The sequence below is a fragment of the Cellulosimicrobium sp. 4261 genome (genome assembly GCF_040546915.1).
GTDB classification, from domain to species: domain Bacteria; phylum Actinomycetota; class Actinomycetes; order Actinomycetales; family Cellulomonadaceae; genus Cellulosimicrobium; species Cellulosimicrobium cinnabarinum.
Window position 1 is genome coordinate 1 of record NZ_JBEPOQ010000009.1, and the last position, 56,106, is coordinate 56,106.

At 74.9% G+C, this 56,106-nt stretch carries 52 protein-coding genes, 1 tRNA gene and 1 riboswitch; of the genes, 22 read left to right on the top strand and 31 right to left on the bottom strand.

From position 1 onward, the window contains the following. Positions 1–134: 134 nt before the first annotated feature. The 3 genes from ilvA to ABIE39_RS12430 all read right to left on the bottom strand — a co-directional run bounded on the left by ilvA (position 135) and on the right by ABIE39_RS12430 (position 4,028). Entirely contained in the window at positions 135–1,400 is a 1,266-nt protein-coding gene (ilvA, locus tag ABIE39_RS12420; RefSeq protein WP_175009078.1) for a threonine ammonia-lyase, read from the bottom strand. Further along, positions 1,397–2,707 (bottom strand): AI-2E family transporter, encoded by a 1,311-nt coding sequence (locus ABIE39_RS12425; protein WP_175009077.1) that lies wholly within the window; start codon positions 2,705–2,707, stop codon positions 1,397–1,399. The genes ilvA and ABIE39_RS12425 overlap by 4 nt, the downstream gene beginning before the upstream one ends. A gap of 79 nt (positions 2,708–2,786) precedes the next feature. After that, on the bottom strand, positions 2,787–4,028 hold the full coding sequence (locus ABIE39_RS12430) for a cystathionine gamma-synthase (protein ID WP_354051970.1): 1,242 nt from the start codon (positions 4,026–4,028) through the stop codon (positions 2,787–2,789). Positions 4,029–4,368: 340 nt separating this feature from the next. On the opposite strand from ABIE39_RS12430, the gene msrA reads away from it, so the two are divergent. From msrA to ABIE39_RS12445, 3 genes are all read left to right on the top strand, one after another. After that, a complete protein-coding gene (msrA, locus tag ABIE39_RS12435; RefSeq protein WP_021479764.1) occupies positions 4,369–5,043 on the top strand; it encodes a peptide-methionine (S)-S-oxide reductase MsrA in 675 nt (224 codons plus the stop codon). Between the two features lie 136 nt (positions 5,044–5,179). Further along, entirely contained in the window at positions 5,180–6,016 is an 837-nt protein-coding gene (locus ABIE39_RS12440; protein WP_354051972.1) for an aldo/keto reductase, read from the top strand. 93 nt (positions 6,017–6,109) lie between these two features. Next, positions 6,110–6,937 (top strand): CPBP family intramembrane glutamic endopeptidase, encoded by an 828-nt coding sequence (locus ABIE39_RS12445; protein WP_034653394.1) that lies wholly within the window; start codon positions 6,110–6,112, stop codon positions 6,935–6,937. 21 nt (positions 6,938–6,958) lie between these two features. Here ABIE39_RS12445 and ABIE39_RS12450 read toward each other — a convergent pair whose 3' ends face one another. From ABIE39_RS12450 to ABIE39_RS12470, 5 genes are all read right to left on the bottom strand, one after another. Further along, positions 6,959–7,786 carry a phosphatase PAP2 family protein gene (locus ABIE39_RS12450; protein ID WP_354051974.1) on the bottom strand — a complete coding sequence of 276 codons (828 nt, stop codon included), beginning with the start codon at positions 7,784–7,786 and terminating at the stop codon, positions 6,959–6,961. A gap of 147 nt (positions 7,787–7,933) precedes the next feature. Beyond that, a complete protein-coding gene (locus tag ABIE39_RS12455) occupies positions 7,934–8,614 on the bottom strand; it encodes an SRPBCC family protein (protein ID WP_354051976.1) in 681 nt (226 codons plus the stop codon). Beyond that, positions 8,611–9,003 carry an ArsR/SmtB family transcription factor gene (locus tag ABIE39_RS12460; RefSeq protein ID WP_186810444.1) on the bottom strand — a complete coding sequence of 131 codons (393 nt, stop codon included), beginning with the start codon at positions 9,001–9,003 and terminating at the stop codon, positions 8,611–8,613. Before ABIE39_RS12460 ends, ABIE39_RS12455 begins: the two co-directional genes overlap by 4 nt. Before the next feature lie 39 nt (positions 9,004–9,042). Beyond that, positions 9,043–9,627: a hypothetical protein gene (locus ABIE39_RS12465; protein ID WP_354051978.1), complete on the bottom strand. Its 585-nt coding sequence runs from the start codon at positions 9,625–9,627 to the stop codon at positions 9,043–9,045. Beyond that, on the bottom strand, positions 9,624–10,529 hold the full coding sequence (locus ABIE39_RS12470) for a substrate-binding domain-containing protein (RefSeq protein ID WP_354051980.1): 906 nt from the start codon (positions 10,527–10,529) through the stop codon (positions 9,624–9,626). Before ABIE39_RS12470 ends, ABIE39_RS12465 begins: the two co-directional genes overlap by 4 nt. A 131-nt stretch (positions 10,530–10,660) precedes the next feature. Here ABIE39_RS12470 and ABIE39_RS12475 point away from each other — a divergent pair, with 131 nt between their 5' ends. Beyond that, positions 10,661–11,041: a DUF5997 family protein gene (locus ABIE39_RS12475; RefSeq protein ID WP_209829513.1), complete on the top strand. Its 381-nt coding sequence runs from the start codon at positions 10,661–10,663 to the stop codon at positions 11,039–11,041. A 91-nt stretch (positions 11,042–11,132) separates the two neighbouring features. Here ABIE39_RS12475 and ABIE39_RS12480 read toward each other — a convergent pair whose 3' ends face one another. Beyond that, positions 11,133–11,501, bottom strand: a complete 369-nt coding sequence (locus tag ABIE39_RS12480; RefSeq protein ID WP_175009070.1) for a SelT/SelW/SelH family protein — start codon at positions 11,499–11,501, stop codon at positions 11,133–11,135. A gap of 62 nt (positions 11,502–11,563) precedes the next feature. After that, complete coding sequence (locus tag ABIE39_RS12485) at positions 11,564–12,958, bottom strand: DUF2252 domain-containing protein (protein WP_354051982.1); 1,395 nt, start codon at positions 12,956–12,958, stop codon at positions 11,564–11,566. 104 nt (positions 12,959–13,062) lie between these two features. Here ABIE39_RS12485 and ABIE39_RS12490 point away from each other — a divergent pair, with 104 nt between their 5' ends. Further along, positions 13,063–14,244, top strand: coding sequence for a class I SAM-dependent methyltransferase (locus tag ABIE39_RS12490; protein WP_354051984.1), 1,182 nt, complete (start codon positions 13,063–13,065; stop codon positions 14,242–14,244). A gap of 56 nt (positions 14,245–14,300) precedes the next feature. Here ABIE39_RS12490 and ABIE39_RS12495 read toward each other — a convergent pair whose 3' ends face one another. Continuing rightward, complete coding sequence (locus ABIE39_RS12495; protein WP_009864026.1) at positions 14,301–14,711, bottom strand: FKBP-type peptidyl-prolyl cis-trans isomerase; 411 nt, start codon at positions 14,709–14,711, stop codon at positions 14,301–14,303. Positions 14,712–14,848: 137 nt separating this feature from the next. Here ABIE39_RS12495 and ABIE39_RS12500 point away from each other — a divergent pair, with 137 nt between their 5' ends. Both ABIE39_RS12500 and ABIE39_RS12505 read left to right on the top strand, forming a co-directional pair. Beyond that, a complete protein-coding gene (locus ABIE39_RS12500) occupies positions 14,849–15,727 on the top strand; it encodes an alpha/beta fold hydrolase (protein ID WP_175009066.1) in 879 nt (292 codons plus the stop codon). Then, positions 15,720–16,319 carry a TetR/AcrR family transcriptional regulator gene (locus tag ABIE39_RS12505; protein ID WP_209829510.1) on the top strand — a complete coding sequence of 200 codons (600 nt, stop codon included), beginning with the start codon at positions 15,720–15,722 and terminating at the stop codon, positions 16,317–16,319. The genes ABIE39_RS12500 and ABIE39_RS12505 overlap by 8 nt, the downstream gene beginning before the upstream one ends. Positions 16,320–16,342: 23 nt before the next feature. Here ABIE39_RS12505 and ABIE39_RS12510 read toward each other — a convergent pair whose 3' ends face one another. Next, positions 16,343–17,752, bottom strand: a complete 1,410-nt coding sequence (locus tag ABIE39_RS12510) for a cystathionine beta-synthase (protein ID WP_354051987.1) — start codon at positions 17,750–17,752, stop codon at positions 16,343–16,345. A 147-nt stretch (positions 17,753–17,899) separates the two neighbouring features. Here ABIE39_RS12510 and ABIE39_RS12515 point away from each other — a divergent pair, with 147 nt between their 5' ends. Next, a complete protein-coding gene (locus ABIE39_RS12515; RefSeq protein ID WP_209829509.1) occupies positions 17,900–18,616 on the top strand; it encodes a DUF5701 family protein in 717 nt (238 codons plus the stop codon). A 90-nt stretch (positions 18,617–18,706) separates the two neighbouring features. Here the strand turns inward: ABIE39_RS12515 and ABIE39_RS12520 are convergent, their stop codons facing one another. Together ABIE39_RS12520 and ABIE39_RS12525 are read right to left on the bottom strand one after the other, a co-directional pair. Further along, on the bottom strand, positions 18,707–19,225 hold the full coding sequence (locus ABIE39_RS12520) for a hypothetical protein (RefSeq protein ID WP_354051989.1): 519 nt from the start codon (positions 19,223–19,225) through the stop codon (positions 18,707–18,709). Positions 19,226–19,227: 2 nt separating this feature from the next. Further along, positions 19,228–20,142, bottom strand: a complete 915-nt coding sequence (locus ABIE39_RS12525) for a Bax inhibitor-1/YccA family protein (protein WP_108047835.1) — start codon at positions 20,140–20,142, stop codon at positions 19,228–19,230. Between the two features lie 375 nt (positions 20,143–20,517). Between ABIE39_RS12525 and ABIE39_RS12530 the strand changes: the two genes are divergently transcribed. Genes ABIE39_RS12530 through ABIE39_RS12545 form a run of 4 tightly spaced genes read left to right on the top strand, consistent with a single transcriptional unit; the run spans position 20,518 to position 24,564 of the window. After that, on the top strand, positions 20,518–21,495 hold the full coding sequence (locus ABIE39_RS12530; protein ID WP_175009062.1) for an ATP-binding cassette domain-containing protein: 978 nt from the start codon (positions 20,518–20,520) through the stop codon (positions 21,493–21,495). Continuing rightward, entirely contained in the window at positions 21,492–22,361 is an 870-nt protein-coding gene (locus tag ABIE39_RS12535; protein ID WP_354051991.1) for an ABC transporter permease subunit, read from the top strand. Before ABIE39_RS12530 ends, ABIE39_RS12535 begins: the two co-directional genes overlap by 4 nt. After that, positions 22,358–23,866, top strand: coding sequence for a sensor histidine kinase (locus tag ABIE39_RS12540; RefSeq protein ID WP_209829507.1), 1,509 nt, complete (start codon positions 22,358–22,360; stop codon positions 23,864–23,866). The genes ABIE39_RS12535 and ABIE39_RS12540 overlap by 4 nt, the downstream gene beginning before the upstream one ends. Further along, positions 23,863–24,564 (top strand): response regulator, encoded by a 702-nt coding sequence (locus tag ABIE39_RS12545; RefSeq protein ID WP_175009059.1) that lies wholly within the window; start codon positions 23,863–23,865, stop codon positions 24,562–24,564. Before ABIE39_RS12540 ends, ABIE39_RS12545 begins: the two co-directional genes overlap by 4 nt. A gap of 131 nt (positions 24,565–24,695) precedes the next feature. On the opposite strand, the gene ABIE39_RS12550 is transcribed toward ABIE39_RS12545, so the two are convergent. Beyond that, a complete protein-coding gene (locus tag ABIE39_RS12550; RefSeq protein WP_354051993.1) occupies positions 24,696–27,875 on the bottom strand; it encodes an efflux RND transporter permease subunit in 3,180 nt (1,059 codons plus the stop codon). Between the two features lie 113 nt (positions 27,876–27,988). On the opposite strand from ABIE39_RS12550, the gene ABIE39_RS12555 reads away from it, so the two are divergent. After that, on the top strand, positions 27,989–28,459 hold the full coding sequence (locus ABIE39_RS12555; protein WP_186810443.1) for a MarR family transcriptional regulator: 471 nt from the start codon (positions 27,989–27,991) through the stop codon (positions 28,457–28,459). Between the two features lie 53 nt (positions 28,460–28,512). On the opposite strand, the gene ABIE39_RS12560 is transcribed toward ABIE39_RS12555, so the two are convergent. Beyond that, the gene (locus ABIE39_RS12560) at positions 28,513–29,745 is read right to left on the bottom strand and encodes an MFS transporter (protein WP_175009056.1); all 1,233 of its coding nucleotides are present in this window, start codon (positions 29,743–29,745) and stop codon (positions 28,513–28,515) included. 95 nt (positions 29,746–29,840) lie between these two features. On the opposite strand from ABIE39_RS12560, the gene ABIE39_RS12565 reads away from it, so the two are divergent. Further along, positions 29,841–30,362 (top strand): MarR family transcriptional regulator, encoded by a 522-nt coding sequence (locus tag ABIE39_RS12565; protein ID WP_175009055.1) that lies wholly within the window; start codon positions 29,841–29,843, stop codon positions 30,360–30,362. A 55-nt stretch (positions 30,363–30,417) separates the two neighbouring features. Here the strand turns inward: ABIE39_RS12565 and ABIE39_RS12570 are convergent, their stop codons facing one another. Next, positions 30,418–31,263 (bottom strand): oxygenase MpaB family protein, encoded by an 846-nt coding sequence (locus tag ABIE39_RS12570; protein WP_175009193.1) that lies wholly within the window; start codon positions 31,261–31,263, stop codon positions 30,418–30,420. Positions 31,264–31,384: 121 nt separating this feature from the next. On the opposite strand from ABIE39_RS12570, the gene ABIE39_RS12575 reads away from it, so the two are divergent. The 5 genes from ABIE39_RS12575 (at position 31,385) to ABIE39_RS12595 (ending at position 39,851) form a co-directional block, all read left to right on the top strand. After that, a complete protein-coding gene (locus ABIE39_RS12575; protein ID WP_175009054.1) occupies positions 31,385–31,999 on the top strand; it encodes a helix-turn-helix domain-containing protein in 615 nt (204 codons plus the stop codon). After that, positions 31,996–32,238, top strand: coding sequence for a hypothetical protein (locus ABIE39_RS12580; protein WP_175009053.1), 243 nt, complete (start codon positions 31,996–31,998; stop codon positions 32,236–32,238). The genes ABIE39_RS12575 and ABIE39_RS12580 overlap by 4 nt, the downstream gene beginning before the upstream one ends. Before the next feature lie 230 nt (positions 32,239–32,468). Further along, a complete protein-coding gene (locus ABIE39_RS12585; RefSeq protein ID WP_354051997.1) occupies positions 32,469–38,492 on the top strand; it encodes an Ig-like domain-containing protein in 6,024 nt (2,007 codons plus the stop codon). 91 nt (positions 38,493–38,583) lie between these two features. Beyond that, a complete protein-coding gene (locus ABIE39_RS12590; RefSeq protein ID WP_209829502.1) occupies positions 38,584–39,246 on the top strand; it encodes a ClpP family protease in 663 nt (220 codons plus the stop codon). Then, positions 39,246–39,851, top strand: a complete 606-nt coding sequence (locus ABIE39_RS12595) for a ClpP family protease (RefSeq protein ID WP_209829501.1) — start codon at positions 39,246–39,248, stop codon at positions 39,849–39,851. The genes ABIE39_RS12590 and ABIE39_RS12595 overlap by 1 nt, the downstream gene beginning before the upstream one ends. A 31-nt stretch (positions 39,852–39,882) precedes the next feature. Here ABIE39_RS12595 and ABIE39_RS12600 read toward each other — a convergent pair whose 3' ends face one another. The 3 genes from ABIE39_RS12600 to ABIE39_RS12610 all read right to left on the bottom strand — a co-directional run bounded on the left by ABIE39_RS12600 (position 39,883) and on the right by ABIE39_RS12610 (position 42,229). Further along, positions 39,883–40,806 (bottom strand): DUF6882 domain-containing protein, encoded by a 924-nt coding sequence (locus ABIE39_RS12600; protein WP_354052000.1) that lies wholly within the window; start codon positions 40,804–40,806, stop codon positions 39,883–39,885. A gap of 73 nt (positions 40,807–40,879) precedes the next feature. Beyond that, positions 40,880–41,362: a helix-turn-helix domain-containing protein gene (locus tag ABIE39_RS12605; RefSeq protein ID WP_061268675.1), complete on the bottom strand. Its 483-nt coding sequence runs from the start codon at positions 41,360–41,362 to the stop codon at positions 40,880–40,882. Between the two features lie 114 nt (positions 41,363–41,476). Continuing rightward, positions 41,477–42,229, bottom strand: coding sequence for a TenA family protein (locus ABIE39_RS12610; protein WP_209829499.1), 753 nt, complete (start codon positions 42,227–42,229; stop codon positions 41,477–41,479). Beyond that, a riboswitch (TPP riboswitch) is annotated at positions 42,220–42,348 on the bottom strand. It overlaps the preceding gene by 10 nt. Positions 42,349–42,434: 86 nt before the next feature. Between ABIE39_RS12610 and ABIE39_RS12615 the strand changes: the two genes are divergently transcribed. Both ABIE39_RS12615 and ABIE39_RS12620 read left to right on the top strand, forming a co-directional pair. Further along, positions 42,435–43,361, top strand: coding sequence for a VOC family protein (locus ABIE39_RS12615; RefSeq protein ID WP_354052002.1), 927 nt, complete (start codon positions 42,435–42,437; stop codon positions 43,359–43,361). Between the two features lie 148 nt (positions 43,362–43,509). Continuing rightward, positions 43,510–43,635 (top strand): hypothetical protein, encoded by a 126-nt coding sequence (locus ABIE39_RS12620; protein ID WP_354052004.1) that lies wholly within the window; start codon positions 43,510–43,512, stop codon positions 43,633–43,635. A 171-nt stretch (positions 43,636–43,806) separates the two neighbouring features. Here ABIE39_RS12620 and ABIE39_RS12625 read toward each other — a convergent pair. The 10 genes from ABIE39_RS12625 to ABIE39_RS12670 all read right to left on the bottom strand — a co-directional run bounded on the left by ABIE39_RS12625 (position 43,807) and on the right by ABIE39_RS12670 (position 54,950). Further along, positions 43,807–43,880, bottom strand: a tRNA-Leu gene (locus ABIE39_RS12625). Between the two features lie 151 nt (positions 43,881–44,031). Further along, a complete protein-coding gene (locus ABIE39_RS12630; RefSeq protein WP_034651900.1) occupies positions 44,032–45,522 on the bottom strand; it encodes an NAD(P)/FAD-dependent oxidoreductase in 1,491 nt (496 codons plus the stop codon). 191 nt (positions 45,523–45,713) lie between these two features. After that, positions 45,714–47,147 carry a hypothetical protein gene (locus ABIE39_RS12635; protein ID WP_354052005.1) on the bottom strand — a complete coding sequence of 478 codons (1,434 nt, stop codon included), beginning with the start codon at positions 47,145–47,147 and terminating at the stop codon, positions 45,714–45,716. Further along, the gene (locus ABIE39_RS12640) at positions 47,147–47,479 is read right to left on the bottom strand and encodes a PadR family transcriptional regulator (RefSeq protein WP_034651541.1); all 333 of its coding nucleotides are present in this window, start codon (positions 47,477–47,479) and stop codon (positions 47,147–47,149) included. The genes ABIE39_RS12635 and ABIE39_RS12640 overlap by 1 nt, the downstream gene beginning before the upstream one ends. 212 nt (positions 47,480–47,691) lie before the next feature. Further along, positions 47,692–48,726 (bottom strand): Ppx/GppA phosphatase family protein, encoded by a 1,035-nt coding sequence (locus ABIE39_RS12645; protein ID WP_083385165.1) that lies wholly within the window; start codon positions 48,724–48,726, stop codon positions 47,692–47,694. Positions 48,727–48,747: 21 nt separating this feature from the next. Continuing rightward, positions 48,748–49,275, bottom strand: coding sequence for a DUF501 domain-containing protein (locus ABIE39_RS12650; protein ID WP_241769854.1), 528 nt, complete (start codon positions 49,273–49,275; stop codon positions 48,748–48,750). Positions 49,276–49,316: 41 nt separating this feature from the next. Next, entirely contained in the window at positions 49,317–50,138 is an 822-nt protein-coding gene (locus ABIE39_RS12655) for a septum formation initiator family protein (RefSeq protein WP_175008905.1), read from the bottom strand. Between the two features lie 192 nt (positions 50,139–50,330). Beyond that, on the bottom strand, positions 50,331–51,617 hold the full coding sequence (gene eno, locus ABIE39_RS12660) for a phosphopyruvate hydratase (RefSeq protein ID WP_021483383.1): 1,287 nt from the start codon (positions 51,615–51,617) through the stop codon (positions 50,331–50,333). A gap of 207 nt (positions 51,618–51,824) precedes the next feature. Then, positions 51,825–52,628 carry a nucleoside triphosphate pyrophosphohydrolase gene (locus ABIE39_RS12665; protein ID WP_255437193.1) on the bottom strand — a complete coding sequence of 268 codons (804 nt, stop codon included), beginning with the start codon at positions 52,626–52,628 and terminating at the stop codon, positions 51,825–51,827. A gap of 108 nt (positions 52,629–52,736) precedes the next feature. Further along, positions 52,737–54,950 (bottom strand): carbohydrate-binding module family 20 domain-containing protein, encoded by a 2,214-nt coding sequence (locus tag ABIE39_RS12670; protein WP_354052008.1) that lies wholly within the window; start codon positions 54,948–54,950, stop codon positions 52,737–52,739. Positions 54,951–55,195: 245 nt separating this feature from the next. On the opposite strand from ABIE39_RS12670, the gene ABIE39_RS12675 reads away from it, so the two are divergent. Next, positions 55,196–55,414, top strand: coding sequence for a PLD nuclease N-terminal domain-containing protein (locus ABIE39_RS12675; RefSeq protein WP_021483198.1), 219 nt, complete (start codon positions 55,196–55,198; stop codon positions 55,412–55,414). A gap of 12 nt (positions 55,415–55,426) precedes the next feature. On the opposite strand, the gene ABIE39_RS12680 is transcribed toward ABIE39_RS12675, so the two are convergent. After that, on the bottom strand, positions 55,427–55,867 hold the full coding sequence (locus tag ABIE39_RS12680) for an FAD synthase family protein (protein ID WP_043659407.1): 441 nt from the start codon (positions 55,865–55,867) through the stop codon (positions 55,427–55,429). Positions 55,868–56,106: the final 239 nt, after the last annotated feature.

Below are 56,106 nucleotides of genomic sequence, written 5' to 3' on the forward strand. Positions count from 1 at the left end.
CCACCCCAGCCCCACTACCCCCGCCGCCCCCACCGGGGCCCCCCCCCCCCCCCCCCCCCGCCCCGGGGGGGCCCGCCCCCCCCCGCCGCCCCCCCCCCCCCCGGCCCGGGGCCCCCCCCACTTCTCGCTTCTCGTCAGACCCGCGGCGAGCCGCCGTCGCTGCGCTCGACGCGGTAGCCCGCGGAGCGCAGGTGCGCGACGAGCTCGTCGCAGTGCTCGGGTCCCTTGGTCTCGACCTGCATGCGCACCCACGCCTCTCCGATCGCGAGGCCCACGTCCGTGCGGTCGTGGTCGATGTGCATGATGTTGCCGCGCTTCGCCGCGATCGCCTCGAGCATGCGCGCCAGCGCGCCGGGACGGTCGTCGAGCAGCACCTGGAGCTGGATGTACCGGCCGGCGGCGGCGAGGCCGTGCCGCACGACCCGCAGCAGCACGAGCGGGTCGACGTTCCCCCCGGACAGCACGACGACGACCGGCCCCTCGACCGGGTCAGCCGCGCCCGCGTCGACGGCGGCCGTCCCCGACAGCAGGGCCGCGACGCCCGTCGCTGCGGCGGGCTCCACGAGCAGCTTGGCGCGCTCGGCGACCATGAGCAGCGAGCGGGAGATCTCCTCCTCGGTCACCGTCCGCACCTCGACGCCGTGGTGCGCGACGATCCCGAACGGCACCGCTCCCGGGGTCCCGACGGCGATGCCGTCGGCCATCGTCCCGGCGAGCCGGACCGTCGTCGGCGCCCCTGCGGCGAGCGAGCCCGGGTAGGCGGCGGCGCGCTCCGCCTGCACGCCGATGACGCGCACGTGCGGCGCGGCCTGGGCGAACGCCGCGGCGAGCCCGGCGACGAGCCCGCCGCCGCCGAGCGGGGCGACGACGGTCCGGACGTCGGGCACCTGCTCGAGGATCTCGAGCGCGATGGTCGCCTGGCCCGCGACGACGTCGGGGTGGTCGAACGGGTGGATGAACACGGCGCCCGTGCGGTCGGCCTCGGCGCGCGCGGCGGCGAGCGTCTCGTCCACGTCGGCGCCGACGAGCCGGACCTCGGCGCCGTACTGGCGCGTCGCCGCGACCTTGGGGAGCGCGGCGTCGACCGGCATGTACACGACGGCCCGGATGCCGAGCAGTCCCGCGGCGAACGCGACGCCCTGGGCGTGGTTGCCCGCGCTCGCCGCGACGACGCCGCGCGCCTTCTCGTCGGCGCTCAGGCGCGCCATGCGCACGTAGGCGCCGCGGACCTTGAACGACCCCGCGCGCTGGAGGTTCTCGCACTTGAGGAGGACCTGGACGCCCGCCGCCTCGCTGATCGCCCGGGTCGTGTGGACCGGCGTGCGGTACGCGACGCCGTCGAGCAGGCGGGCCGCGTCGCGGACGTCGTCGAGCGGGACGGGCACGGGACCCGAGGTCACCGCGCCTCTCCCGGCGTGCCCTCGCCCGGTGCGTCGGCGACGCCCGCGTCCTGCGTCTCGACGACCGCCGAGCCGCCGGCGTCGTGCGCCCGGCGACCGGGGCGGCGGGCGCTCGTGTCGTCGAGGTCGGACTCGGCGCGCGCGATGACGGGCGGCTGCGGGCTGCCGCGCACGACGACGCGGTCGTCGGTGCCGAGCTCGGGGAACTTGTCGTGGCCGTGCAGGTAGAGCACCACCGTGTTGAGCACCGCGGCGATCGGGACAGCGAACAGCGCGCCGACGATGCCCGCGGCGAAGCTGCCCGCCGCGACGACGAGCAGGACGGCGACGGGGTGCAGCGAGACCGCGTGCCCCATGAGGAAGGGCTGGAGGATGTGGCCCTCGATCTGCTGCACGAGCAGCACGATGCCGAGCATGACGAGCGCCTGCACCCAGCCCTGCGCGACGAGCACGACGAGCACCGCGATGGACCCGGTGACGATGGCACCGACGATCGGGATGAACGACCCGACGAAGACGAGGATGCCGAGCGGCAGCGCGAGCGACGGCACGAAGAACGCGGCGCCGACGCCGATGCCGACCGCGTCGACCGCGGCGACGAGGATCTGGGTGCGCGTGTACGCGGCGAGCGTCACGATGCCGCGACGGCCGGCCTGGTGCACGCGGTCGCGGGCGCGCAGCGGGAGCAGCCCCACGACCCACGACCAGATCGAGCGGCCGTCGAGCAGGAAGAAGAACGTGCAGAACAGGGCGATGAGGGCCCCGGCGAGCACGTGGCCGATGGTCGTCGCCGCGCCCAGCGCGCCCGAGACGATCGAGTCCTGGTTCTCGGACACCGCGGTCCCCGCCTGGTCGAGCCAGTGCGAGAGCGTGGTGGAGTCGAGGCCGAGGGGGCCGTCGGCGAGCCAGTTCGTGAACTGCTCGAAGCCCTCGACGGCCTGGTCGCGCAGGTCCTGGAAGCCGCTGACGATCTGCTGCCCCGCGATGGCGATGAGCCCCGCGACCACGACGATCAGCGCGATGAGCGCGGCGCCCGACGCGAGGCCCCGCGACATCCGCAGGTGCCGCCGGAAGAACCGCTGGACCGGCGTGAGGAGCACGGTGAGCAGCAGCGCCACCGCGATCGGCACGACGATCACCTTGAGCTGCGTCACGACCCACAGCCCGGCCGCGATCGCCGCGCCGATGAGCAGCAGGCGCCACGACCACGCGGCGGCCGAGCGCACGGCGTCGGGCACGGCCGCGGCGCCGGGACGCGCGGGAGGAAGCGGGTCGGGGGTGCTGTGCTGGTCCGTCTGCGCGCTCACAGCGCAACCCTAGGGGAGCGGCACCCGCCGCGCGCCCCTGCGCACGGCGAGCCCGCGCGGTGTGCGCAGGATCTCCTCGTCAGGCGAGGGCCTGCCCGAGGTCGGCGAGGAGGTCCTCGACGTCCTCGATGCCGACGGACAGGCGGACGAGGTCGTCGGGGACCTCGAGCGCCGTGCCCGCGACGGAGCCGTGCGTCATGCGGCCGGGGTGCTCGACGAGCGACTCGACCCCGCCCAGCGACTCCGCGAGCGTGAAGACCCGCGTGCGCGCGCACACGTCGAGCGCCTTCGCCTCGCTGCCCACGCGGAACGAGACCATGCCGCCGAACCCGGACATCTGACGCGCGGCGAGCTCGTGGCCCGGGTGCGACGCGAGGCCCGGGTAGATCACCTCGGTCACGGCGGGGTGCGCGTCGAGGAACTCCGCGACGGCGGCCGCGTTCGTCTGGTGGCGGTCCATGCGCACCGCGAGCGTCTTGAGCCCGCGCAGCGTGAGCCACGCGTCGAACGGCCCGGCGACGGCGCCCGACGCGTTCTGGTGGAAGCCCACCGCCCCCGCGACGTCCGTGCCGCCCGCGGGCGACGCGAGCCCGCCGGGCAGCTGCGCGCCCGTCGCCACGACGAGCGCTCCCCCGACGACGTCGCTGTGCCCCCCGACGTACTTCGTCGTCGAGTGCACGACGACGTCCGCCCCCAGCGCGAGCGGCTGCTGGAGGTAGGGGGTCGCGAACGTGTTGTCGACGACGAGCAGCGCCCCGGCGTCGTGCGCGACGCCCGCGAGCGCCGCGACGTCGCTCACGCCGAGCAGCGGGTTCGTCGGGGTCTCGACCCAGACGACGCGCGTCTCGGGGCGCACGGCCGCGCGCACGGCCTCGACGTCCGTGAGGTCGACGGGCGTGTGCTCGACGCCCCAGGGACCGAACACCCGGGCGATGAGGCGGTAGGTGCCGCCGTACGCGTCGTCGGGCACGATCACGTGGTCCCCGGGGCGCACGACGGCGCGCAGCAGCGTGTCCTCGGCGGCGAGGCCGGACGCGAAGGCGAACCCGCGCGCGGCGGGCGAGCCGTCCGCCGTCGGGCGCAGGCCGCCGGACTCCGCAGCCGCGAGCGCCTCCTCCAGGGCGGTGCGCGTCGGGTTCGCGGAGCGCGAGTACTCGTAGCCGCCGCGCAGCCCGCCGACGCCGTCCTGCTTGTACGTCGAGACCTGGTGGATCGGCGGCACGACGGCGCCGGTCGTCGCGTCCGGGTCCTGGCCCGCGTGGATCGCACGCGTGGAGAAGCCGGTGGTGGTCCAGTCGGGGTGCTCGCTCGGGGTGGTCACCCGACCAGCCTAGGCGCACCCCCTGCGCCGAGCAGGTGGTCCTGGTTCGTCCCGCCCACCGGACGGGCCGGCACCGCCTGCTCGGCGGCGGGCGGCGGGCGGGGGTGGGGCGTTCGCGCGCGAGCTCGTCGGCGACGGCCGGCGCCGCGGTGCGCGTCGACGGCGGGTACGTCGACTCGATCGTCCCGTGAGAGGCTCGTGCCGGACGCGCCCACGGCCAGCCGGGTCGCGGCGGCACGTCCCGCGGAACACCGACCGCCCCCGCCGCGTTCTACCCCGTGCCAGGACGATGCGTCGTGGGCCAGCGCCCCGGTCGTCCGGGCACCTCAGGAGGTAAGCGATGAACTCGATCTTCGACGCGATCTTCGGCTCGTCCGGCAAGACGACGATGATCGCCCCCGAGGACGCGCTGCCCGGGCGCCAGTCGCCCGTGCTGCAGGCGCCGCGTCCCCACACCGTGCTCGGCACCTCGATCACCGGCCCGTGGCCCGAGGGCACGCGCGTGCTCTACCTGGCGATGGGCTGCTTCTGGGGCGCCGAGGAGATCTTCTGGCAGGTCCCCGGGGTGGTGAGCACCGCCGTCGGCTACATGGGCGGCACGACGCCGAACCCCACCTACGAGGAAGCGTGCACCGCGCGCACCGGCCACACCGAGACGGCGCTCGTCGCGTACGACCCGACGAAGGTCTCCGAGGAGGAGCTGCTCAAGATCTTCTGGGAGCGCCACGACCCGACGCAGGGCTACCGCCAGGGCAACGACGTCGGCACCCAGTACCGGTCCGCCGTGTACTGGACGACGCCCGAGCAGGAGCAGGCCGTCCGCGAGACGGCGGCGCGCTACTCCGCGGTGCTCGAGGCCAAGGGCTACGACCCCGTGACGACCGAGATGCGCCCCGCCGCGGAGGCCGGGCCGTTCTACTACGCCGAGGACTACCACCAGCAGTACCTCGACAAGAACCCGAACGGCTACCGCTGCCACGCGACCACGGGAGTCCCGTTCCCGAGCGCCGCGTAGCACCCGCCGAGAGGTGAGAAGTGGCCCCTGGTCCCGACGGATCAGGGGCCGCTTCTCGCGTCTCGCCCGCGCGAGTCGGCCCGCGGGCCCCGTCGCCGAGGTGCGGGTCCGCCGGGGTCGCCCGCACGATGGGCCCATGACGATCCCCACCCTCGCGGCGCAGGACGGCACGACGATCCCCGCGATCGGCTTCGGCACCTACCGGCTCCGCGGCGAGGAGGGCGCGGACACGGTCGCGCGCGCGATCGACGCGGGGTACCGGCTGATCGACTCCGCGTCCAGCTACGAGAACGAGGGCGCCGTGGGCGCGGCGGTGCGCCGCTCGGGCGTCGCGCGCGAGGACCTGCTCGTCACGTCGAAGCTGCCCGGGCGCCACCACGCGCACGACGACGCGGTCCGGACGGTCGAGGAGTCGGTGCTGCGCGCGGGCCTGGACCACCTGGACCTCTACCTCGTGCACTGGCCCAACCCGCGCGTGGGCCGGTTCGTCGAGGCGTACGAGGCGCTCGTGGAGTGCCGCGACCGGGGCCTGGTCCGGCACGTCGGGGTCTCGAACTTCCTGCCGGAGCACCTGGACGCGGTGATCGCGGCGACGGGCGTGACGCCGGTCGTGAACCAGGTCGAGCTGCACCCGTACTTCCCGCAGCCGCTCCAGCGCGCGGCCGACGCGGAGCGCGGCGTCGTCACGGAGGCGTGGAGCCCGATCGGTCGCGCGAACGACCTGCTCCGGGACCCGGTCGTCGCGCACGTCGCGGCCGCGCACGACGTCTCCCCCGTCCAGGCGATCCTGCGCTGGCACGTGCAGCTCGGCGTCGTGCCGCTGCCGAAGGCGTCGTCGCCGGAGCGTCAGCGCGAGAACCTCGACGTCTTCTCGTTCGAGCTGACGACGCACGAGATGAACGCGCTCACGGGGCTCGCCCGGGCGGACGGGCGCACGAACGACCAGGACCCGGCGGTCTACGAGGAGCTGTAGCGCCGTCGCAGCCCCCGTCCCGGCGCGGCGGCGCGCGCCACGACCCGCGGGTCGTGGCACCGTGTGCGCGTGACCTCCGCCGCGCTCAGCCCGCTGCCCGACGCCGCCCGACCGCCCTGGGCGGTCGGCTCGCCCCTGCGGCTGCTCGCCGCCGTGCTCGTGTCCGGCTCCGCGGTGCTGCTCTTCGCGGTCCACGCGCGCCCGCTCGGCTACGTGCCGCTCGTCCTCGGGGTCGCGCTCGGCCTCCTCGTGGACCGTCGCCTGGGTCGCGACCTCGCGCTGGTCGGCGTCGGGATGGGGATCATCTCGACGATCTCGCTGAAGGCCGACCTGTCCGACGCCGGCATGGTGCGCTTCGCCGTCGTGCTCTCCCTCGCGGTGCTCGTGCCGTGGGCGCTCTCGCGCTTCGTCTTCCGCGAGGACGCCGTCACGTTCCCCGTCGCGACGGGGCGCCGCTGGACGCGGGGGCAGGTCGTGTACCTCGTCGTGGTGGTCGTGGCGGGCTACCTCATCCTGCCGTTCTACTTCATCGGGTCGGGCGCGTACCTCAACTGGCCGCCGATCACGGGCGGCGCGGAGATCGCGCGCCTGTTCGTCGGCGTCAACGCGGTGGGCATCTGGGACGAGCTGTTCTTCGTGTGCGTCGTCTTCGCGCTGTACCGCGAGCACTTCGGGGTGTGGACGGCGAACCTGCTCCAGGCGACGGTCTTCGTGTCGTTCCTCTGGGAGCTCGGCTACCGCGAGTGGGGCCCGCTGCTCACCGTGCCGTTCGCGCTCGTCCAGGGCTGGATCTTCTCCTGGAGCAAGTCGCTCACCTACGTGGTGGCCGTCCACCTGCTGTTCGACGTCGTGGTGTTCGCCGTGCTCGTGCACGCGCACCACCCGGAGCTGTTCGACGTCTTCGTCACCGCGCCGCGCTGACGGCGCCGTCCACGGGCGGGGTCAGGACGGGCGGGCGAGCAGCACGCGGCCCACCCCGTCGACGCGGCACGCCGCCGCGACGGCCGTCGTGGCGGGACCCGCGAGCACCGTCACCGCCGCCACGACCACGGCGACGCCCACGGCCGCGCCGGCCACGACGTCGTGCGGGAAGTGCACGCCCTGCGCGACGCGGGCCGCCGCGACCGCCACGGCGAGCAGGGCCGGCACGACGACCCACACCGCGACGTCGCGCGTGCGGGAACGGGTCGCGTGCCGCGCGGGCACGGCCCCGGGGACGCGCACGGCCGGTGCGCCGGCGAGGACGACGGCCGTCGCGAGGGCGAACGCGATCGCGGTGTGGTTGCTCGGGAACGACCAGTCGCCCGCGGCGGGGCAGTGCGCGACCTCGACCAGCTCCCAGCAGCCCCGGGGCTGCCGGACGAGCGACTTCACGGCCTCGCTCGCGGCGTAGGCGGCGACGGCGCCCACGCCGGCGACGAGCGTCGTCGCGACCGCGGGCGGGCCGCCCCGCCGCGAGCGCCAGGCCACGAGCGCGCACCACGCGACGAGCACGAGCACACCGCCCTCGGCGACGAGCTCCGTCCCGGGGAGCTCGGCCGTGCGCGCCGCGACGGCGAGGTAGAGGGACTCGCTCGGGCCGCGCAGCATCCGGGCGACGAGGACGACGAGCGCCGCCCCGACGAGCCACGACACCGCCACGAGCGCCTGCCCCGCGAGCCCGGACGACGGCTCGGGCGCTGCAGGTCGGACGAGCGTGCCCTCGCTCTCGTCACGCGTCGGGCCGGGGTCGGGCAGGGTCGTGGTGCGGGACGAATCGGGCGAAGTCATCGGACGAGGGTATGCCGCGTGAACCGCGGGTGAACATCCGCCCCACGGCGGACGTGCGCCGCGGTGCGTCCACCCGGGGCGGTACCTCGCGGCCCCCCGGGGCGACCGGCGGCGACCGACGGCGACTTTCGGCCGCGGCGGGCGGGCCTACCGGCCGGGACCGTCGGCGGAGCCGTCACCGGCGGGGACGTCGTCCGCGGGGACGTAGAACGCCGTCGTGGCGGCGACGCGGGCGGCGACGTCGTCCGCGTCGAGCCCGTCGGCCGCGGCGAGCGCCGCTCCCCACGCCTCGCTGCTCGCGACGTTGAACGCGCGCAGCTCGGGGCTCGCGAGGACGGCCTCGGGGTCGAGCGTCGCGCCGCCGTCGAGGTGCAGCCCGAGGCCGAGCAGCGCCCCGTCCCACCCGACGCCGACGGCCCCGGGCCCGAACTGGTCCCACATCTGCGGCGGCACGACGGCGGTGTGCTCGAGCGTGAGGGTCGTGCCGCCGCCCGGCGCCGGCGCGAGCCGGACCTCGACGACGGACGAGTCCTCCGGCGTCGGCGGGCCCATGACCCAGGTGAGCCGCAGGAGCCGCGGGGCCTCGCACGCGCGGATCTCGCCGCCCGCGTTGCCCTCGACCTGGTAGGTGCCGCCGACCCGGAGGTCGCCCGTCACGGGCCGGAACCAGCGCGGGATGCGCTCGGGGTCGGTGACCGCGTCCCACACGTCCTCGACGTCGGCCGGGTAGGTGCGCTCGATCGTGACGACCCGGGCCGCACCGGCGGGGAGGTCTGCCGACCCGACGGTGCGCCGCGCGGCCTCGAGCTCGGCGATGAAGTCCTTCATGCTGTCCTCCTGGTGGTGTCGGTGGGGCGCTCGTCGTCCTCGTCGGTGCCGGGTGCCGTCGCCCGACGGCGCTCCCGGGCACCCCGGGCGAGCTCGGTCCCGAGCGCGTCCAGCCGCTGCTCCCAGAACCGGCGCAGGCCCGCGGTCCAGTCCTCGACCTCGTCGAGGGCCGTCGGGTCGAGCGCGTAGAGGCGCCGGGTCCCGTCCGGGCGGACCGACGCGAACCCGCTCGTCCGCAGCACGCGCAGGTGCTGCGACACCGCGGGCTGGCTGATGCCGAACTCCTCCCCCACGCGCGCCGCGATCTCGCCGGCGGGCTGCTCGCCGTGCGCGAGGTGCTCGAGGATCCGGCGACGCACCGGGTCGCCGAGGACGTCGAACGCTTCCATGACCTCCATCTTTCAGACATTGCTTATATAAGTCAATACCTATCTTGCGATCGTCCGCGCCATGACCCGCTGCGGACCGGCGCTCCCCCCGTGGTACGCGCCGCGGTCGTCCAGACCCGCGCGGGCGTACGCGCGCCGCCCCGCCGCGTTGCGGTCGTTGACCGTGAGCACGAGCACCGCGTACGGCGTCGTCCGCCCGCGCAGCGCCGCGAGCGCCGCGACCGCGCCGGGAAGCTCGCGCACGACGCGCGACCCGACGCCGCCGCCCTGCGCCGCGACGTCGACGAGGAAGCCCCGGAACAGCACGACGTCGGCCGGGGCGACGTCGTCGAGCAGCGCCGCCACCTCGGCCGGGGCGCCGCCGGGGTGCAGCACGCCGAGCGCGACGGGGTCGCCGCCGGGCGGCCGGGCGAGCAGCAGGTGCCGGCCCGGGTCGGCGTGGGCCGCGGCGACGACGTCGGCCGCGGGCGGCACGAACTCCTCCTGGCCCGGGCCCAGCCGGAGCCGGAGCGCGCCGGCGAGCAGCCGGCCGCGCTCGTCCGGGGGCACCGCGTCGAGCAGCACGAGCTCGACCAGCTCACCCGAGCCGCCCGAGCCGCCCGAGGCGGAGGGCGGGACCGTCACCGCCGCTTCCCGCCCCGACCGCGAGCGCCCCGGCCCTTCGGCGTGCCGCGGCCCTGCGCGCCGCCGCCCCCGCCGCGCCCGCCGCCCGCGCGACCTGCCCCCGTGGCACCGCGTCCAGCGCCCGCTCCCCCGCGGCCCGCACCACCGCGCGCGTCGCGGTCGCGGCGCTCGCGGGCGGGCGCGGCGTCCTCCGGGGGCGTGGCGGCGCGGCGTCCGCGCGAGCTGTTGGCCGTGCGGCCCCGCACGATCCCGACCATCTCCTCGACGAGGTCGTCGTCACGGTCCGCTACCCACGCGAGCGCGACCGGGGCCGACGGCGCCCCGTCCAGGCGGCGGTAGGTGACGTCCTTGCGGTGGTGCAGGCGCGCGAGCGACTGCGGCACGACCGCCACCCCGACGTTCGCGGCGACCAGCACGACGGCGTCGCCCGTCGTGGCGGGCCGCTCCTCGGCCGGTCGCCCCGGCGGCGGCGGCGCGTCGTCCGCGGCCCCGGCCTCGCCCGCCCACGGCACGACGTCGTCGAGCGGCCGCAGCAGCACGTCGTCGGCGAGGTCGTCGAGCGCGACCGGCTCCTCGGGCTCCAGGGCGGCGAGCAGGTGGTCGCGCGACACGAGCACGACCGGCGCCTCCTCGTAGAGGCGGATCGCGCTCAGCACGTCGCGGTCGACGGGCAGGCGCAGGATCGCGGCGTCCGCCTCGTCGTCGCGCAGCGCCCGCTCCGCGTCGGCGGGCTCGACGGCGACGAGGTCCAGCGGCACGTCGGGGAGCCGCTCGCGCCACGTGCGCACCCACCTGGCCGGGGCCGCGCCGGGGACGTACGCGAGCCGGAACCGGCGGCCGGCACCGTCGCCCCCGCCGCCGTCGGTCGTTGCCTCGGGAGCCGTGCCCGCGTCGTCGTCCACCCGGACAGCCTAGGCGCGCGGCCCCGCGCGCTCCCGCCCGGCCTGCGTCGCGCCCCGGCACCAGGCCCGACGCCCGCCCCGCGCCCCACCGCGGGCCGCCGGTGCCCGACCGGCCGACTACCCTGGAGCCCATGACCCCCAAGCAGTCCGCGCAGACCATGAAGCCCGCCACCGCGGCGAAGAAGCTCGGGGTGTACCTGCCCGCCACGCCGCAGGAGTTCCAGGAGGGCACCATCACCCGGGCGCAGCTCGAGGAGATGGAGAAGAACCCGCCGGAGTGGCTCGCCGAGCTGCGCCGCAACGGCCCCCACCCGCGCCCCGTCGTCGCGGGCCGGCTCGGCGTCTCGATCTCCGGTCTCACGCGCGGCGGCCTCACCGAGCCGCTCACCACCGACGAGATCGACGCGCTGCGCCAGGACCCGCCGGAGTGGCTGACGGCCGAGCGCGAGGTGCAGAAGAAGGTCCGCGCCGAGGAGGAGCGGCTCGCCGCCGCGCGCACCAAGAAGGGCTGAGCCGTCCCCGGCGGGCCGTCTCCGCCGGACGACCTCCCGCCGGACGTCCTCCGGCTGGGCCGCCCCGCGCGGGGCGGCAGCCCGATCTGCCTCAGTCCGTGCGCGGGTCGTCCGTCGCGGCGGCCGCGCGGTCGGTGTGGCCGAGCGACAGGTCCGGCGCGACGGCGTCGCGCACCCGGCGCTTGAGGTCCGGGATCTCGGGGAACCCGCCGTCGACGCGGCGGTCCCACAGCAGCACCGGCCCGTCCCCGGCGTCGAGCGTGACCCGGAAGACGCCGTCCGTGCCGGGCACGAGCGCCACCTCGCCCAGCCGGGTGCGGAACGTCTGGAGGAGCTCCTGCGCGACCCACGCCGCGCGCAGCAGCCAGCGGCACTGCGTGCAGTACTCGACCGCCACGCGCGCGGTCCCGCGCGCCTCCGTGGTCGCGTGGGTGCCGGGCTGACCGGCGTCGTCCGTCATGGCGCCCAGCGTACGGGCGGCGGCCCGGCGCGCGGGTGGCCGTCCACCGCCGTCGGGCCGGCTCAGACGCCCCGCTCGGCCGGGAGGCGGCCGCTCGTCACGGCGGCCTCGAGCGCGGCGTGGTCGCCCTCGACGACGTCCGCGTAAGCGCGCGACCACCGCGCGAGGGAATCGTCGAACGCGTCGGAGCGGCCGAGGTAGCCGTGCGCCACGCGCGCGCCCGGGGACTGGCTGTGCGCGCGGGCGAGCACGCGCCCGCACAGCTCCCCGTACCGGACGAACTGCGAGGCCGCGAGCCGGTCCAGCTCGACCGACCCCTTCATGTCGCGGAACTGGCGCCAGTAGAAGTCGACGCGCGGGCGGCCCGTGCGCTCGGGCGCCTCGACGGTCGTCCACCCCAGGAACGGGTCCGACTGCGCCTGGAGGATGCGCTGGGCGGCGACGACCCGGCGGCCCTGCGCGGGCAGGGCCCCGGCGGGCACGAGCCCGGACGGCAGCGCGTCGACCATCCCGCCGTACGTCGCGAGGACCGACGACGTCGCCTCCTTCACCTGCAGCACGAGCGGCTCCCCCGCGGGCCCCTCGAGGAGCACGATGTAGCAGCGCGTCCCGACGCTCCCGACGCCCACGACGCGCAGCACGAAGTCCACGACCGTGAACTGGCTCAGCAGGAGCCGGGCGTCGGCGCGCAGCGGCTCGCGGTACGCCTCGAACAGCGTCGTGAGCTCGTCGACGCTCGCCGTGTCCACGTGCTGGGTGACCGGCGGCTGGTCGACGATCCGCGTGCGGCCGTCGGCGGTCCGGCTCGTGATCTTCCGCACCACCTGCTCCGACGTGCGCCGCCGCGCCTTGCGCACGGTCCGCTCGAGCTCCTCGCGCCCGCCGTCGAGCAGCAGGGGCTCGATGACCGCGGTGTCGACGAGGAACGCGTAGCGCTCCAGGGCGTCGCGCGCGAACGCCTCGGCGAGCGTCTCGCGGTACCCGCGCACCGCGCCGCGCGCGGCGTCCGCGCAGTCGTGCTCGGCCAGGCCCTTGTCCCGCCCGCCCACGTACATGCTCGCCGCGAGGCGCTTGACGTCCCACTCCCACGGGGCGTCCGACGCCTCGTCGAAGTCGTTGAGGTCGAACAGGACCCGCCGCTCGGGCGACGCGAACAGCCCGAAGTTGGAGACGTGCGCGTCCCCGCACGCGACGACGTGGACACCGGTCCGCGGACCGTCGCGCAGGTCGTGGGCCATCACCGCAGCGGTGCCGCGGTAGAAGGCGAAGGGCGACTCGAGCATCCGGCCGATGCGCAGCGGGACGAGGTCCTGCAGCCGGTCGCGGTTCTGCTCCTCGACGATCGCGACCGGGTCGCGCTCCGGCAGCAGCAGGGCGCCCTGCGTGCGGCGCGGCACCCGGTCGCGCAGCGCGCGCCCGACGGCACGGGACTCGGTCAGGGTTCGCGGGACGTCCACGGGTGCCTCCTCGCTCTCCGCAGTCGCACAGTAGCGCTCGCCAGGACGCGCGGCGCGGCGGTCGACGCGGCCCGGGGCGCTCCGGCGTCGGGGAGACTGGGGCGGTGACGACCCTCCCCGACCTCGACGCCCTCCTGGGGCGCCTGCGCACCGACGACGCCGGCCCGGCCCGGGAGGACGCACCGGTCGCCGTCGACCCGGCCGACCGCCTGCTGCTCGACGAGGCGGCGACCCTGCTCGCCGGCGTCGCGCCGGGGGCCGTGGCCGTCGTCGACGACCGGTACGGCGCCCTCACCCTGGGTGCGGCGCTGCTCACCGGGGCAGGACCTGCCGGGGGGCGCGTGCGCGTCCACCAGGACACGTGCACCGCGGAGGCGGCGCTCGACGCGAACGCGCGCGCGGTGGGGATGGGGGCGACGTACGACCGCCAGGGTCTGGGCCCTGGGCTGCTGGCCGGGGCACGGGTCGTGCTGCTGCGGCTCCCCCGCGGCCTCGCGGCGCTGCGCGACGTCGCGGAGCACGTCGCGCGGGAGGCCGGGCCGGACGTCGTGCTCCTCGGGACCGCGCGGGTCAAGCACATGACGCGCGCGATGAACGACGTCCTCGCCGAGTCGTTCGGCGAGGTACGCGCGAGCCTTGCCCGGGGCAAGTCCCGCGTGCTCGTCGCGTCGGCACCCCGGCCGGGGCGCCCGCCGACCTACCCGGTCGTCACCGACCTGGCCGACGTCGGCCTGCGGGTCGCGGCGTTCGGCGCCGCCTTCGCGGGCGCGGGCCTGGACCTCGGCACGCGGTTCCTGCTGGACCGGCTCGGCGCCGACGACGGACCGACCCCCGTCGCGCAGGGCGCGCCGCCGCGCGACGTCGTCGACCTCGGGTGCGGGACGGGCCTGCTCGCCGCGTGGGCGGCCCGGCGCTGGCCCGAGGCGCGCGTGGTGGCCGCGGACCGCTCGGACGCCGCCGTCCGCTCGACGGCGCTCACCGCGCGCGAGAACGGCGTCGCCGACCGGGTGCGCACGGTGCGCGACGACGCAGGCGCGACCCTCGCGGACGCGAGCGCCGACGTCGCGCTGCTCAACCCGCCGTTCCACGACGGCGCCGCCGTGCGCACCGACGCGGCGCACCGCATGTTCGTGACCGCGGGGCGGGTGCTGCGACCGGGCGGGGAGCTGTGGTGCGTGTGGAACTCGCACCTGCGGTACCGCCGGGCGCTCGAGCGCGCGGTCGGCCCGACGGCGCAGGTCGCGCGCGACCCGCGCTTCACCGTGACGCGGTCCGTGCGGCGCTGAACGTCGGGTGCCCGTCGTCGGCGAACGCCGACGACGGGCACCCGGCGCTCACGACGTCACTGGACGTCGACGACGTCGACCACGAAGACGAGCGTGTCCGTGCCGCCGATGCCGGCCTGCGGCACGCCGCGCTGGCCGTAGCCGTGCTCCGGCGGGATCGAGAGCAGCACGCGGGACCCGACGTTCTGGCCCACGAGGCCCTTGTCCCAGCCGCCGATGACGGCGCCGACGCCGATGGGGAAGGCGATCGTGTCGCCGCGGTCGTAGGAGTTGTCGAAGACGTGCCCGCCCCAGGTCTGGCCGAGGTAGTGCACGACGATGTTGCGCCCCGACGTGACGGCCGGGCCGTCGCCCTCGGTGAGCACGACCACCTGCAGACCGCTGGGCGCGTCCGTCTCGGGGAAGGTGAGCGTCGGCTTCTCGCCGAAGGATCCCGAGGCGGTGGGGAGGGTGGGCTGGTCGGTCACGAGGGTGCCTCTCGTCGGGTGCAGGGAGACCCGCGCGGGCGCGGGTCTCCTTACCCTACGCGGCGCGCGCCGACCGGGCCGGGCGCACCGACCCGGGACTCTTGCCACGGTTGGCTAATGCCATTAGCCTTGGGGCTATGAACACGAGCCAGCACCCGACCGTGCGCCACCTCGCCCGCGCCGAGGGGCGCCTCGCCTACACCGACCAGGGCTCCGGCCCGCTCGTCGTCGCCGCGCCCGGCATGGGCGACCTGCGCGCCACCTATAACGACGTCGTCCCCCACCTCCTCGCCGCGGGCCACCGCGTGGTCGTCATGGACCTGCGCGGCCACGGCGACAGCGACACCACCTTCGCGACGCACGGCGACGAGGCGACCGCGTCCGACTACGTCGCGCTCGTCGAGCACCTCGCCGCCGGCCCGGCCGTCCTGCTGGGCAGCTCCATGGCGGCGTCGGCCGCCGTGGTCGCCGCGGCCCGGCGCCCCGACCTCGTGCGCGGCCTCGTCCTCCTCGACGGGTTCCTGCGCGAGCCGTCGTCGCCCGCGAGGCTCCGGGCGATGCGCGTGCTCTACCGTGTCGCGCTCGCACGACCGTGGGGTGCGGCCTTCTGGGCCTCGTTCTACGGCTCGCTGAACAAGGGCCGCACCCCCGCGCGCCTCGCCGCGCACCAGGCCGCGATCCGCGCCAACCTCTCCGAGCCGGGGCGCCTGCGCTCGTTCCGGGACCTCACCCTCCAGCTCGACCACCGCGTCGTCGAGCCGCGCGTCGCCCAGGTCGAGGCGCCCGTGCTCGCGGTCTACGGCGCGCTCGACCCCGACTACGCCGACCCGGCCGCCGAGGCAGCCTGGGCCGCGCAGTCGCTCGGCGCGACCACGCTCCTGCTGCCCGACGTCGGCCACTACCCCCAGCTCCAGGCGCCCGAGGAGGTCGTGGCCGCGACCCTCGACTTCCTCTCCGGGCTGCCCGACGGCGAGGCGCGCCCGGGCGCCGAGCGGTCGGAGGACGCTCGTGGCTAGGGCCGGGCTGTCCCACGACGCCGTCGTCGGCATCGCGCTCGACCTCGTCGACGCCGGCGGCCCGACGGGCTTCGCCGACCTCACGCTCGCGAAGGTCGCCGCGCAGGCGGGCGTCGCCACGCCGAGCCTCTACAAGCACGTCGGCTCGCTCGCGGCGCTGCGCCGCGAGGTCGCCGTCCTCTCCGTCGAGGACTACACGCGCGCCCTCACGGACGCGACGGTCGGCCTCGCCGGGCCCGACGCCGTCGCCGCCCTCGCGCACGCGACCCGGCAGTACGCCCGGGCGCACCCCGGCCGGTACGCGGCCGTGCAGGTCGCCCCCGACCCGGACGACCCCGCGGACGCCGCGCTGTCGGCGGCCGCGGGGCGCAGCGTCCAGGTCGTCGCCGCGGTGCTGCGCGGGTTCGACCTCCCCGAGGACCGCACGGTGGACGCCGTCCGGTCCGTGCGCGCGAGCCTGCACGGCTTCGTCGCGCTCGAGCTCGGCGGCGGCTACCGCCTGCCCGACGACCTCGACCGCAGCTTCGACCTGCACGTCGGCGCGCTCCTCGCCGGGCTGGCGTCGCTCGCCCGTCCGCCCGCCGGAACCTGAGACGAGCGCCGGCCCGCCGGGGATCAGCGCGCGGCGACGAACCCCAGGAGGTCGTGCCGCGTGAGGACGCCGACCGGGTCGCCGTCCTCGACGACGAGCAGCGCGTCGGCGTCGTGCAGCGCGGCGCGCACCGCCTCGACACCCTCGCCCGCGCCGATGAGCGGGAAGCGGGGCTCCATGTGCTGGTCCACGCGGTCGGCGAGGGACGCGCGGCCGGAGAAGACGGCGTCGAGCAGCGCACGCTCGCTCACCGACCCGGCCACCTCACCGCTCTTCACGGGCGGCTCGGCGCCGACGACGGGCATCTGCGACACCCCGTACTCGCGCAGGATCTCGATCGCGTCGCGGACCGTCTCGCTGGGGTGCGTGTGCACGAGGTCGGGCAGGCGGCCGTCCTTCGCGCGCAGCACGTCGCCCGCGGTCACGCCCTCCTCGTCGGGCAAGAACCCGTAGGACCGCATCCACGCGTCGTTGAAGATCTTCGACAGGTAGCCGCGGCCGCTGTCCGGCAGCAGGACCACGATCACGGCCTTCGCTGCGGCGACCGGGTCCTCCTCCTCGAGCCGGCGCGCGAGGCGCAGCGTCGCCTCGACCGCCATGCCGCACGACCCGCCGACGAGCAGCCCCTCCTCGCGCGCGAGGCGGCGCGTCATCGCGAACGAGTCCGCGTCGGTGACCGGGATGACCTCGTCCGGGACGGCCGGGTCGTACGCGGCGGGCCAGAAGTCCTCGCCCACGCCCTCGACGAGGTAGGGGCGCCCGTCGCCGCCCGAGTAGACGGAGCCCGCCGGGTCGGCTCCGACGACGCGCACGCGCCCGCCGTCGGACTCCGCGCGGTCCGCCGAGACCTCCTTGAGGTACCGGCCAGTGCCCGTGATCGTGCCGCCGGTGCCGACCCCGGCGACGAAGTGCGTCACGCGGCCGTCGGTGTCGGCCCAGACCTCGGGGCCCGTGGACTCGTAGTGCGACGCCGGGCCGTTCGGGTTCGCGTACTGGTTCGGCTTCCACGCGCCCGGGATCTCGCGGACCAGCCGGTCGGAGACCGAGTAGTAGGAGTCCGGGTGGTCGGGGGCCACAGCGGTCGGCGTCACGACGACGCGCGCGCCGTACGCGCGCAGCACGTCGCGCTTGTCCTGGCTCACCTTGTCGGGGCAGACGAAGACGCAGTCGTACCCCTTGCGCTGCGCGACGAGCGCGAGGCCGACGCCCGTGTTGCCCGACGTGGGCTCCACGATCGTGCCGCCCGGCCGGAGCTCGCCCGACACCTCCGCGGCCTCGACCATCTTCAGCGCGATGCGGTCCTTGACGGAGCCGCCGGGGTTCACGTACTCGACCTTGGCGAGGATCGTCGCGCTGAGGCCTTCGGTGACACGGGACAGCCGGACGAGCGGGGTACCGCCGACGAGCTCGGACACGTGCTCTGCGTATCTCATGCCCCGATCATCCCCGATCCGGGGCTGCGCGCGTGCCCGTCCGAGCTCGGCCCGCACGGGCGCCGGGAACGCCGATGGCTCGCGGCGGGAATTCCCGTACGGTGTAGAACGTTGAGGACCCCGACATCCCCGACCGAGAGGTGACCCGTGCCCGAGCCCACGACCGCCGCCACCCGCCCCGCGTCCACCGCGGCGGACACCGCGCCGCCCGCGCTCCCCCCGCTGCCCGACGTCGCCGCCCAGGCCGAGCGCCTCGTCGCGCTCGGCGCCCACGACGTCGCGGGTCTCCCGGAGGACGCGTTCCGCGCCGCGGCGGCCGACCTCGCGGCGACCGCGCCCGCGGGCGCGCTGCTCGTCGTCGACCCGGCGCTCGCGCCGCCGTCGGCCCTCGCTCCCCTGCTGCGGCTCCCGACGAAGGACGGCGAGAAGGAGGGGTTCGTGGTCGTCGACATGACGGACGTCGACCGCTTCGCGCCGATCGAGGGGATCGTCGTGCCGCCCGGGCCGCTCTCGCTCGTGACGGGCGTCGACCGCGGCGACGACCTGGCGAGCTGGTCCCCGGACGAGGCGCTGCCGGAGCTCACCGCCCGCGGCCGGACGCCGCTCCTGCTGCACGAGGGCATCCACTGGGCGCTCCAGGCCCCGGACGTCCTCGCGCGCAACCACTGCTACATGACGGTCGGCTCGCGCCTGCGCAAGCCCGACGGCCGCCTCGACACCCGCACCCCCGCGCTCTGGATCTCGAACGGCACGGGACGCGACGGGCGGGAGCGCCGCGGCGCCCCGAAGGTCGGCTGGTGCTGGGCGGGCAACCGCCACACGTGGCTCGGCTTCGCCTCGGCCACGGGCCGCCTCCCCGCCTGACCCCCTACCCGCTGAGTGCGGGAGAGAGTCGCGGCACAGACGTCCGGCCGCGACTGTCTCCCGCACTCACGGGGTGGGGTGGGTGGCCCGTCAGCCGACGAGGCCCAGGATCGCGACGAGCACCACGACGACGCCGAGCACGACGACGAGCAGCGGGCGGTCCGAGGCCTCGGTCGCCACGAGGCGGCCGAGACCCGCGCCGACCGCGGCCGTGACCCCGACGACGGCGGCCGCGCCCGCGACGAGCGCGCCCCCGCCGCCTGCGCCGGCGTCGGCGAGCTGCCGGGCGATCCCGCCCGCGAGCAACGACCCCCAGAGCGCGCCCGCGACGAGCCCCAGCCCGGCGAACACGAGTACGGCCCGGCGCTCCGTGGCGTCGCGCGTGATCCGGGTGCCGAGCCACGCGACGGCGGCACCCGCCGTCGGGACGCTGAGCAGGATGAGGAGCGCCGCGAACGAGAGCCACGCGGGCGGCGCGCCCGAGACGACCATGTAGAGGACCTGGACGCCGAGCATCGCCGCTGCCGCGACGACGAGCCCGGCCAGAAACACCGGCACCCGCGGCGGGAGGTCCGCCGCGGGTGCCGGTTCACGGGTGCTGCGCGCCACCGTCAGTCGCTGCTCTGCAGGATCGCGAAGAGGCGCAGGAACTCGAGGTAGAGCCAGATCAGCGTGACCATGAGGCCGAACGCGGCCGACCACGCGAACTTGGCGGGGACGCCGGCCTCGACGCCACGCTTGATCGAGTCGAAGTCGACGATGAGCGACGCGGCGGCCAGGCCGACCGCGATGAGCCCGACGACGATGCCGATCGTGCCGCCGCGCATGCCCCAGCCGTCGAGGACGCCGAAGAGCACTAGGACGACGTTGACGAGCGAGAACGCGAGGTACCCGACCATCGCGATGAGCAGCCAGCGCGTGAACTTCGGGGTGACGCGCACCTTGCCGGAGCGGAACAGGAACAGCGCGGCCGCGAAGGTCGCGACCGTCGCGAGGACCGCCTGGAAGACGATGTCCGTGAGGTTCCCGCCGTTGCCGACGGTCATGGTGCCGAACGCGAGGCTGATGCCACCGAGGAACAGGCCCTGGGCCACGGTGTAGGCGATGATCAGGGCCGGGCTGGGGTTGCGCTTGAACGCGTTGACCAGGCCGAGCACCAGACCGGCGACGGCGCCCAGCAGGTAGAGGAACGGCATCTGCGGCGTGAGGTACCACGACGCCGCCCCGACGACGACGAGCAGCGCGAGCAGGCCGCCCGTCTTCATGATCACGTCGTCGTACGTGAGGCGCTTGGTGTCCGCCGTGGTCGCCGACGGTGCGCTGTACATCGCGTCGAGCTGCGCCGCGTCCGCGGTCTGGGCGCCGTAGGCACCCCACTGCGCGCCCTGCTGGGGCGTGCCGTACGCGGGGCCCTGGCCCTGCGCGGGCGGGCTCCCGTAGGCGGGTGCGGCCTGCGTGGCCGCCCCACCGCGCCGGTTCTTCGGCTCGCCGAAGACCGCGCTGTTGTTGAAGACGGGGTTGCTCATGAGCTCCTCCTGGTCGCGGCGTCCACTACCTCTCAGCGGGCCTCGTCATCGGCGTCTCGCCTCGAGTCGGGTGTCGCTGGCCTGTGTTCATCCTAGGGAACGTGCGAGCCCTGGCCACTGTTCCCGCGGGTTTTCTGCGCCTCGCGGGCGAAGTCCCGACCAGCGGACCACGTGCCCCGGCGCCACGTACGCCGCACGGCGTACACGTCCTGGCTCACGACGGCGGCAAGATACGTCGCAAGGTGGCTGCCCGACGCCGGGCCCGTCCGTAGGCTCGAGACGTACCTCGCGGTGAGGGGCCCGGTCGGACCGGAGCGACCTTCCCGCGGTGCACCAGGACCATCCCGGACGAACGACCCTCGGAGGGGCGAAGTCATGATCGAAGCACGCGGCCTGACCAAGAGGTACGGGCCCAAGACCGCGGTGGACGGCATCTCGTTCACCGTGCGTCCCGGGACCGTCACCGGCTTCCTGGGCCCCAACGGCGCGGGCAAGTCCACGACCATGCGCATGATCATGGGCCTGGACCGCCCCACCGCCGGGACCGTCACCGTCAACGGACGCCCCTACGCCCAGCACCGCTCGCCGCTGACCGAGGTCGGCGCGCTGCTGGACGCCAAGGCCGTCCACACCGGCCGCTCGGCCTACAACCACCTGCGCGCGATGGCCGCCACCCACGCCATCCCGACGAAGCGCGTGGACGAGGTCATCGAGATGACCGGCCTGCAGCCGGTCGCGAAGAAGCGCGTGGGCGGCTTCTCGCTCGGCATGGGCCAGCGCCTGGGCATCGCGTCCGCGCTGCTCGGCGACCCCAAGACCCTCATCCTGGACGAGCCCGTCAACGGCCTGGACCCCGAGGGCGTGCTGTGGGTGCGCAACCTCGCGCGCTACCTCGCTTCCGAGGGCCGCACCGTGTTCCTGTCGAGCCACCTCATGAGCGAGGTCGCCCTCACCGCCGACCACATCATCGTGATCGGCAAGGGCCGCATCATCGCGGACGCCCCGGTGAGCGACATCGTCAACGGCTCGCAGCAGCGCACGGTGCGCGTGCGCACCCCGCACGCGACGCAGCTCGCCGAGCTCCTCACGAGCGACGGCGCGACCGTCACGAGCGACGAGCCGAGCCTGCTCGTCGTCACGGGCGCGGACGCCCCCGGGATCGGCGAGCTCGCCGCGGCCAAGGGGTTCGTGCTGCACGAGCTCACGCCCGTCACGTCCACCCTCGAGGACGCCTACATGGCCCTCACCGCCGACTCGGTCGAGTACCAGACCGAGTCCGCGCAGCACCACATCGGGCACGGCGCCGCGGGCGCACCGGCCCCCACCGACTCCCTCGAAGGAGCGCAGCGATGAGCGCCACGACCCTCGCCACCGGCGCCGGCCCGACGGCGTCCCGCACCTCCCCCTACCGCCTCTCGTTCGGCCACGTGCTGCGCTCGGAGTGGATCAAGTTCCGCACCTTGCGCTCCACCTGGTGGACGCTCGGCATCACCGTCGTCGTCATGGTGGGCTTCTCGCTCATGTTCGCGGCCGTCATGTCCTCCATGGACTCCGCGGGCGTCTCGGCCGAGGAGGCCGGGATGGGCTCGACCGCCGGGATCGGTGTCACCGTGATCACGGTCGGCTACACGTTCGCGCAGCTGGCCGTGGCCGTGCTCGGGGCGCTCACCGTGACGGGCGAGTACTCGACCGGCATGATCCGCTCCACGCTCTCCGCCGTGCCCAGCCGTCTCCCCGCGCTCGCGGCGAAGATGATCGTCGTCGGCGTGGTGACCGCGGTGACGACCGTCGTGGCCGTCGGGCTGTCCTGGCTCGTGACGTACCCGATCCTGTCCGGCAAGGACATGACGGTGGACTTCTCGTCCGCGGACGACCAGCGGGCGCTGATCGGCGTGGTGCTGTACCTCACGACCGTCGCGCTCTTCTCCGTCGCGGTCGGCGTGCTGCTCCGGAGCTCCGCGGGGGCGATCTTCACGCTCGTCGCGGTGTTCTTCGTCCTCTCGATGGTCCTCGGGATCGTCATGGGCGTGACCGGTGCCGACTGGGTCCAGACGGTCTACAACTCCCTGCCCGCGTCCGCGGGTGAGCAGATCGTGCTCGGCGGCAACATGTCGGGCAGCGACACGATCGCGCCGTGGCCCGGCTACTTCGTCCTCGTCGGCTGGACCGTCGCGCTCGTCGCCGCGGCCGCCGTCGTGCTCAAGCGCCGGGACGCGTGACCACCCGGCCCACCACCCCGCCGACGCCGGACGAGCAGACCGCTCGTCCGGCGTCGGCCGTGGCGCGCCCGGAGCAGGCGGGTCCTGCTGCCCCGGCGAGCCCGGGCGCGTCGTCCCACCCCCTGCGCCCCGCGCCCGCTCCCTTCACCGAGCTCGACGCCCGTCGGCTCGGCCCCGTCCGGCGGTACTTCGCGCGGCACCCGGTCGTCATGGACTGGGTCGTCGTGGCGGTCTTCGTCGTGCCCGGCGTGCTGTACGCGCTCGCGGCGCCGCAGCCCCGGGGGGCGACGGCGCTGTCGCTCGTGTTCTTCCTCGTCGGCGGCGCGCTCCTGTACTGGCGCCGCCGTCGTCCGGTCACGGTCGCGCTCGCGCTCACCGTGCTCGGCGTCGTGGCGATCGCCGTCACCGGCGACACGGCCGGGTTCGAGGTCGCGGCGATGTTCGCCGTCTACGCCGTCGCGGCGTCGCGCCCCTCGCGCATCGCGTGGCCCGTGCTCGCGATCGCCGTCCTCGCGCTCTCCGGCGCGACCTTGCTCTGGTACGACGTCGTCACCACCCCGGAGGGGGAGGTCCTGCGCCAGAGCGTCGAGCCGGGCCGCGCGACGGTCGACCGCATCGTCGGCATCCTCGTGACCACCATCCTCTGCCTCGTCGCGCTCGCGATCGGCACCAACGTGCGCGCCCGTCGCCAGCACGTGTCCGACCTCGTCGAGCGCGCCAACTCCATCGCGCGCGACCGCGACCAGCAGGCGCAGCTCGCCGCCGCCGCCGAGCGCACGCGCATCGCGCGCGAGATGCACGACGTCGTCGCGCACTCCCTCACCGTCATGGTCGCCCTCGCGGACGGTGCCAAGGCGTCGGGCGCGAAGAACCCCGAGCTCGCAGGCCACGCGCTCGACGAGCTCACCGCGACCGGCCGCGCCGCGCTCGCCGACATGCGGCGCGTGCTCGGCGTCCTGCGCGAGCCGGGCGGGGAGCAGACCGTGCCCCTCGCGCCCGCGCACGAGACGCCCGAGCTCGAGGAGATCGTCGAGCGGTTCCGCACCGCCGGGCTGCCCGTCCGGCTCGTGCGCTCCGGCCCGCAGCCGACGCCCGGCCCCGCCCTGCGCCAGACCGCGCACCGCATCGTCCAGGAGTCCCTGACGAACGTGCTGCGCTACGCACCCCTGTCCCCCATGGTCCTCGTCGAGGTGTCGCGCCGCGCCGAGCCGGGCGCCGACTGGCTCGAGCTGCGCGTCGTCAACCAGGCGGGCCGCCGCCCCGGGGAGGGCGCGAGCGCCGACGAGCGCGGGCTCCCGCCGGCCGTCGCGGAGCAGCACCCGCCCGGCGTCCCCGTCGGCACCGGCCGCGGGATCATCGGGATGCGCGAGAGGGCCGCGGTCTACGGCGGTACCGTGTCCGCGGGGCCGAGCGGGACCGGCTGGGAGGTGCGGGCGAGCCTGCGCCTCGACCTCGACCCCGGCCGCGAGGCCGGCGCACGCGACGACGGACGGGAACGCACATGACGGGAACGGGGGCACCGGTCCGGGTGCTGCTCGTCGACGACCAGGCCCTGCTGCGCATGGGCTTCCGCATGATCCTCGCCGCCGAGGACGACATCGAGGTCGTCGGCGAGGCCGGCGACGGCGAGACGGGCGTCGCGCAGGCGTCCGCGCTCGCGCCGGACGTCGTGCTCATGGACGTGCGCATGCCCGGCACGAACGGCATCGAGGCGACCGAGCGGATCGTCGCCGCCCAGCCCGGGTCGCGCGTCATCATCCTCACGACGTTCGACCTCGACGAGTACGCGTTCGCCGCGCTGCGCGCCGGAGCGAGCGGCTTCCTGCTCAAGGACGCCAAGCCCGGCGAGCTCGTCGGGGCGATCCGCGCCGTCGCGAGCGGCGACGCCGCCGTCTCCCCGCGCATCACGCGCCGCATGCTCGAGATGTTCTCCGGCCAGCTCCCGCAGGACGGCGCCGCCGGCCCCGCCCAGGCGCCGACCGGCCGGGACGACCCGCGTCTCGCCGAGCTCACCGCGCGCGAGCTCGAGGTCTTCGAGGCGCTCGGCGAGGGGCTGACGAACGCCGAGATCGCCGAACGCTTCGTGCTCTCGGAGGCGACGGTCAAGACCCACGTCGGCCGCGTCCTCGGCAAGCTCGGCCTGCGCGACCGCGTCCAGGCCGTCGTGCTCGCCTACGAGACGGGCGTCGCCCGCCCTTCCTGACTGTCCCGACCCCGTGCCGAGCAGGTGGTTCTGGCGCGTCCAGGACATCTGACGCGCCAGAACCACCTGCTCGGCCCGCCGGGATCGCCTGGTCGGCGGGGGCCCGGCGGGTCCGGGGATGGTCGGGCGGTTCAGGCGTTCGCCGTCGTCTCCGCGGCGGCCGCCTTGTCGGCCTCGGCCTGGGCCGCAGCCTCCTCCTTGGCCGTCTTCTTCGCCGCGCGCTTCTCGCCGCGGCGCTCGGCGAGCGTGTAGAGCACCGGGACGACGACGAGCGTGAGCAGCGTCGAGCTCAGCAGGCCGCCGATGACGACGAGCGCGAGCGGCTGGGAGATGAACGCGCCGCCGCCCGTGATCCCGATGGCCATGGGCGTGAGCGCGAAGATCGTCGCGGCGGCGGTCATGACGATAGGGCGCAGGCGCTTGCGCGACCCCTCCATGACGGCGTCGTCGAGCGCACGTCCGCGCTCGCGGTACTGGTTGATGAGGTCGATGAGCACGATCGCGTTCGAGACCACGATGCCGACGAGCATGAGCAGGCCGATCAGGGCCGGCACGCCCAGCGGGGTCCCCGTGGCGAGCAGCAGGAGGAGCGCGCCCGTCGCGGCGAACGGGATCGACACGAGCAGGATGAACGGCTGCAGGAGGCTGCGGAACGTCGCGACCATGACGAGGTAGACGATGAGGATCGCGACCAGCAGCGCGAGGCCCAGGTCCGCGAAGGCGTCGGCCTGGTCGGCGGCGACGCCCCCGACCTCGACGGTCGCGCCGCCCTCGAGCTCGAGCCCGTCGATCGCGGTCGTGAGCTCGGTGGTCAGCGCACCGAGGTCCTGTCCCGCGGGCGTGACGGCGATCGTGGCGCTGCGCTCGCCGTCGACGCGCGTGATCGAGGTGGGGACCTCGACCTCCGCGACCTCGGCGACCTGCGTGAGCGGCACGGGCCCTGCGGCGGTGGGCAGCACGACCTGCTCGAGCTCCGCGACGGTCGCCGGGGCCTCGCCCGCGACCACGCGCACCTGGACCGGGCCGTCTCCGAGGTTCACCGTGCCGACCGGGGCCGGGGACATGGCCCCGGCGACCGTGCCGGCCACCTGCGTCTCCGTGAGCCCGACGGCGGCCGCGGCCTCGCGGTCGACGGTCACCTGGACGGTGGCCTGCGCGGCGGCGAGGTTGTTCGTGACCTGCGCGGCGCCGTCGGTCCCCTCCGCGAGCTCCTGCACCTCGGCGGCCGCCGCGGCGAGGGTGTCGGTGTCGGGGGCGCGGACCACGAGGTCGACCGTGGAGCTGCCGAACGCGGCGTCGGCGCCCGCGACCTCGATGCCCTCGCTCGCGTCGCCGCCCAGGCCGGAGACGGCGTCGCGCACGTCCTCCTGGGCGGCCACGGCGTCGGCGTCCGCGTCGAGCGTGACGGCGAACGTCGCCGTCGGGGACCCGCCGCCGCCGAAGAACGCGGCCTCCGGACCGCCCGCGGTGCCGACGGTCGTCTGGACCGTGGCGACGCCGTCGACGTCGAGGAGAGCCTCCTCGACGTCGCGCGCGGCGGCGTCCTGCGCGTCGAGCGACGTGCCCGGCGCGAACGACTCGGTGACGGTGAGCGTGTCCTGGCCGGTGTCGCCGAGGAAGTTCGTCTCGAGCCGCGGCACGAGCGCGAGCGTCCCGGCGAGGATCGCGACCGACACGCCGAGCGTGATCGCGGGGTGGCGCAGTGCGGCGCGCAGCGTCGGGAGGTACGCGCGCTGCCACAGCCCGCGACGCTCCTTGGCCTCCGCGGCGGCGCGGGCGCGCTCGCCCGCGAGGCGCGCGGCCTCCGGGTCGGCCGGGACGGGCGGGGACGTGATGAACCAGTACGCGAGGACCGGGACGATCGTCAGCGCGACGAAGAGCGAGGCGAGCATCGCGATGGCGACGGTGAGCGCGAACGGCCGGAAGAGCTCGCCGACCATGCCGCCCACGAGGGCGATGGGGAGGAACACGGCGACGGTCGCCACGGTCGAGGCGGTGATCGCGCCCGCGACCTCCTTGACCGCGCCGATGATGGCGCCGACCTTCTCCTCGCCGTAGGACAGGTGCCGCTTGATGTTCTCGATGACGACGATCGAGTCGTCGACCACGCGGCCGATCGCGACCGTCATCGCGCCGAGCGTGAGGATGTTGAGCGTGTAGCCCGTCGCGTTCATGACGATGAAGGTCACGAGCAGCGACAGCGGGATCGACACGGCGGAGACGAGCGTCGAGCGCAACGACGCGAGGAACAGCAGGATCACGACGACCGCGAAGAGGAGCCCGAGCAGGCCTTCCGTGGCGAGGCCCTCGATGGACTCCTCGATGAACGGGGCCTGGTCGAACACGACCTCGACGCGCACGTCCTGGGCGTCGAGCACGCCGGACAGGTCGTCGACCGCGTCCTGGACCGCGTGCGAGACCTCGACCGTGTTGCCGGCGGGCGTCTTGGTGATGGCGACGGCGAGCGCGGGCTCGCCGTCGAGGCGGGAGAACGACGTCGCGGGCTCGGGGCCCGCGGTGACGGTCGCGACGTCGCCGAGCGCGACGGGCGGGGTACCGGGCGCCGCGGTCGGGGGTACGAGGGGAAGCGCGGCGAGCTCGTCGACGGTCGTGACCGCGGTGCCGACCTGCACGCTGAGGGTGCGGTCGCCCTCCGCGACGGTGCCCGCGGGCACGACGACGCCGTTGTCCTGGAGGATCGTGGAGACCTGCTGCGGGCTGAGCCCGGCGGCGGCGAGCGCGGCCGGGTCGAGGGCGACCGTCACCTGCTGGTCGGCGACGCCGCTCACGGCGACGCTGCGGACCCCCTCGACGTCCTCGAGCGCGGGGACGAGGCTCGACGTCACGGTGTCCGCGAGCGCGGCCTCGTCCGCGCCGCCCGACACGGCGAGCTGGATGACCGGGAGGTCGTCCACGGAGCCCGTCACGACCTGCGGCTCGACGTCCTCGGGGAGCTGGGACTGCAGCCGGGTGACGGCCGTCTGGAGCTGCGAGGACGCGGCGTCCATGTCCGTGCCGTACGCGAACTGGACGGTGGTCACGGAGAGCCCGGTCGACGACGTCGACGTGACGTCCTCGACCCCCTTGACCCCGCGCGCGGCGGTCTCGACGGGGACGGTGACCTGCTGCTCGACGATCGCCGGGGCCGAGCCCGGGTACGCGCCGACGACGGCGGCCGTCGGGATCTGGAGGCTCGGGATGAGCTCCTGCTTGAGCGATCCCATGCTGATGACGCCGAAGATCGCGATCGCGACGGTGGCGAGCGCGACGAGCGCACGGTTGGCCAGCGACAGCCGGGCGAGACGGGACACGGAGCCTCCAGGGGTTCCAGGTCGGGTGGGAGACGACGTCGGCGTCGCGATTTCGTGAGCGTAACGCGAAGCATCTCGGGATGGTTCCCGTGCCCACCGATAGAGTCGGCGCCGTGACCCACCCCGCCGACGACGAGCGCGCGGCGCTCGCCCGGCGCCTCGAGGACGCACAGCGCCGGCTCGCCGATGCGCTGCTCGCGCAGCGCCTCGAGCCGCTGCTCCGCACGACGCTGACCGTTCCCCAGCTCCGCGCGCTCGCCGTGCTGCAGCTCGACGGCGAGACGAGCTCGCACCGGCTCGCGGACGTGCTCGGCATCTCCCCCGCGACTCTCTCGGGGATCGTGGACCGGCTCGAGGCGGCAGGGATGGCGTCGCGCCGCCCCGACCCGCGGGACGGTCGCGTGCGCCTCGTCGCCGCGACCCCGGGCGGTGCCGCGGCGGTGCGTCGGCTCGTCGCGCAGGAGGACGAGCCCCTCACGGACCTCCTCGACCGGCTCGACGTCGCGGACCTGCGCGCCCTCGCCGTCGGGATCGAGGCCCTCGCCCGGGTCGCGGAGGCGACCCGGACGACCTCGCAGGACTGAGGGTCCCGGGCCGCGCGGCCCGGGATCCTCCCGGCGTGGACGACGTCGGCGGCTCAGACCTCGCCGAGCGCCTCCTCGGGCGTCCCCTCGACGGTCCGGGCCCGGCGGTCCCACCGGGACCACAGGACGCGCTCGCCGAGCTCGCCCGCCATGCGGTGCCCGAACGCCACGAACACGACGACGCCGAGCACGAGGACCCCCGCCCCGAGCCAGAAGGGGGCCGTCGCGGAGACCGGGTGCAGCAGGCCCGCGATCACCGGCGCGGGGGCGGCGAAGCCCCAGCGCACGAGGTTGAACGCGCCGGTCGTCACGCGGCGGTCGGGGTCGCCGAGCGCGAGCGAGAGGTCCGTGAGGTTGGCGTTCGCGATACCCATGAACACGCCGGCCCCGACGAGCACGACGACGGACCAGGCGGTCCCGAGGTCCAGCGCGAGGAGCACGAGCGCGACGAGGACGCCCACGACGGCCACCCCCAGCGTCTGGACGGCGCCGACACGGTGCGCGAGCCGGTGCCCGACGACGAGGATCCCGACCGCGAGCCCCACGCCCCACGCGGTGAAGACGAGCCCGAGCGGCACGACGCCGAGACCGAGGAACACCGGGGTGTACCCGAGCACGACGAAGAAGCAGAAGTTGTACGCGGCGGTGACCGCGGCGAGCGCGAGGAAGCCGGGCTTGCGGAACAGGCGGAAGACCTGGCCGACGCGCAGCGGCGCGGGCTTCTCCGCGGGGTCCTTGAGCCGCGTCACGGACACGAGCAGCGCGACGAGCATGAACACGCCGCACACGAAGAACGGCACGCGCCACGAGATGCCGCCGAGCAGACCGCCGAGGAGCGGCCCGACGGCGAAGCCGAGGCCGACGCACGTCTCGAAGAGCTCGACGACCCACTCGCGGTCGTTCGCGAGGGAGACGAGGAGCACCATCGCCGTCGCGAAGAACATCGCGTTGCCCAGACCCCACAGGCCACGGAGTGCGGCGAGCTGGCCGATGCTCGTGCTCAGTGCCGCGAGCACGGCCGCGACGGCCACCAGGCTGACGCCCGTGGCGAGGATCTTCTTGTACCCGAAGCGCCCGGTCGCCATGACGGCGGGGATCATGCCGAGCGCCATGACGGCGATGTAGGCGGTGAAGAGGAGCTCGATCTGCCAGGTCGACGCCCCGATCTCCTCGCCGATCACGGGCAGGATCGGGTCGACGACGGCGATGCCGGCGATCGCGAAGAACGCGGTGAGGGCGGTCGCGTAGATGGCGGTGCGGTTCGGTTCGTTGCGCGTGGAGGCCACTCGGTCGCACTTCCTGGTGAGGGGAGACCGCCGCGCGAGGGACGGCGGCAGGAAAGTGCCTGTAGCTAACAGGCAACTCTTTGTACAATACACCTATGACGGTTGCCGAGGGAAACGATCTGCCGCAGGTCGACGCGCGCGGCGACGCGACCGCCCAGGACGTGCTGGGCACGATCGAGCTCGAGGTCGCCCAGCTCCTGCGCCGCGCGGAGCGCACGCGCGCCTCGGGGAGCCCCGGCACGTCGCGCCGTGGCGGCACGCTCGACCGGTCGGGCTACCTCCTGCTCCACACGCTCGGCACGCACGGCCCGCTCCACGTCAACGCGCTCGCCGAGCGCCTCGGCCTCGACGCCTCCACCGTGACCCGCCAGGTGGTCGCGCTGGAGCGGGCCGAGCACGTGCGCCGGGTCCGGGACCCGCACGACGGGCGCGCCGTCGTCGTCGAGCCCACGAGCGCAGGGCTCGACGAGCTCGCCGCCCACCGCGTCGCGCGCACCGAGCTCTACGCGGACGTGCTCGGGGACTGGTCCCGACTCGACCGGGCGCTCCTCGCCGAGCTCCTCGGCCGGCTCAACGACGACCTCGACGCCTACCGTCGCCGCCGCGACGACACCTGACGGCCCGACCGCGCGTCACCGCCGCACCGGCACGTGACCGCCGGGCCACGCGTCCTCAGGCGCCGGGGAGCGCCCACCGCAGCAGGCGCGTCACCGCCTCCCCCGCCGGGTGCGCCCACCGCTGCGGCAGACCCCGCACGCGCGGCATGCCCGCGCGCGCCCAGTCCGGCAGCGACGTCCGCGCGGCCACCGCGAGCCCCGCGTACACCCGGCGCACCGCCCACGGCAGCGGCGGCTCGACGAGGAGGAACCGCGCGGCGTCGAGCGCGGCCGGGGTGAGGCCGAGCACCGGCCGGTAGCCGGCGACGGCGTCGTCCAGCTCGCGCACGGTGACGGGCACGTCCTCGACACCCAGGGCGCGGCCGACCACGGCGGCCTGCGCGACGTACTCGTCGCACCCGGCGGCGTCGAGCGGGCGGTGCCCGAACTCCTGGTGCGCCACGAGGAAGCTCTGCGTCTCGGCGACGTGGACCCAGCGCAGCAGGTCCGGGTCGCTCGCGCGGTAGGGACGGCCGTCGGGCGCGACGCCGCGGACCCGCTCGTGGACCGCTCGGACGGCAGCCACGGCTCGGGCGGCGTCGTCGGCCGTCCCGAAGGTCGTCGTGGCGATGAAGGTCGAGGTCCGCTGGAGGCGCCCCCAGGGGTCCCCCCGGTAGCCCGAGTGCGCGGCGACCCCGGCCATCGCGAGCGGGTGCAGGCTCTGCAGGAGCAGCGCACGCAGGCCGCCGACGAACATCGACGCGTCGCCGTGCACACGCTGCACCGCGGACCCCGCCGGGAACCAGCGCGGGCCGGGCGTCTCGTGGATGCGCGCCCGCGTCGCGGTGGCGTCCGGGCCCGCGACCCGCAGGAAGATGGCGCGCTCCGCCGCGCCGCGCACCCGCTCCGCCACCTGCGTCATGCGCTCGATGCTCGCACCTCGCGCGCTCCCCCGCTCCCCGCACCGGCTCCTCGAGAACATGCCAACATCTCGTTGCAAAGAACCCCTTGCAAATGGTCCTTTGCATTGCTACGGTCGTCGCATGCCCTCCGACGCTGCCCCGACGCCCGACCCGACCGAGCGCCACCCCGCTCTCGGTCCCGCGCAGCTCAAGGCGCTCGCGCACCCCCTGCGGGTGCAGATCCTCGACCTGCTCTCGACGCACGGCGCGCTCACCGCGAGCCGCCTCGCGGACCTCGTGGGCGAGTCCAGCGGGTCGATGAGCTACCACCTGCGCCAGCTCGCGCGGCACGGCTTCGTCCGCGAGGTCGCGGGCCGTGGGACGGCGCGCGAGCGTTGGTGGGAGCGCCCGCCGGGCGGGTTCACGGTCGACATCCCGAACGACGAGGAGGATGCCGCCGCCACCCTCGCCGGTGCGATGGTGAGCCGCGAGTTCGAGTCCGCGCGGGCACGCAAGATCCAGGCGTTCCTCGAGCGCTCCCCCGAGCTGCCGACGCGATGGCTCGACGGCAGCCGCCTGACGACGACGAGCCTGTGGCTCACCGCCGACCAGCTGCTCGAGGTCGCGGAGGCGTGGGACGCGTTCGACGCGACGCTCCAGCGGTTCCAGGGCCAGGAGCAGACGCCGGGCGCACGGCCCGTGCAGATCCACTTCAACGTCTTCCCGACGATCGACGGCAAGGAGAACCCCTCATGAGCGCGTGCTCCCCCACCCTGCCCCGCACGGTCGAGCCCCGAGGCGCGGACCGCCTGCTCGTCCTCGTGGGCTCGGCCCTGGCCGACCTCGGCCGCCGCCGTGCGGCCGCCCGGTCTCGGGCGGCGGCCACCCCGCGCGCCGCGGAGGCCGCCGTCCGCCCGGACGGCGCGGCGCTCCGCAGGGCCGAGGACAGCACACGCGACCGGGCGGCGCTGTCCCGTGCGTCCCTTCTGCCCTGATCGGCGGAATTTTCCACCCCCCATGGGGACTGCTCCCCATGCCCTGAGCCACCCCGCCTCGGTTACCCTCGTCGGGGCGTTCTGCGGGCAGTCTGCGGGCACCGGAGCACCCGTCTCCCCACGTCCCCGCCGCTCGGCGGGACCAGGAGACGGCGTGCCCGCCCAGGGACAGAGGAGCACAGGTGGGTCTTCTCACGACCATCCGCGAGCATCGTCGTACCGTCGCGTCGGTGAGCACCGTGTCGGTGTTCTCCACGGCGCTGGTCGGCATGGCCCTGCTCTACGAGGGCGAGGCCACGGCGGACGTGGACCTCAACGACTCGGGCGTGTGGGTGACGAAGACGTCGGCCGGCCTGGTGGGGCGGTTCAACTACGAGTCCCAGGCGATGGACGGGACGCTCAACGCGGGCAGCGCGTCGTTCGACGTGCAGCAGGACGCGGGCCGCGTGCTCCTCGACGACCAGGGGACGAGCACGTCGTCCCCGGTCGACGTCGCCCACCTCAAGCTCACCGGGCAGATCCGTCTGCCGGCGGGGGCGCAGGTCGCGTCCGGGGGCGCGACGACCGCGATCCTCGACGGCGAGGAGGGCCTGCTGTGGGTCCTCCCGTTCGACGGCGCCACCTCGTTCGACGCCGAGAAGCTCGACCCGACCGCCGAGGTCGGCGGCGACGGCGCGCTGACCGTGTCCGAGGACGGGACGGTCTTCGTCGCGGTCCCGTCGACCGGAGCGCTGTGGACCGTCGAGACCACGAGCAAGGGCGCCGTCTTCGGCGACCCGGCCTCGACGTCCCTGCCGGTGGGCAAGGGCGCCGAGGTCGAGGTGACGGCCGTCGGTGACGAGCCCGTCGTCCTCGACCGCTCCGCCTCGCAGCTCGTGCTGCCCGGCGGCAGGACGGTCGCGATCGAGGGCGCGGAGCAGGCGCGGCTCCAGCAGCCGTCCGCCGGGTCGGGCGACGTCGTCGTCGCCACGACGGAGGCGCTCGTGACCCAGCCCCTGAAGGGCGGCGACGCCCAGCGCCGCGCCGCCCAGGGCGTCCCGGCCGCCCCGGTGCGCCTCGGGTCGTGCACGTACGGGGCGTGGGCCTCGACCGGCCAGGTGGTCCGCGACTGCGAGGGCACCGACCGCGACGTCGACGAGCGGCTCGAAGGCCTGGACCCCCAGACCCGCCTGGAGTACCGGGTGAACCGGCAGGTGATCGTGCTGAACGACCTGTCGGCGGGGACGTTGTGGATGGCGGCGGACGAGTACCAGAAGGTCGACGACTGGGACGTGCAGATGCCGGAGGAGGCCGAGGGTGAGGAGGCCGACGCGGAGCTGACGAACCCGGAGCAGGTGGACCAGTTCATCGCGGACCGGTCCCAGCCGAACCGGCCGCCGCAGCCGAAGGACGACGCGTTCGGGGTGCGTCCGGGGCGCACGACGATCCTGCCGGTGCTGGGCAACGACGTGGACCCGGACGGGGACGTGATGACGGCGTCGCTGGCCGGGGACTCGCCGTCGAACGCGACGGTGCAGGCCATCATGGGCGGCGCCGCGCTCCAGGCCGTCGTCCCCGAGGACGCCGAGGGCACCGGGTCCTTCCGGTACTCCGTGGCCGACGGCCGCGGCGGCGTCGCCGAGGCGGGCGTCACCCTCAAGGTGTCCCCCTGGGGCGAGAACGCTCCCCCCGAGCAGACCGGTGACCCGGTCCTGCGGGTCGCCCAGGGCGGCGCCGCGACGATCAAGGTGCTGCCCTTCTTCAAGGACCCGGACGGCGACGACCTCTACCTCGCCTCGGCGGCCGCGACGGTCGCGGGCGACGACGTGCGCTCGCGCCCCGACGGCACCGTCGAGGTGCGCGACGGCGGCGGCTCGACCGGCCGCAAGATCGTGACCCTGCTCGTCTCCGACGGCGAGCTGTCCTTCGAGGGCAAGCTGCTGGTCGACGTGGTGCCGGGTCCGCAGCCGCCGGTCGCGGTGAGCGACCACGTGGTGGTCCCGGCGGGGCAGCCGGTGACCGTGGAGCCGTTGCGCAACGACACCGACCCGAACGGGGACGAGCTGCGCCTGGCGTCGGTGTCGGAGTCCGCCCCGGCGCAGATCACGCCGAACTACGACGCGGGCACGTTCACGTTCCTCTCGATGGAGCCGCGCTCCTACGACCTGACGTACCAGGTGACCGACGGCCCGAACGCGACCACGGGCCTCGTGCGGGTCGACGTCCTGCCGCCCTCGGCGGCCGAGGGCGCCCCGATCGTCGTCACCGACACCGCGCTCCTCCCGGCGGGCGGGTCCACGCTCGTGGACGTCCTGGCGAACGACACGGATCCCGCGGGCGGCGTGCTCGTCGTGCAGTCCGTGCGCGTGCCCGCCGACGCCGGGGTCTCGGTCGCGATCCTGGCCCACCAGATGCTGCGGGTGACCGAGATCCGGCGCCTGGACGCGCCGGTGACGGTGGAGTACACCGCCTCCAACGGCACCGAGACCGCGACCGGCCAGGTGCGCGTCGTGCCGGTGCCGGCGCCGACGCGGTTGCAGCCGCCGAACGCGGTGGCGGACGAGGTGACGGTGCACGCGGGGGACGTGGTGACGGTCCCGGTGCTGAAGAACGACACGCACCCGGACGGGTTGGAGCTGTTCCTGCAGCCCGAGCTGGAGCAGGACGTGGACCCGGCGCTGGGCGAGGCGTTCGTCTCGGAGGACACGCTGCGGTTCAAGGCGGGCCCGGAGGCCGGCACGGCGTACGCGATCTACCGGGTGCGCGACGTCAACGGGCAGGAGGACTCGGCCCAGGTCACGATCCGGATCCGTGACGGGGAGGACAACGCCCCGCCGCAGCCGCGCGAGATCGAGGCCCGGGTGCTGTCCGGGTCCAGCGTGCGCATCGCGGTCCCCCTGGACGGCATCGACCCCGACGGCGACTCCGTCCAGGTGACCGGCATCGCGACGCCCGCGGGCAAGGGCACCGCGCGGGTCGTGGACGGGATGATCGAGTACGCCGCGTCGAAGAACGCGACCGGGGCGGACACGTTCACCTACTCCGTGCTCGACGCCCGCGGCGCCACCGCCACGGGCACGGTCCACGTCGGCATCGCCCGTCCCGCGGACACCAACCAGTCGCCGGTCGCGGTGGACGACGAGGTGACGGTGCGCCCCGGGCGCACGGTCTCGGTCGCGGCGCTGGCCAACGACACCGACCCCGACGGCGACCAGGTCGGCCTGGTCCCGGGCGGGATCGAGGACACCCACGACCTGGACGCCGAGGTCGTGGCCGACCGCATCGTGCTGACCTCGCCCGACCAGGACGGCTCGTACACGTTCTACTACCAGATCCAGGACACCTACGGCGCCCGCGCGACCGGCGCGGTCACCGTGAACGTCTCGGCCAACGCACCCCTGCTGCCCCCGGTCGCGCGCGACGACACCGTGCCCGTGGAGGACATCCTGGGCAAGACCGAGGTCACCGTCCCCGTCCTGGACAACGACGAGGACCCCGACGGCGCCGCGAGCGAGCTCACCGTGACCACCGACGCGAGCACCGCGAGCGTCACCCCCGACGGCGAGCTCACCGTCACCCTCACCGAGGGCCGCCAGGTCATCACCTACACCGCGACCGACATCGACGGCCTGACCGCCAAGGCCTTCGTCAAGGTCCCCGGCCTCACCGACCAGGCCCCGACGCTCCGCCCCGGCATCACGCCCCTGGAGGTGGTCAGCGGCGAGCCGCTGCCCATCGACATCACGGACTACGTCCTGGTCGTCGAGGGCAAGACGCCCCGGCTCACCACGGAGGACAAGGTCACCGCGCTCGAGGGCACGCGCGAGGTCGTCTCGACCACGGAGATCACCTACACGTCCGCGGCGGACTACGTGGGGCCCGCCGCCGTGACCTTCGAGGTCACCGACGGCTCCGGCCCCGACGACCCCGACGGCCACACCGCGCTGCTCACGCTGCCGATCAGCGTCGTGCCGCCGGAGAACCTGCCGCCGGAGCTGTCGACCCCGACGCTCGACGTCGCGGCGGGCGAGGAGGCCTCGATCGACCTCGCGCGCTTCGCGACCGACCCCGACGGCGACCCCCTGACGTTCAAGGCCACCGGCCAGGCCCAGGGCGTGACCGTGTCCGTCGAGGGCACCACGCTGCGCGCCCAGGCGACCCCGGACGTGCCCAAGGGCTCGGTCGTGCAGGTCCCGATCACCGTCACCGACGGCGAGCACCCCCCGGTCGAGGGCACCGCGACCCTGACCGTCGTGGCCTCCACCCGGCCCCTGGCCCGCGCCAACCCCGACACCGTCGACGACGCCCACCAGGGCAAGGCCACCACCGTGCCCGTCCTGGCCAACGACTCCAACCCCTTCCCCGACACGCCGCTCGAGATCGTGGCGGCGAGCGTCGAGACGGGCAGCGGCGACGTGTCGTACAGCGGCGGCGACGTCGTCGTGACGCCGGCCGACTCGTTCGTGGGCGTCATGGTGGTCGTCTACCGGATCCAGGACGCCACGAAGGACCCCGACCGCATGGTCGAGGGCCGCGTGCAGCTCAAGGTCCTGGGCAAGCCCGAGGCGCCCGCGACCCCGCAGGTCGTGGAGGTCCGCTCCAAGACGGTCGTGCTCACCTGGGACCCGCCGAACAACAACGGCGCCGACATCACCGGCTACACCGTGCGCTCCCAGAACGGCTACGAGAAGGCCTGCGGCACCACCACCTGCACCCTGGACGGCCTGACCAACAACGTCGAGTACACCTTCACGGTCTACGCGACCAACGCCGTCGGCGACGGACCCGCCTCCCCGGCCTCCGCCGTCGCCCGACCCGACGAGAAGCCCGACCCGCCCGCCGCACCCACCCTCGAGTTCGGCGACAAGTCCCTCACCGTCACCTGGACCAACAAGACCTACACCGACCGCTCCCCGATCGAGACGGTCGACCTGGAGATCTCCCCCGCGCCGAAGGGCGGAGCCGTCCAGGTCACGGCGCTCTCGGGCACCCAGTACGTGTGGAACGGGCTCGAGAACGGCACCGCGTACAGCGTCCGGGTCCGGGCGAACAACCTCGCCCCCGACCCCTCGGACTGGGGCGAGTACTCGGCCGAGGAGATCCCGGCGGGCCTGCCGGACGTCCCGGAGACGCCGAGCGCGAGCCGCGCCGCGGACTCGCCGCTCAACGGCGGCTCGATCGACGTGTCGTGGAAGCCTCCGTTCGAGAACGGCGACGCGATCAGCGGGTACACCCTGCAGCGCTACAAGAACGGCTCCCGCGACGGCGCCGCGCTCACCCTCACCGGGACGAGCCACAAGGCGACGGGCCTGGACAACGAGTCGTCGTACACGTTCACGGTGACGGCCGAGAACAAGGCGGGCCGGACGGCGGAGAGCGCGGCGTCCGCGGCGGTGGTCCCCTACGGGCGCCCGGAGGCTCCGCCCCGGCCGAACGTGCAGAACGTGGGCGGCGGCGGGCAGGACAGCGGCATCCCGCGCGTGTCCTGGGGCGCCGCCGACGCGAACGGCAGCCCGATCACGAGCTACACGGTCACCGCGTCGCCCGGGGGTGCGAAGAAGGACGTCTCCGGCACGTCCGTCGACTTCACCGACCTCCCCGCCGGGACCTACACGTTCACCGTCACCGCGACGAACAAGGGGGGCACGTCCACGTCGAGCCCGGCGTCCGGCCAGATCAGCGCGTACGGGAAGCCCAGCGAACCGGGCGTGTCCGTGTCCCGACTGAGCGCGACCTCGGGCCGCTTCTCGATCTCCGCACCCTCGTCGAACGGCGGCAACGGCGTCTCGCGCTACAACTGGCAGATCGAGGGCGGGTCCAGCGGCTCGGGGCAGACGGTCGACGTCGGGAACGACTACGACCAGACGTTCCGCCTCCGGGCGCAGGCGTGCAACGCCGCCGGCTGCGGACCGTGGAGCGGCTGGGCGACACACCGCACCGACCCGCGCCCGGTCCCGCCGAGCGTCTGGGTGACCCGCGGTCCGCAGCGCAACACGCAGCCCGGCTACGGCAACTGCACCGGCCACATGTGCACGGTGTTCCGGGTCAACGCGAACTCGACGTTCCCGTCCGGCACCTACACCTTCCGGTGCTACTACGACGGCAACCAGGTCGGGAGCTACTCCTGGACCGAGTACCTCGCGGCCGGCAGCTACGTCGACCTCGGGTGCATCCTCGGCAACCCGTACGGGACCCAGCGCACGGCGACGGTGACGGTGAGCATCTCGCCGGGGAACGGCGTGACCGTCGAACCGAAGCCCTGGCCCATCCTGTGACGCGGTCCTGAGACGGCCGATCTGCCGTCGGCGTATGAGCCGACGGCAGATCGGCCTCCTCGCGCGGCCCGGGCGGGCGCAGGGTGGTCGCATGACCACGCACCTGACCGGCCGACCCGCCGTCGGCGACCACCGGACCCCGCGCGCGGAGGCCGCCGCCCCGACGCCCTCGTCGTTCGACGACCAGCTCACGACGCGCCTGCTCCACCAGCGCATCGTCGTCCTCGGCACGGCCGTGGACGACGCCGTCGCGAACCGCCTGTGCGCCCAGCTCCTCCTGCTCTCGGCGGAGGACCCGCGCGCGGACGTCGCGCTCTACGTCAACTCCCCCGGCGGCTCGGTGAGCGCCGGCCTCGCGATCTACGACACGATGCGGCTCATCCCCAACGACGTGTCGACCGTGGCGATGGGCTTCGCCGCGAGCATGGGCCAGTTCCTCCTGTGCGCGGGGACACCGGGCAAGCGGTTCGCGCTGCCGCACGCGCGGATCATGATGCACCAGCCGTCGGCCGGGATCGGGGGCACCGCCGTCGACATCGCGATCCAGGCGGAGAACCTCGTGTACACCAAGGGGCTCATGCACCGGCTGCTCGCGGAGAGCACCGGGCAGCCCGTCGAGACCATCGCCGACGACTCCGACCGCGACCGCTGGTTCACGGCGCAGCAGGCGCTCGAGTACGGGATGGTCGACCGGATCGTCGAGAGCGTCGACGACGTCCGCCCCGCCCGCGCGGCCCGGAAGGTGGGCCTGTGATGGCGAGCTACACGATCCCGACCGTGGTCGAGCGCACGCCGCTGGGCGAGCGCGCGTTCGACGTCTTCTCCCGCCTGCTGTCGGAGCGCATCGTGTTCCTCGGCACGGAGATCGACGACGGCGTCGCGAACGTCGTCATGGCGCAGCTCCTGCACCTGGAGTCGGACGCCCCGGACCGGGAGATCGGGCTGTACATCAACTCCCCGGGCGGCTCCGCGACCGCGCTCATGGCGATCTACGACACGATGCAGTTCGTCCGCTGCGACGTCTCGACCATCTGCATGGGCCAGGCGGCCTCGGCCGCGGCCGTCCTGCTCGCGGCGGGGACGCCGGGCAAGCGGTTCGTGCTGGAGCACTCGCGCGTCCTGCTGCACCAGCCGTCGGGCGGCGGGGAGGGCACGATCTCGGACCTGTCGATCCAGGCGGAGGAGATCCTCCGGATCCGGTCCGAGACGGAGGAGGTGCTGGCGCGGCACACGGGCCAGACCGTCGAGCGCCTGCGCGCCGACACCGACCGCGACCTCGTCCTCACCGCGCGCCAGGCCGTGGAGTACGGCGTCGCGGACGCCGTCGTCACCTCGCGCAAGCTCGCTGCGGCGGCGTGACGCCCGCCCGCGGAGGCGACCGCGTGCGTCGTCAGCCGCGTCGCCGGAACCACGACCGGCGGCGCGGCTCGGGGGCCGTCCCCGCGGGCGACGGCGCGGGTGCGGCGGACTCGTGCTCCGCGGGCGCAGGCTCGGGCGCTGCCGGGTCGCCCGCCGACGGCTCCGAGACGGTGAGCCCGGGCGCCGTCGGTGCCAAGCCGGCAGGGGCTGCCGCGGCGGGCTCCGCCGTCGCGGCCTCGGGCGCGGCCGGGCGCGGTGACGACGCGGAGATGCCCGCGATCCGGCCGCGCTCGTCGAACCGCACGGTCACGGTGCCGTCGGGCACGTCGAGCACGACGGCGCCGGTCCCGTCCTCGACGGCCGGCAGGCCGCGCGCGCTCGCGTAGGACGCGACGGCGCGCCGGTGGTCGACGACCGTGACGGACAGCAGCCCCTCGCTCAGCGTGCGCACGACGCGCGGCACGCTCGGTGCGGGCAGGGCGAGGTCGGCGTCGTCCAGGAGGAACCACGCGCGCGTGCCGCCGCCGACGGGCGCGCTGTAGTGGGTGAACGACCCGGTCACGGCCTTGGCCGCGAGCGCGAGCCGGTGGGCGAGGTCGTCGGCGAGGGGGAGCTCCGGCTCGGCGGCCTCGCGCAGCCCGGTCCGCCGGGCGCTCTCGGCGGCGGTGAGCACGCCGTCGGGGAAGCCGTTGACGTTCTGCCACGCCCACATCCACGTGCCCGGACCGGGCGCAGCCGTACCGAGGAACTGGAGGCGGCACGTCGCGGTCACGCCGTCGGGCGCGGTGAAGGTGAAGACGCCCGTGGTCATGTCGGCGGCCCAGGCGTCGTCGCCGTGGAGGTCCGACAGGTGGAGCTGGTGCTCGTGGGAGAGGAACGCGGCGTCGTCGACGAGGTCCTGGAGGGCCGGGACGTCCTGGGCTGCCGTGCCGTGCGCGGTCTGCGGCTCCGTCATGGACCGACGGTATCGGCGCGCACGGTGCCCGGCCTCCGCACGACACGCGGTGCGGTGCGGTGGGGACCGCCGCTCAGGCCGCGAGGAGCAGGACGTCGCCGGCGCGCGCGGTCGGACGGCGGAGCGTCTCGGCGACGGGGAGGTCTCGCACGGGTTCGCCCACCGGCGCGACGTGCCGCGGCGCGGAGAGGGCACCCCGCTCCCGCGCGGAGGACAGCACGCGGACAGGTGCGAGCGGCCGCAGCTCCTCGCCCGTGCGGGCGACGAGGTCGACGAGCCGCAGACCGAGGGCGCCGCAGACGGCGGCGAGGACCTCGGAAGACGCCTCCTTGCGCCCGCGCTCCACCTCGGACAGGTAGGCGGTGGAGACGCGCGCGGCGGCCGCGACGTCCACGAGCGTGCGCCCCTGCGCGAGCCGCGCCCGCCGCAGGATCCCGCCGATGACGTGGCGCAGGAGGGGTTCCGCCCGTCCGCCCGTCCGGGACCGGGGGCGCGGCGTCACCACGTCCGGCACCGCATCGCGCACCCCGTCCGGCACCGCGCTCGTCGCGTCCATGCGATCACGCTACCCGCGGCCCACCCGGGTGCCGAGGCACCCGGGCGGTCATCTGCTGCTGGCGTAAGGCCGGGCGCACGGCGCGACGGTCGGCCGCGGGCCCGGCCGGACGGGTCACCAACCCTCGAGCGACCAGGCCATCTGCCAGAAGCGGATCTCGTGGCGGCAGCTCAGCTCGAACGCGCGCTCCATGCGCGCGCGCTCCGCCTCGCCCGCGTCCGCGGCGAGCGCGTCGAGGCGTGCGCGCAGGTCCGTGAGGACGTCCTCGGTGCGCTCGGCCGCGTAGAACTGCCACCAGCCCGCGAGCGGGTGGTCGTCGCCGAGGGCGCCGGGCGTCGTCTCGCGCTCGCCGAGCCAGAAGCGCCGCGCGGACCAGATGTAGGTCCACGGGCACGGGAGCAGCGCGGCGAGCAGCACGCCGAGCGAGTCGCGGCCGGCCGCCGTCATGTGGTCCACGTAGGCCTGCGCGCTCGGCGCGAGGCGGTGCGTCTGCGCCTCCTCGTACGTCACGCCGAGGAAGTCGCACATCGCGTGGTGCGCGTGCGACTCGTCGTCGAGGAGGAAGCCGGCCTTGTCGTGGAAGTAGGCCGCCCACGACCGGTCGGGCGCGAGGGCCATGCCGAGGCCGTAGCAGCGCAGGTAGGCCGTGAGGTACTGGTGGTCCTGGCCCACGTAGTGGCGGACCGCGGCGGGCTCGACGGAGCCGTCGCGCAGCCCGGCCAGGAAGGGGTGGTCGTAGAACGTCTCGAAGAGGTCCGCGTACCGGCGGGCGAGGTCGGCGGTGAAGCCGGTCTCCTCCTGCCGGACGAGCGCGGTCGGGTCGTCCGCGAGGACAGGGTTCAGGGTGATGGCAGCAGGCGTCGTCATGCCCACGTTCCTCCGCTCGTGCTAGCGAGATCAGGTTCGACGGGTCCGGGCGGCCGTACCGCTCGTCTCAGTCCCTCGGCCCGGGCCGTGGCCCGGGCGGGACGCCCCGCGTGGTTCGCGCCGACCCTAGCAAGGACGGCGCCGGTGCGGGAGCCCTCGCCGCGGTGCGGGAATATAGTTGTAGCAACAACAAGTTGGAGCAGACATGACCACGAGCACCCCGGGCGCGCCGACCGACCGCCTCCTGTCCCCGTCCACGAGCATGGACGCCGTCACGCTGCGCGTGGGCGACCTCGAGCTCATGACCTCGTACTACACGGGTGCGTTCGCGCTCGCCCCGCTCGAGGAGCGGTCGCGCGGCGCCGAGGTGCACCGCGTGCTGGGCCGCGGGCGCACACCCATGCTGCGCCTCGTGCACACCCCCGGGCTCCCGCCCGTCGACCCGCGCCAGGCCGGCCTGTTCCACACGGCCTTCCTGTTCGACGACGGCCCGAGCCTCGCCGCGACCGTCTACCGCGCCGCGCAGGACCGCCGCGGCACGTTCGTCGGGTCGAGCGACCACCTCGTCAGCGAGGCGTTCTACTTCACCGACCCCGAGGGCAACGGCGTCGAGCTCTACACCGACCGCCCCCGCGAGACCTGGGTGCGCGAGCACGGCCAGATCCTCATGACGACGACGTTCCTCGACCCGAACGACTACCTGCGCACGCACCTCGACCAGGAGACGTTCGACGCCGGACCCTCGCTCGCGGGCCGCGTCGGCCACGTGCACCTCCAGGTCGGCGACGTGCCGACCGCCCACGCCTTCTACGTCGACGCCGTCGGCTTCGAGGCGACGCTCACCGGGTACAGCGGGGCTCTCTTCGCGTCCGCCGGCGGGTACCACCACCACGTCGCGATGAACGTGTGGAACAGCGCGGGTGCCGGGCCCCGCGCCGCGAGCCTCGGGCTCGGCGACGTCGCCGTCACGGTGCCGGGCCGCGAGGACCTCGACGCGCTCGTCGCACGGCTCCGCGCGCGCGGGCTGGAGCACGCGGACGACGGCCGCTCCGTCGTCGTGCACGACCCGTGGGGCACGCGCGTCACGCTGTCCGTGCCGGGGACGACGACCGAAGAGCTGCTCGCTCGCTGAGGCCCGCCGGCCCGGGGCCGGCGCGCCGGGACCGTCGCAGGGGCACGGCGCACGGGCACGGCGCGGGGACGGGCGTGGAGACGGGACACGGAGACGGGACACGAGGCGCACGATGGGAAGACCCGCCCGAGCGCACCGAGGAGCGACCGTGTTCCGCAGCCTCTTCCCCGTCCTCACCGTGGCCGACCTCGACCGGTCGCTGGTCTTCTACCGCGACCTGCTGCGCGGGACGGTCGAGTACGCCTTCCCCGACGCGGTCCGCCCGTCTAGGTGAGCCACCCGCGGACCAGCCGTGGGGCGAGCGCGTCGCACGCGTGCAGGACCCGGACGGCACCGTCGTGGTCCTCGGCCAGGAGGCCGCTCCCCCGGCCGAGCCCCAGGGCCCGACGGGGCTGTCCTAGCCCGCGGGCGCAGGCGCCGCGGAGCCAGCTCCCCGCCGGCACGGTGCCCCCACCGGGACTCGAACCCGGAACACGCCGGGTTTAAGCCGGCCGCCTCTGCCAGTTGGGCCATGGGGGCGCGGGCCGAATCTACCGCGAGCGCGGAGCTCCCCGGGCCCGTCGGCACGACGGCCGCCCGCGCGGGACCCGGACGCGCCGAGGGGCGAGCCGCACGCGCGGCTCGCCCCTCGGCGTCGGGCACGACGGCCGGGCCAGGCCCGGCCGCGGCCTCAGGAGGCCTTCGCCGCCGGCGTCCGGTCGTCGGCGTCGACGGTGCCCGCACCGGACTCCGCCGCGGCCGCCGAGCCCTGCGCGGTCTGCTTGACCGGGTCGCCGTCCTTCTTGGGCGGGACGGACGCGGCGCGGAACTCCGCGCGCGGGTCGTGCAGCGAGCCGAGCGAGACGAGCTCGCGGCCCATGAGGAACTGGCCGATCCAGCCGATGAAGATGCGGATCTTGCGGTTGCCCGTCGGCATCGCCATGACGTGGTAGCTGCGGTGCATGAGCCACGCGAGCGTCCCGCGGAGCTTGAACACGCCGAACAGCTCCGCGACGCCCTTGTACAGACCGAGCGACGCGACCGTACCGACGCTCTTGTGGCGGTACTCGACCGGCGGCTCGCTGTGCAGCTCGAGCGCGAGGTTGTCGGCGAGGCGCGTGGCCTCGCGGATGGCGTGCTGCGCGTTCGGCGGGCAGAACTTGCCCGGGTTCAGCACGTCCGGGACGGCGGCGCAGTCGCCCGCGGCCCACGCGTTCGGCACGACGTTGCCGTCGGCGTCCGCGACCTGGAGCGTCGGCAGCACCGTGATGCGGCCCAGCTTGTCGACCGGGAGGTCGGATGACTCCTTGAGGACCGGGTTCGCCTTGACGCCCGCGGTCCACACGATCGTGTCGGAGTCGAACTCGACCCCGGTCGAGGTGACGACGTGGCCGTCCACGCACGACGACAGGAACGTGCTGAGGTGGAACTCGATGCCGCGCTTCTTCAGCTCGTCGAGCGCGTACTGCGCCATGGGCTCGCTGAGCTCGGGCAGGATGCGGCCCGCGCCCTCGATCATGACGAAGCGGAGGTCCTTCTCCTCGATCGTCGCGTAGTTGCGCGTCGCGTAGCGGGCCATGTCCTCGATCTCGGCCAGCGCCTCGATGCCCGCGAACCCGCCGCCGACGAACGTGAACGTGAGCATGCGGCGACGCAGCTTCTCGTCCCACGTGGACGACGCGACGTCCATGCGGTTGAGCACGTGGTTGCGGACCGCGATGGCCTCCTCCACGTTCTTGAAGCCGATCGCGTTCTCCGCCAGGCCCGGGATGGGCAGCGTGCGCGACACCGAGCCGAGGCCGACGATCAGGTGGTCGTACGTGACCGAGTAGTCGTCGCCCTCCTCCGGGTGGATCGTCACGCGGCGGTCGGTGTGGTCGATCGCGACGACCTTGCCCTGGAGCACGTCGACGCCCTTGAGCGCACGGCGGTGCGGCGCGACGACGTCGCGGCCGTCGATCGAGCCCGCGGCCGCCTCGGGGAGGAAGGGCGCGTACGTCATGTACGGGCGCGGGTCGACGACGACGATCGCCGCCTCGCGGCGACCGAGCTTCTTGCGCAGTCGGCGCGCGGCGTACAGACCCACCGAGCCGCCGCCGAGGACGACGACGCGGGGCACCTTGCGGGGCCGCGGCGAAGCGGTCTGGGCACGGCTGACCGAGGTCAGGTCATTCTGAGGCATGGTTCCAGAGTATTACCGGTTGCGGCACAGGCGAGCCGGAGCGTCCGCCAGACGGGCGTGACGCGCCCCACGCTGCGCGGACGGAGGGGGGCAGAGGCGGGCACACGCGGGCACAGGCGACATTCCGCGTGGCCCGGGACCGGGGTGGTGCGCCGCCGTCCGCCGTCGGCGCACCACCCCGGGCCTGCCGGTCAGCCGATCGCGCCGACGACGGGCGTCGGGCCGGTCGGCGCGAGCCGCACCCCGCCCGCGGGCGGGGTCGCGGGAGGCTCCTGCGACGGCCCCGGGTCGCCCGTCCCGCCCTCGGCGGGCTCGTCGGCCGGCGCCTCGCCCGTACCGCCCGTGCCCGACGACGTCTCCCCCGTGCCCGCGCTCGACGGCACCGCGGTCGGTGCCTGGAGGAACGGCCACGGCATGTCGCGCGTGCGCGTCCCCGTCGCCGGGACGGGGCGGCCGTCGCCCTCGGGGTACTCGACGTCCTCCTCGGCGACCGCGCGCAGCGGGTAGACGTTCCACCGCTCGCGCCCGTCCGTCGCCAGGGCGGGCTGGAAGTACCACATGCCCTCGACGTCCGGCACCGCCCACGGTCCGGAGGCACCCTCCTCGGTGACCGTGCGGACCTGGCGGCCGCGGTCGTCGAAGACCTGGACGTCGCGGAGCGGCTCGCCCGCTGCGTCGTAGACGAAGAGGTTGGACACCTGCGCGCCGTCGACCCACACGCCCGCCGTGCCCGGGGAGTCGCCGCTCCCGAACGACACGCTGCTCACGAGGCCGCTGCTCGCGTCGCTGCGGCCCTGCTCGTAGCCGCGGTCCCACGCGTACGGGCTCGACGCGCTCGCCGAGGCGGCGACGAGGACGGCGGGCACGGCCGCGACGGCCGCGGCGACCGACAGCGGGCGGCCGACCTTCCGCAGCCCGCGCGTGGGGAGCCAGCGGCCCCGGCCCCACTGCACGCTCACGACGACCGCGAGCAGCACGACGACGCGCGCCGACAGGTCCGGCGGGAGCACGGCCACCCGGTACCCCGCGACCAGGGCGAGCACGAGCGTCGCCACGACCCAGCCGCGCAGGACCCACCACGCGGGCGTGAGGGCGCGCAGGAACTCCGCGGTCGAGGCCCACTGGGGCGACGAGGTGACGGGCTGCCACCCCGCGTGCCAGTCGGCCGCGAGCGACGCGCCGAGGGCACGCACCCGGCGGCGCACCCCGGGCCGCGGGCCCCGGGTGCCGTCCGGGGCGGCGGCGGGAGGGAGACCGGCGGCGGCGCGCAGCTCCGCGGCGTACTCCGCGGGCGGACCGAAGAAGGCGACGAGGTCGAGGCCGATGTCGTCGAGCACCTCCGGGGCGTCCGTACCGACCGCGCCGTCGGGACCGCCACCGGGAGCGCCGTCGGGGCCGTCGACGGCGGGTGCCGACCCTGTCGTGCGGCGCGGGAGCGCCCCGGGCGCGTCGACGACCGCCTCGGCGAGGTCGGCCTCGAGCCCGTCGGCGAGCTCCTCGACCTGGTCCGGCCGCAGGTCGGCGAGGTGCGCGCGCACCTGCTGGGCGTAGGCGTGGACGTGCCCGTAGAAGGCCCGTCCCACGGGCGCGCCGGCGGGCGGCTGCGCGGGGGTCGTCGTGCTCATCAGGCGGCCACCTCTCCGGTCCGCAGCAGCGCGGACACGGTGCCCGCGAACGTCTGCCACTCCTTGCGGTGCAGGTCGAGCATGGCCCGGCCCTGCGGGTTGATCCCGTAGTACTTGCGGTGCGGCCCGGCGTCGGACGGTACGACGTAGGTGGTCAGCGCCCCGCCCGCGTACAGGCGCCGCAGCGTCCCGTACACGGACGCGTCCCCCACGTCCTCGAGCCCCGCCGCGCGCAGGCGTCGCACGACGTCGTACCCGTACCCGTCCTCGGCCTCGACCGCGGCGAGCACCGCCGCGTCGAGCACCCCCTTGAGCAGCTGCGTGGTGTCCATCCGTCCCTCCGTCGGGCGTGGCCCCGGTCCGTCCCGATGCTCGGCCACCGGGATCACGGGATGCACACTACCGCGCGATGCGCAGTACCGCGCACACGACACGCCCTCGCCCGGAGACGCCCGAACCCGGGTCGCGGGCGCCCGGCGGTCCGGGTGCCCCACGACGCCGGGCTCGGCGGTCGGGCGGGGAGAGCGGGCCGGGTGTCCGCAGGTCAGGCGAGCGACCAGGCGATCCCGTCGAGGATGTCGTGCTCGCTCGTCACGACCTCGGTGAGCGACCCGCCCGCGGCGGCGACGTCGTCGCGCACGCGGCGCACGACCTCCGACCACACGAGCGCGCCCGCGCCGATGACGTCGACGCGCCCGGGGTGCATGAACCCCAGGGCGGTGCGCTCGGCGCGCGTGCGGTGCAGCAGGTCGTCGCACGCCGCGAGCACGGTGTCGACCGGCAGCACGGACCCGTTGATCCGGTCGCGGTCGTACCGCGCGAGGCCGAGCGCGTGGGCCGTGACCGTCGTGACGGACCCGGCGAGGCCGACGAGCGTCGCCGCCTGCCCGAGCGGCACCACGCGGGCCGCGTCGTCGAGCGCAGCCCGCACGTCCGCACGGGCCGCTGCCTCCTCCGCGGGGGTCGGCGGGTCGGAGCGCAGGTGCCGCTCCGTCATGCGCACGCACCCCACGTCCATCGAGTACGCGGCGTCGGGCGTCGTCGTGCCGAGCACGAGCTCCGTCGAGCCGCCGCCGAGGTCCACCACGACGTAGGGGCCGGGGCGCACGGCCGCGACGGTCGACGTCGCCCCGCGGAACGACAGCGCGGCCTCCTCCTCGCCCGAGACGACCTCGGGCTCGACGCCGAGCGCGTCGAGCACGCCCGCGACGAACTCGTCACGGTTCTCCGCGTCCCGCGTGGCCGACGTCGCCACGAAGCGCGTCCGCGTCGCGCCCAGGTCGTCGATCACCTGCGCGTAGCGGCGCGCGGCGTCGAGCGTCCGCGCGAGCGCCTCGGGGGCGAGCCGCCCCGTGCGGTCGACGCCCTGGCCGAGCCGGACGACCTCCATGCGGCGGTCCAGGTCGACGAGCGTCCCGGCCTGCGGATCGACGTCGGCGACGAGGAGGCGGATCGAGTTGGTGCCGCAGTCGATCGCCGCCACGCGCGAGGCGCCGGGCGGGACGGGGGCGGGCGAGGTGGCCGGCGCGGCGGTCGCGCCCGGGTCCCGGGTGAGAGGAGAGGTGGAGCCTGAGGTCATGCGTCCAAGCGTGCCACGCGGTCAGCAGGTGCAGCGGTCGGGGCGCCACACGTCGCGCACGCGCTCGAGCGCCTCGTCGCCCAGCGGGTTGACGCCCGGCCCGGCCGCGAGCGCATGACCCACGAGCACGTGCAGGCACTTCACGCGCGTGGGCATCCCGCCCGCGGAGATGCCGTCGATCTCCTCGACGTGGCCGAGCGCCTCGCGCTGCGCGAGGTAGTGCTCGTGCGCGCGCCGGTAGGCGGCGGCGAGCTCCTCGTCCTCGGTGAGCCGCTCCGACATCTCCTTCATGACGCCGTTCGCCTCGAGGGTCGAGGCGGCCGCGACCGCGCCCGGGCTCGTGAGGTAGAACGTCGTGGGGAACGGCGTGCCGTTCTCGAGCCGCGGCGCCGTGCGGACGACGAGCGGCCGCCCGCACGCGCACCGCGCGGCGATGCCGACGACGCCGCGCGGCGTGCGCCCGAGCTGCTCCGCGAGCGTCTCGAGGTCGCGCTCGGTGACGACGGCGTCCGGGTCGTCGGCGGGGATGGCCAGGCGGGCGTCGGGCACGGGACTTCCTTCGGGTCGGTCGACGGCGTCGGGGCGACGCCTCACCCATTCTCCCCGCTCGGCGGCGCGTCCTCGTCGCCGCCCGGGTCCTCGCCCGCGGGCGCGGTCCCGTCCGACGTCCCCGCGTCGTCACCGGCGGCCGGGCGCGGACCGCCCGCGACCTGCACCGACTCCCAGATGGCCTCGTACCAGGGCGTGCCCTCCGCGTACCCCTGGACGGGGCCGTCCGTGATCGTCCGTCCGGTCTGCGGGTCGGTGTCGTCGACCACCGTCTCCGGGTCGAGCACGCGCCACGGCCGCTCCCCCGGCATGACGAAGTTGAGCCGGTCCCGCGCCTCGCGCTCGACGTACGCCTGGTCGTCCCAGCGGGCGAGCTCGGCCTCGAGCTCGGTGTGCTCGGCCTGGGCCTGCTCGAGGCCGGCGCGCAGGTCGCGCAGCTCCCCCGTCTGGTTGACGTACGCGCGCAGCGTGGGCAGCAGGAGCACCGCGGCGAGGAGCACGACGACGGACAGAACCAGGGTCCGGACGGTCACCACCTCGGGCAGGAGGAAGCCGTAGCGGCTCCGACGCCGGTCCTCCGGCGCGGGGCCGGCGGCGCGGCGCGTCGACGTCGGTCTGCTCGGCCGCGCGGCGGGGCGGCGCGCGCCGGACGACGACGCGGTCCGGGCGGTCGACCCGCCGGCCGCGGGCTTGGCCGAGGAGCCTGACGTCGTCCGCGGGGCGCCCGGGGACGCCGCGCGCGGGCTCGCGGACCCGGACGACGTGGAACGCTTCGTGGGCTTCGTCCCGGACGTGCCGCGCGCGGGCCCGGAGCCCGGCCGCGCGGGGGCACCGGGGCGCGGAGGACGACGCGAGGACGGCATGCCCCGATTGTGCTGCCGCGAGACGCGGCTCGCCGGGAGCACGCGCGGTGCGCCCGCGAACGTGAGGCGATCGACACGACTTCTTCACCCGCCCGGACGCGCCGGAGCCCGGCGGGCCGACGAGCGGCCCTCCGGGCTCCGGGTGCCGGGTCTCCCCGGCGGGGTCGTGCGCGACCGACGGTCAGCCGCAGGTCAGCCCTGCACCGTCCAGCGCGGGAACGCGCCACGGCCGGCGTAGCGGGCGGCGTCGTCGAGCGCCTCCTCGATGCGCAGGAGCTGGTTGTACTTGTTGATGCGCTCGCCGCGGGCGGGGGCGCCCGTCTTGATCTGGCCGGCGTTCGTCGCGACGGACAGGTCGGCGATCGTCGTGTCCTCGGTCTCGCCCGAGCGGTGCGACACCATCGCGGTGAAGCCGTTGCGCTGCGCGAGCTCGACGGCGTCGAGCGTCTCGGTGAGCGTGCCGATCTGGTTGAGCTTCACGAGGAGCGAGTTCGCCGCCTTGAGCTCGATGCCCTTCGCGAGGCGCTCCGGGTTGGTGACGAACAGGTCGTCGCCGACGATCTGGACCCGGTCGCCGACCTCGGCGACGAGCTGCGACCAGCTGTCCCACTCGTCCTCGGACAGCGGGTCCTCGATGGAGACCAGCGGGTAGTCGCGCACGAGCTGCTCGTAGTACGCGATCATCTCGGCCGGCGTCTTCGCGCCGCCCTCGAACTGGTATGCGCCGTCCTTGAAGAACTCGGTCGACGCGACGTCGAGCGCGAGCGTCACGTCCGTGCCCGGCGCGAAGCCGGCCTTCTCGATCGCGACGAGGATGAGGTCGAGCGCCTCGCGGTTGCTCGCGAGGTTCGGCGCGAAGCCGCCCTCGTCGCCGAGGCCGGTGGCCAGGCCCTTCTCCTTGAGCACGGACTTCAGCGCGTGGTAGACCTCGGCGCCGGTGCGCAGCGCCTCGCGGAACGAGGACGCGCCGATCGGGGCGACCATGAACTCCTGGATGTCCACGTTCGAGTCCGCGTGCGACCCGCCGTTGAGGATGTTCATCATCGGCACGGGCAGGACGTGCGCGTTCGGGCCGCCGACGTAGCGGTACAGGTCGAGGCCCGCGCTCTTCGCGGCGGCCTTCGCGACGGCGAGCGAGACGCCGAGGATGGCGTTCGCGCCGAGCTTGCCCTTGTTCGGGGTGCCGTCGAGGTCGATGAGGGCGGCGTCGATGAGGCGCTGGTCCTCGGCCTCGAAGCCGATGAGCTCCGGGGCGATGTCGTCGATCACGGAGTTCACCGCGCCCTCGACGCCCTTGCCCAGGTAGCGGGACTTGTCGCCGTCACGACGCTCGACGGCCTCGAACGCACCGGTCGACGCGCCCGACGGCACTCCGGCGCGGGCGAACGTCCCGTCGTCCAGGACGACCTCGACCTCGACGGTCGGGTTTCCGCGGGAGTCGAGGATCTCGCGCGCTCCAACGGCTTCGATGCTGGCCACAGGTGCTCCTTCGGGGCAGGGCTGCGGGCGCTTCGAACGGTGGTGGCGGACCCGGGCAGGGAAACCCGGGACGCCGCGTGCGCGCCCGCGACGATGGTGGGTTTACGACCACAGCCTAGTGCCCGGTTGTGACCTGCGCCGCTGCGTCCGGTCCGTGGGCCCCGGGTCGGGGACCTGCGCGCCGACGATCGGGACGAACGTCCCGCCTCAGCCCTGCCCCGCCGGGCCCCCGTCCGCCCCGGTCTCCGCCTGCACCCCTGCCGACGTCGCCTCCGACGTCTCGGCCGCGACGATCCGCGCCTCGACGCGCCGCAGCTCGCCGCGCAGCGCCGCCTCGGCGTCGAGCCCGTCCGCCTCCGCGCGGGCCACGAGCGCGAGCAGCTCGCGCCCGAGGCGCTCGTCGGGCGTCGGGCCGGCGCCGTCCTCGCCGGCCGCCGCGGGCCCGGTGCCCGACGGCGCCGCGAGCGCCGCGCCGACGACGTCGCCCAGGCCGCCGCGACCGGCCCGAGACAGGACCTTCTGCGCGCGGGCGAGCGCCCCCTGCGTGTGCGAGATGCCCTCGAGCACCGACGAGCGCTGCTTCTCCGCCTTCTTGATCGCGTCCCACTGCCCGTGCAGGTCGGTCGCGTCGGCGTCCGCGAACACGTGCGGGTGGCGCCGCACGAGCTTCGCCGCGAGGTCGGCGGCGACGTCGTCGACGGTGAACGGGTCCGGCTCCTCGCTCGCGATGCGCGCGTGGAACAGCACCTGCAGGAGCAGGTCGCCGAGCTCCTCGCGCATCCCGGCGCGGTCGTCGGTCTCGATGGCGTCCGCGAGCTCGTGCGCCTCCTCGAGGAGGTACCGCACGAGCGAGACGTGCGTCTGCTCGCGGTCCCACGGGCACCCGCCCGGGGAGTAGAGGCGGTCCATGACGGCGACGACGTCGCGCAGCGGGTCGGTCGCGGTGCCGGGCGCGCGGTCGTGCGCGGGCTCGTGCGGGTGCGGGGCAGCCGAGGGCTCGGGGGCGGTCACCGCCTCATCGTAGGTTCGCCCGGGCGTGCGGGTCCTGCGCGCCGAGCACGCGGTCGTGGCCCGATGGACGGGCAGCGACCGCGTGCTCGGCAGGTCAGCAGGAGCGGGTCACGACCGCCAGGTGTCCGACAGCGTCACGGAGCCGTCGGCACCGACCGTCGCCGTGCGGTTGCCGCCGCTCTCCCAGACGACGTTCCCGCCGCCGTCGCGCTTGACGTACTTGTACTGGAACGTCGTGCCGGCCGGGAGGTCGACGCGCGCGGTCCACACCGGGTAGGCCGACGACGACAGCGGCACCCCGTTCGCGGGCGCCCAGGAGCCGAGCGCGGGGATGCTGCCGACGACGTGGACCGTCTGGCCCCACGTGGTGCTCGCGGTGACGGAGAACGACGCGTCGCTCTGCCCCTCGCCCGGCCCCTCGACCGGCCCGCCCGGGGACCCGCCGCCGGCGCACGGGTTGCCCGCCGTGACCGTCCCGCCGGAGACGGCGACCGCGGCGCCGGACAGGGAGTAGTCCTTGCCGCCGTTGCTGTCCCAGGCGCCCGAGCCGTTCGTGAAGGCGGCGGTGACGGTCGCGGCGGCGCCCGTCGCCCCGCTGGGCAGCGTGATCTGCCGCGAGACCCAGCCCGTGCAGGCCGCGGCCATCGGGACCCCGGGGACGGCGGTCCAGGCGCCCGTGCCGACCCTGTAGTGGACGTTGTACGCGTTCCAGCCCTTGTCGGTCGCGTAGTAGACGGTCGTCGCGCCCGTCGGGTCGACCGGCCCGGGACCCCCGGTGCCGCCGTCGTCGCGCGCCCCGACGTGGAGCGCGAGCGCCCCGTACGCGGGCACCGTCGCGGTGAAGGTCCCCGAGCCGGAGACGGTGACCTTCTTCGAGCAGTCCTTCGACGCCACGACGTCGCAGTACGTCCCGGCGGGGAGCGAGGTCTGGTACGTGCGCGTCACGGCGTTCGCGGAGTTGTTGATCGTCACGTAGCCCTTGGCGCCCCGCCCGTAGGCGACGTGGTTGTTCCCGTCGTCCCACCAGTTCGTCACCGCGGTGCCCGCGACGGCGTTGTGGAAGCCGACCATGCCCGCGATCTCGGTCCAGCGCTGCGTGCAGACCCACGCGCTGCTCGCGCAGCTCGCGTCGGGCACGGAGGCGGCCGACGCGCCGGGCGCACCCGCGTCCTTGTCGTCCCAGCGGTACCCCGAGTAGACGCTCGGCGCGCCGTAGGGCCACGACAGCATGAAGGTGTTCGCGAGCGTGTACTTGGCGCCCCACTTGTAGCTCATGGTCTCGCCGTTGCGCTCGGTGTCGTGGTTGTCGACGAAGACGCCCGCGCGGTCGGAGGGCAGCTTGTCGTCGCCGATCGTCCGCAGGTCCTTGATCTGGCCGTCGAACCGGGACTTCAGCTCGCGCGCGTAGAAGAACTCGTGCGAGTCGCCCGACCCGAGGTACTCCGCGGGCTGGATCGGCTCGCCGCTCGCGCCGATGACCTCGTGCACCCAGAAGACGTCCGGGTTCGTCAGCCGCGCCTTGATCGCCGCGAGGTCGGACGCCGGGATGTGCTTCGCGGCGTCGATGCGGAAGCCCGAGACGCCGAGCGACAGGAGGTCGTTGAAGTACCCCGCGATCTTGCCGCGGACGTAGTCGGAGCTCGTCCGCAGGTCCTGGAGCGAGACGAGGCGGCAGTTCTGGACGTTGTACCGGTCGCCGTAGTTGCTGATGTTCGACCGGCAGTCGTTGAAGTCGTCCGGCCCGTACGGGACACCCGGGAAGCTGTCCACGGCGTAGCTCGTCCCGCCGGTCCCGGTGCCGGACCCGGTGTCGGCGCCCGCCGTGTGGTTGACGACGGCGTCGACGATCACGCCGACCCCCGCCGCCTTGCACGTGCTCACCATGCGCTGGAACTCGGCCCGCGTGCCGAGCTTGGACTCGAGCTTGTAGCTGACGGGCTGGTAGGAGGTCCACCAGGCCGTGCCCCGGATGTGCTCCTGCGGCGGCGAGACCTGGACGTAGCCGAACCCGGCGGGGCCGATGGTGCTCGTGCACTCGGCGGCCACGGAGTCCCACGTCCACTGGAAGAGGTTGAGGATCACGTCGCCCCGGCCGTTCGGGGAGTCGACGACGGGCGTCGGCACCGGTGGCGCGGCCGCGGCGGGCGCGGCGACCGGGACCGCGGCCAGCGCCGCGGTCAGCGCGAGGGCCGCCGAGGCGCCCGCCGCGAGGACGCGGCGCAGGCGGCCGTGGCGCCGGCGGCCGCGGGGCCGGCGGGCGGAGCGTCCTGCGGGGACAGGGGTGGGCGCCGGTGGTGCGGCGAGGTCGGTGGTGCGCGTCATTGCAGCTCCTTCGAGGATGCGGCCGCCGCGCGCTCGGCGTCGAGCACGGGCGGGCCACGCGGTGATGACGAGCGCCCCGGGGTGGCGGGCGCGACCGGATCCTGCGGCTTTGCAGGATGTTTCCGGATGTTGCTGCAACCTTACAGAGACGGACGCGGCCTGTCACGACCCGTGTCGACGGGCCGTGCCGGTGCGGCGGCGGCCCGGACGGCATAGCGTCGGAGGACACGCCGAGAGGAGACGCCATGGGAACCAAGCGCCGGTGGAAGGACCTGACGAAGGGTCAGCGCATCGCCGTCGGGGTCGTGGGGGCGGCACAGGTCACGCTCACCGCCGCGGCGTACCGGGACCTGGTGCGCCGGCCGGCCGAGCAGGTGAACGGGACCAAGCTCGCGTGGGGCCTCGCGCTCCTCGTCAACTGGGTCGGCCCGATCGCGTACTTCCTCGACGGCCGCAAGAGCTGACCGCGGGAGGGCTCAGCCCTCGACCGTGATCCCGGCCGCCGGCTCGAGCAGCGTCAGCGCGCGCCGCAGCGCGGTGCTCGACGTGTGCACCGTGTAGGGGAAGTAGACGACCTCGACGCCCACCTCGGCGAAGCGGCGCTCCAGCTCGGCGCCCTTCGGGGTCCCGCGCCAGTCGTCGCCCTTGAAGAACACGTCGAACGGGCGCTGCCGCCAGGTCTCGAGCTTGTCGGGCTGGGTCTCGACGAACACCTCGTCGACGAACCGGACGTGGCGGACGATCTCCGCGCGCTCCGTGACGGGGACGACCGGGCGCCGCCCCTTGGCGAGCTCGAGCATGTCGTCGTCCACGACGCCCGCGACGAGGTAGTCGCACTCGCTGCGGGCGTGCCGGAGGACGTTGAGGTGCCCGACGTGGAACAGGTCCCACGCACCGGGGGCGTACCCGACCTTCATGCCCGTCCTCCCGTCCTCGGCCGCGCGCCCCGCACGGCGAGGGGGCCGCGTCCAGGCTAGGACCGGGAGGAGGCCCGGAACCACGCCCCCCGAGGGTGAAGAGTGCGGCCCACCGGGTGAATTGTGGGCCCCACGAGCGCGTGGGAGCGCACCCGCCCGTCCGCCCGGCAGGGCCCCGATCGCTGCGTGCTACCTTCGGTCGGTCGCCTTTCCGGACGACGTCCCCGCGCACCGGAGGG

Excerpts from the sequence above, each read along its gene's own strand:
- ABIE39_RS12500 (WP_175009066.1), top strand. The coding sequence starts at position 14,849 with ATGAACACGAGCCAGCACCCGACCGTGCGCCACCTCGCCCGCGCCGAG.
- ABIE39_RS12610 (WP_209829499.1), bottom strand. The coding sequence starts at position 42,229 with ATGACGACGCCTGCTGCCATCACCCTGAACCCTGTCCTCGCGGACGAC.
- ABIE39_RS12460 (WP_186810444.1), bottom strand. The coding sequence starts at position 9,003 with ATGGAAGCGTTCGACGTCCTCGGCGACCCGGTGCGTCGCCGGATCCTC.
- ABIE39_RS12525 (WP_108047835.1), bottom strand. The coding sequence starts at position 20,142 with ATGAGCAACCCCGTCTTCAACAACAGCGCGGTCTTCGGCGAGCCGAAG.
- ABIE39_RS12600 (WP_354052000.1), bottom strand. The coding sequence starts at position 40,806 with ATGACGGAGCCGCAGACCGCGCACGGCACGGCAGCCCAGGACGTCCCG.
- ABIE39_RS12480 (WP_175009070.1), bottom strand. The coding sequence starts at position 11,501 with ATGACGGACGACGCCGGTCAGCCCGGCACCCACGCGACCACGGAGGCG.
- ABIE39_RS12670 (WP_354052008.1), bottom strand. The coding sequence starts at position 54,950 with ATGACGCGCACCACCGACCTCGCCGCACCACCGGCGCCCACCCCTGTC.
- ABIE39_RS12595 (WP_209829501.1), top strand. The coding sequence starts at position 39,246 with ATGGCGAGCTACACGATCCCGACCGTGGTCGAGCGCACGCCGCTGGGC.
- ABIE39_RS12645 (WP_083385165.1), bottom strand. The coding sequence starts at position 48,726 with ATGACCTCAGGCTCCACCTCTCCTCTCACCCGGGACCCGGGCGCGACC.
- ABIE39_RS12675 (WP_021483198.1), top strand. The coding sequence starts at position 55,196 with ATGGGAACCAAGCGCCGGTGGAAGGACCTGACGAAGGGTCAGCGCATC.
- ABIE39_RS12580 (WP_175009053.1), top strand. The coding sequence starts at position 31,996 with ATGAGCGCGTGCTCCCCCACCCTGCCCCGCACGGTCGAGCCCCGAGGC.
- msrA (WP_021479764.1), top strand. The coding sequence starts at position 4,369 with ATGAACTCGATCTTCGACGCGATCTTCGGCTCGTCCGGCAAGACGACG.
- ABIE39_RS12450 (WP_354051974.1), bottom strand. The coding sequence starts at position 7,786 with ATGACTTCGCCCGATTCGTCCCGCACCACGACCCTGCCCGACCCCGGC.
- ABIE39_RS12635 (WP_354052005.1), bottom strand. The coding sequence starts at position 47,147 with ATGAGCACGACGACCCCCGCGCAGCCGCCCGCCGGCGCGCCCGTGGGA.
- ABIE39_RS12615 (WP_354052002.1), top strand. The coding sequence starts at position 42,435 with ATGACCACGAGCACCCCGGGCGCGCCGACCGACCGCCTCCTGTCCCCG.
- ABIE39_RS12535 (WP_354051991.1), top strand. The coding sequence starts at position 21,492 with ATGAGCGCCACGACCCTCGCCACCGGCGCCGGCCCGACGGCGTCCCGC.
- ABIE39_RS12475 (WP_209829513.1), top strand. The coding sequence starts at position 10,661 with ATGACCCCCAAGCAGTCCGCGCAGACCATGAAGCCCGCCACCGCGGCG.
- ABIE39_RS12590 (WP_209829502.1), top strand. The coding sequence starts at position 38,584 with ATGACCACGCACCTGACCGGCCGACCCGCCGTCGGCGACCACCGGACC.
- ABIE39_RS12575 (WP_175009054.1), top strand. The coding sequence starts at position 31,385 with ATGCCCTCCGACGCTGCCCCGACGCCCGACCCGACCGAGCGCCACCCC.
- ABIE39_RS12440 (WP_354051972.1), top strand. The coding sequence starts at position 5,180 with ATGACGATCCCCACCCTCGCGGCGCAGGACGGCACGACGATCCCCGCG.
- ABIE39_RS12605 (WP_061268675.1), bottom strand. The coding sequence starts at position 41,362 with ATGGACGCGACGAGCGCGGTGCCGGACGGGGTGCGCGATGCGGTGCCG.
- ABIE39_RS12680 (WP_043659407.1), bottom strand. The coding sequence starts at position 55,867 with ATGAAGGTCGGGTACGCCCCCGGTGCGTGGGACCTGTTCCACGTCGGG.
- ABIE39_RS12455 (WP_354051976.1), bottom strand. The coding sequence starts at position 8,614 with ATGAAGGACTTCATCGCCGAGCTCGAGGCCGCGCGGCGCACCGTCGGG.
- ABIE39_RS12630 (WP_034651900.1), bottom strand. The coding sequence starts at position 45,522 with ATGCCTCAGAATGACCTGACCTCGGTCAGCCGTGCCCAGACCGCTTCG.
- ABIE39_RS12655 (WP_175008905.1), bottom strand. The coding sequence starts at position 50,138 with ATGCCGTCCTCGCGTCGTCCTCCGCGCCCCGGTGCCCCCGCGCGGCCG.
- ABIE39_RS12545 (WP_175009059.1), top strand. The coding sequence starts at position 23,863 with ATGACGGGAACGGGGGCACCGGTCCGGGTGCTGCTCGTCGACGACCAG.
- ABIE39_RS12510 (WP_354051987.1), bottom strand. The coding sequence starts at position 17,752 with ATGAGATACGCAGAGCACGTGTCCGAGCTCGTCGGCGGTACCCCGCTC.
- ABIE39_RS12565 (WP_175009055.1), top strand. The coding sequence starts at position 29,841 with ATGACGGTTGCCGAGGGAAACGATCTGCCGCAGGTCGACGCGCGCGGC.
- ABIE39_RS12570 (WP_175009193.1), bottom strand. The coding sequence starts at position 31,263 with ATGACGCAGGTGGCGGAGCGGGTGCGCGGCGCGGCGGAGCGCGCCATC.
- ABIE39_RS12530 (WP_175009062.1), top strand. The coding sequence starts at position 20,518 with ATGATCGAAGCACGCGGCCTGACCAAGAGGTACGGGCCCAAGACCGCG.
- ABIE39_RS12640 (WP_034651541.1), bottom strand. The coding sequence starts at position 47,479 with ATGGACACCACGCAGCTGCTCAAGGGGGTGCTCGACGCGGCGGTGCTC.